At 42.7% G+C, this 57,378-nt stretch carries 66 protein-coding genes (1 of these 66 only partly in view); 18 read left to right on the top strand and 48 right to left on the bottom strand.

Annotated features, from left to right (window positions below):
* Positions 1-71, top strand: partial view of an NCS1 family nucleobase:cation symporter-1 gene (locus WA352_RS18390; protein ID WP_033134463.1) — the 3' portion only. The gene continues 1,396 nt to the left of window position 1, outside the view; only the last 71 of its 1,467 coding nucleotides appear in the window; the start codon falls outside the window, past its left edge; it ends in the stop codon at positions 69-71.
* A 22-nt stretch (positions 72-93) separates the two neighbouring features.
* On the opposite strand, the gene WA352_RS18385 is transcribed toward WA352_RS18390, so the two are convergent.
* The 36 genes from WA352_RS18385 to WA352_RS18210 form a co-directional block, all read right to left on the bottom strand.
* Entirely contained in the window at positions 94-747 is a 654-nt protein-coding gene (locus WA352_RS18385) for a 4'-phosphopantetheinyl transferase family protein (protein WP_033134462.1), read from the bottom strand.
* A gap of 22 nt (positions 748-769) precedes the next feature.
* Positions 770-1,204, bottom strand: coding sequence for a hypothetical protein (locus tag WA352_RS18380; protein WP_033134461.1), 435 nt, complete (start codon positions 1,202-1,204; stop codon positions 770-772).
* Positions 1,205-1,222: 18 nt separating this feature from the next.
* A complete protein-coding gene (locus tag WA352_RS18375) occupies positions 1,223-2,446 on the bottom strand; it encodes a beta-ketoacyl-ACP synthase (RefSeq protein WP_033134460.1) in 1,224 nt (407 codons plus the stop codon).
* The gene (locus WA352_RS18370) at positions 2,446-3,171 is read right to left on the bottom strand and encodes a 3-ketoacyl-ACP reductase FabG2 (protein WP_033134459.1); all 726 of its coding nucleotides are present in this window, start codon (positions 3,169-3,171) and stop codon (positions 2,446-2,448) included. The genes WA352_RS18375 and WA352_RS18370 overlap by 1 nt, the downstream gene beginning before the upstream one ends.
* Before the next feature lie 14 nt (positions 3,172-3,185).
* Positions 3,186-3,617 (bottom strand): ApeP family dehydratase, encoded by a 432-nt coding sequence (locus tag WA352_RS18365; RefSeq protein WP_033134458.1) that lies wholly within the window; start codon positions 3,615-3,617, stop codon positions 3,186-3,188.
* A complete protein-coding gene (locus WA352_RS18360) occupies positions 3,618-4,811 on the bottom strand; it encodes a beta-ketoacyl-[acyl-carrier-protein] synthase family protein (protein WP_033134457.1) in 1,194 nt (397 codons plus the stop codon).
* Positions 4,808-5,362 (bottom strand): DUF3261 domain-containing protein, encoded by a 555-nt coding sequence (locus WA352_RS18355; protein ID WP_033134456.1) that lies wholly within the window; start codon positions 5,360-5,362, stop codon positions 4,808-4,810. Before WA352_RS18355 ends, WA352_RS18360 begins: the two co-directional genes overlap by 4 nt.
* 1 nt (position 5,363) lies before the next feature.
* Positions 5,364-6,653, bottom strand: a complete 1,290-nt coding sequence (locus WA352_RS18350; RefSeq protein ID WP_033134455.1) for an NAD(P)/FAD-dependent oxidoreductase — start codon at positions 6,651-6,653, stop codon at positions 5,364-5,366.
* Positions 6,654-6,678: 25 nt separating this feature from the next.
* Positions 6,679-8,991 (bottom strand): MMPL family transporter, encoded by a 2,313-nt coding sequence (locus tag WA352_RS18345; RefSeq protein ID WP_004802678.1) that lies wholly within the window; start codon positions 8,989-8,991, stop codon positions 6,679-6,681.
* Entirely contained in the window at positions 8,966-9,643 is a 678-nt protein-coding gene (locus WA352_RS18340; RefSeq protein ID WP_033134454.1) for a LolA family protein, read from the bottom strand. The genes WA352_RS18345 and WA352_RS18340 overlap by 26 nt, the downstream gene beginning before the upstream one ends.
* A complete protein-coding gene (locus tag WA352_RS18335; protein WP_004802675.1) occupies positions 9,636-10,064 on the bottom strand; it encodes an acyl-CoA thioesterase in 429 nt (142 codons plus the stop codon). Before WA352_RS18335 ends, WA352_RS18340 begins: the two co-directional genes overlap by 8 nt.
* A 9-nt stretch (positions 10,065-10,073) precedes the next feature.
* Complete coding sequence (locus tag WA352_RS18330) at positions 10,074-11,615, bottom strand: HAL/PAL/TAL family ammonia-lyase (RefSeq protein WP_033134466.1); 1,542 nt, start codon at positions 11,613-11,615, stop codon at positions 10,074-10,076.
* A 25-nt stretch (positions 11,616-11,640) separates the two neighbouring features.
* Complete coding sequence (locus tag WA352_RS18325; RefSeq protein WP_033134453.1) at positions 11,641-12,573, bottom strand: LpxL/LpxP family acyltransferase; 933 nt, start codon at positions 12,571-12,573, stop codon at positions 11,641-11,643.
* Positions 12,573-13,313 carry a glycosyltransferase family 2 protein gene (locus tag WA352_RS18320; protein ID WP_005206337.1) on the bottom strand — a complete coding sequence of 247 codons (741 nt, stop codon included), beginning with the start codon at positions 13,311-13,313 and terminating at the stop codon, positions 12,573-12,575. Before WA352_RS18320 ends, WA352_RS18325 begins: the two co-directional genes overlap by 1 nt.
* A gap of 10 nt (positions 13,314-13,323) precedes the next feature.
* Positions 13,324-14,997: an AMP-binding protein gene (locus tag WA352_RS18315; RefSeq protein ID WP_033134452.1), complete on the bottom strand. Its 1,674-nt coding sequence runs from the start codon at positions 14,995-14,997 to the stop codon at positions 13,324-13,326.
* Between the two features lie 6 nt (positions 14,998-15,003).
* On the bottom strand, positions 15,004-15,555 hold the full coding sequence (locus WA352_RS18310) for a septation protein IspZ (RefSeq protein ID WP_033134451.1): 552 nt from the start codon (positions 15,553-15,555) through the stop codon (positions 15,004-15,006).
* Positions 15,552-15,800 carry an acyl carrier protein gene (locus WA352_RS18305; protein ID WP_004802664.1) on the bottom strand — a complete coding sequence of 83 codons (249 nt, stop codon included), beginning with the start codon at positions 15,798-15,800 and terminating at the stop codon, positions 15,552-15,554. Before WA352_RS18305 ends, WA352_RS18310 begins: the two co-directional genes overlap by 4 nt.
* Before the next feature lie 11 nt (positions 15,801-15,811).
* Positions 15,812-16,072: a phosphopantetheine-binding protein gene (locus WA352_RS18300; protein ID WP_005206340.1), complete on the bottom strand. Its 261-nt coding sequence runs from the start codon at positions 16,070-16,072 to the stop codon at positions 15,812-15,814.
* Positions 16,056-16,877, bottom strand: a complete 822-nt coding sequence (locus WA352_RS18295; RefSeq protein WP_085942831.1) for a lysophospholipid acyltransferase family protein — start codon at positions 16,875-16,877, stop codon at positions 16,056-16,058. Before WA352_RS18295 ends, WA352_RS18300 begins: the two co-directional genes overlap by 17 nt.
* Positions 16,862-17,476, bottom strand: a complete 615-nt coding sequence (locus WA352_RS18290; protein WP_005206342.1) for a beta-ketoacyl synthase chain length factor — start codon at positions 17,474-17,476, stop codon at positions 16,862-16,864. The genes WA352_RS18295 and WA352_RS18290 overlap by 16 nt, the downstream gene beginning before the upstream one ends.
* Positions 17,477-17,726: 250 nt before the next feature.
* Entirely contained in the window at positions 17,727-19,136 is a 1,410-nt protein-coding gene (gene der, locus WA352_RS18285) for a ribosome biogenesis GTPase Der (protein WP_336143554.1), read from the bottom strand.
* A gap of 176 nt (positions 19,137-19,312) precedes the next feature.
* Positions 19,313-20,455: an outer membrane protein assembly factor BamB gene (gene bamB, locus WA352_RS18280; RefSeq protein WP_004802651.1), complete on the bottom strand. Its 1,143-nt coding sequence runs from the start codon at positions 20,453-20,455 to the stop codon at positions 19,313-19,315.
* Complete coding sequence (locus tag WA352_RS18275) at positions 20,455-21,153, bottom strand: YfgM family protein (RefSeq protein WP_004802650.1); 699 nt, start codon at positions 21,151-21,153, stop codon at positions 20,455-20,457. The genes bamB and WA352_RS18275 overlap by 1 nt, the downstream gene beginning before the upstream one ends.
* A 29-nt stretch (positions 21,154-21,182) precedes the next feature.
* The gene (gene hisS / locus WA352_RS18270; protein WP_005206344.1) at positions 21,183-22,475 is read right to left on the bottom strand and encodes a histidine--tRNA ligase; all 1,293 of its coding nucleotides are present in this window, start codon (positions 22,473-22,475) and stop codon (positions 21,183-21,185) included.
* A complete protein-coding gene (ispG, locus tag WA352_RS18265; protein WP_004802647.1) occupies positions 22,472-23,587 on the bottom strand; it encodes a flavodoxin-dependent (E)-4-hydroxy-3-methylbut-2-enyl-diphosphate synthase in 1,116 nt (371 codons plus the stop codon). The genes hisS and ispG overlap by 4 nt, the downstream gene beginning before the upstream one ends.
* 22 nt (positions 23,588-23,609) lie before the next feature.
* On the bottom strand, positions 23,610-24,404 hold the full coding sequence (locus tag WA352_RS18260; protein ID WP_004802646.1) for a helix-turn-helix domain-containing protein: 795 nt from the start codon (positions 24,402-24,404) through the stop codon (positions 23,610-23,612).
* The gene (gene pilW / locus WA352_RS18255) at positions 24,395-25,201 is read right to left on the bottom strand and encodes a type IV pilus biogenesis/stability protein PilW (protein WP_004802644.1); all 807 of its coding nucleotides are present in this window, start codon (positions 25,199-25,201) and stop codon (positions 24,395-24,397) included. The genes WA352_RS18260 and pilW overlap by 10 nt, the downstream gene beginning before the upstream one ends.
* Before the next feature lie 17 nt (positions 25,202-25,218).
* A complete protein-coding gene (gene rlmN, locus WA352_RS18250; protein WP_005206346.1) occupies positions 25,219-26,454 on the bottom strand; it encodes a 23S rRNA (adenine(2503)-C(2))-methyltransferase RlmN in 1,236 nt (411 codons plus the stop codon).
* A 121-nt stretch (positions 26,455-26,575) separates the two neighbouring features.
* Positions 26,576-27,007, bottom strand: a complete 432-nt coding sequence (gene ndk / locus WA352_RS18245) for a nucleoside-diphosphate kinase (protein WP_004652531.1) — start codon at positions 27,005-27,007, stop codon at positions 26,576-26,578.
* A 107-nt stretch (positions 27,008-27,114) separates the two neighbouring features.
* The gene (iscX, locus tag WA352_RS18240) at positions 27,115-27,315 is read right to left on the bottom strand and encodes a Fe-S cluster assembly protein IscX (RefSeq protein WP_004652532.1); all 201 of its coding nucleotides are present in this window, start codon (positions 27,313-27,315) and stop codon (positions 27,115-27,117) included.
* A 96-nt stretch (positions 27,316-27,411) separates the two neighbouring features.
* A complete protein-coding gene (locus WA352_RS18235) occupies positions 27,412-27,963 on the bottom strand; it encodes a phosphatase PAP2 family protein (protein ID WP_033134450.1) in 552 nt (183 codons plus the stop codon).
* A gap of 38 nt (positions 27,964-28,001) precedes the next feature.
* Entirely contained in the window at positions 28,002-29,273 is a 1,272-nt protein-coding gene (locus WA352_RS18230) for a glycosyltransferase family 4 protein (protein ID WP_033134449.1), read from the bottom strand.
* A gap of 156 nt (positions 29,274-29,429) precedes the next feature.
* Positions 29,430-30,269, bottom strand: a complete 840-nt coding sequence (locus tag WA352_RS18225) for a symmetrical bis(5'-nucleosyl)-tetraphosphatase (protein WP_033134465.1) — start codon at positions 30,267-30,269, stop codon at positions 29,430-29,432.
* A 5-nt stretch (positions 30,270-30,274) separates the two neighbouring features.
* On the bottom strand, positions 30,275-31,087 hold the full coding sequence (gene rsmA / locus WA352_RS18220) for a 16S rRNA (adenine(1518)-N(6)/adenine(1519)-N(6))-dimethyltransferase RsmA (protein WP_004802636.1): 813 nt from the start codon (positions 31,085-31,087) through the stop codon (positions 30,275-30,277).
* A gap of 31 nt (positions 31,088-31,118) precedes the next feature.
* Positions 31,119-32,087 (bottom strand): 4-hydroxythreonine-4-phosphate dehydrogenase PdxA, encoded by a 969-nt coding sequence (gene pdxA / locus WA352_RS18215; protein WP_033134448.1) that lies wholly within the window; start codon positions 32,085-32,087, stop codon positions 31,119-31,121.
* A gap of 77 nt (positions 32,088-32,164) precedes the next feature.
* A complete protein-coding gene (locus WA352_RS18210) occupies positions 32,165-32,794 on the bottom strand; it encodes a hypothetical protein (protein ID WP_033134447.1) in 630 nt (209 codons plus the stop codon).
* Between the two features lie 267 nt (positions 32,795-33,061).
* Between WA352_RS18210 and rplM the strand changes: the two genes are divergently transcribed.
* Together rplM and rpsI are read left to right on the top strand one after the other, a co-directional pair.
* The gene (gene rplM / locus WA352_RS18205; RefSeq protein WP_004802631.1) at positions 33,062-33,490 is read left to right on the top strand and encodes a 50S ribosomal protein L13; all 429 of its coding nucleotides are present in this window, start codon (positions 33,062-33,064) and stop codon (positions 33,488-33,490) included.
* Positions 33,491-33,502: 12 nt separating this feature from the next.
* A complete protein-coding gene (gene rpsI, locus WA352_RS18200) occupies positions 33,503-33,889 on the top strand; it encodes a 30S ribosomal protein S9 (RefSeq protein WP_004775642.1) in 387 nt (128 codons plus the stop codon).
* A gap of 64 nt (positions 33,890-33,953) precedes the next feature.
* On the opposite strand, the gene WA352_RS18195 is transcribed toward rpsI, so the two are convergent.
* On the bottom strand, positions 33,954-34,352 hold the full coding sequence (locus tag WA352_RS18195; protein ID WP_033134446.1) for a hypothetical protein: 399 nt from the start codon (positions 34,350-34,352) through the stop codon (positions 33,954-33,956).
* Positions 34,353-34,478: 126 nt separating this feature from the next.
* On the opposite strand from WA352_RS18195, the gene WA352_RS18190 reads away from it, so the two are divergent.
* From WA352_RS18190 to WA352_RS18145, 10 genes are all read left to right on the top strand, one after another.
* Positions 34,479-35,138, top strand: coding sequence for a glutathione S-transferase N-terminal domain-containing protein (locus WA352_RS18190; protein ID WP_005206356.1), 660 nt, complete (start codon positions 34,479-34,481; stop codon positions 35,136-35,138).
* Between the two features lie 14 nt (positions 35,139-35,152).
* Positions 35,153-35,578 (top strand): ClpXP protease specificity-enhancing factor, encoded by a 426-nt coding sequence (locus tag WA352_RS18185; protein ID WP_004802623.1) that lies wholly within the window; start codon positions 35,153-35,155, stop codon positions 35,576-35,578.
* A 15-nt stretch (positions 35,579-35,593) separates the two neighbouring features.
* On the top strand, positions 35,594-36,256 hold the full coding sequence (locus tag WA352_RS18180; RefSeq protein ID WP_033134445.1) for a hypothetical protein: 663 nt from the start codon (positions 35,594-35,596) through the stop codon (positions 36,254-36,256).
* A 387-nt stretch (positions 36,257-36,643) separates the two neighbouring features.
* The gene (locus WA352_RS18175; protein WP_004802620.1) at positions 36,644-37,003 is read left to right on the top strand and encodes a hypothetical protein; all 360 of its coding nucleotides are present in this window, start codon (positions 36,644-36,646) and stop codon (positions 37,001-37,003) included.
* A gap of 154 nt (positions 37,004-37,157) precedes the next feature.
* Complete coding sequence (locus WA352_RS18170; protein ID WP_004802619.1) at positions 37,158-38,126, top strand: hypothetical protein; 969 nt, start codon at positions 37,158-37,160, stop codon at positions 38,124-38,126.
* An 8-nt stretch (positions 38,127-38,134) separates the two neighbouring features.
* Positions 38,135-38,677 carry a GTP-binding protein gene (locus tag WA352_RS18165; protein WP_004802616.1) on the top strand — a complete coding sequence of 181 codons (543 nt, stop codon included), beginning with the start codon at positions 38,135-38,137 and terminating at the stop codon, positions 38,675-38,677.
* A gap of 22 nt (positions 38,678-38,699) precedes the next feature.
* Positions 38,700-39,119, top strand: a complete 420-nt coding sequence (locus WA352_RS18160; protein WP_004652554.1) for a roadblock/LC7 domain-containing protein — start codon at positions 38,700-38,702, stop codon at positions 39,117-39,119.
* Positions 39,120-39,477: 358 nt separating this feature from the next.
* Positions 39,478-40,821: a sphingomyelin phosphodiesterase gene (locus WA352_RS18155; protein ID WP_033134708.1), complete on the top strand. Its 1,344-nt coding sequence runs from the start codon at positions 39,478-39,480 to the stop codon at positions 40,819-40,821.
* A 12-nt stretch (positions 40,822-40,833) separates the two neighbouring features.
* The gene (locus WA352_RS18150) at positions 40,834-41,763 is read left to right on the top strand and encodes a lipase secretion chaperone (protein ID WP_033134709.1); all 930 of its coding nucleotides are present in this window, start codon (positions 40,834-40,836) and stop codon (positions 41,761-41,763) included.
* Positions 41,764-41,879: 116 nt separating this feature from the next.
* Positions 41,880-42,353: a hypothetical protein gene (locus WA352_RS18145; protein ID WP_033134710.1), complete on the top strand. Its 474-nt coding sequence runs from the start codon at positions 41,880-41,882 to the stop codon at positions 42,351-42,353.
* Positions 42,354-42,384: 31 nt separating this feature from the next.
* On the opposite strand, the gene WA352_RS18140 is transcribed toward WA352_RS18145, so the two are convergent.
* From WA352_RS18140 to WA352_RS18115, 6 genes are all read right to left on the bottom strand, one after another.
* A complete protein-coding gene (locus WA352_RS18140; RefSeq protein ID WP_033134711.1) occupies positions 42,385-44,343 on the bottom strand; it encodes an acetyl/propionyl/methylcrotonyl-CoA carboxylase subunit alpha in 1,959 nt (652 codons plus the stop codon).
* Between the two features lie 81 nt (positions 44,344-44,424).
* A complete protein-coding gene (locus WA352_RS18135; RefSeq protein ID WP_033134712.1) occupies positions 44,425-45,255 on the bottom strand; it encodes an enoyl-CoA hydratase/isomerase family protein in 831 nt (276 codons plus the stop codon).
* A 10-nt stretch (positions 45,256-45,265) separates the two neighbouring features.
* Complete coding sequence (locus WA352_RS18130) at positions 45,266-46,426, bottom strand: acyl-CoA dehydrogenase family protein (protein WP_167250062.1); 1,161 nt, start codon at positions 46,424-46,426, stop codon at positions 45,266-45,268.
* A gap of 114 nt (positions 46,427-46,540) precedes the next feature.
* Positions 46,541-48,154: an acyl-CoA carboxylase subunit beta gene (locus WA352_RS18125; protein ID WP_004802603.1), complete on the bottom strand. Its 1,614-nt coding sequence runs from the start codon at positions 48,152-48,154 to the stop codon at positions 46,541-46,543.
* 2 nt (positions 48,155-48,156) lie between these two features.
* On the bottom strand, positions 48,157-49,032 hold the full coding sequence (locus tag WA352_RS18120; protein WP_016162545.1) for an SDR family oxidoreductase: 876 nt from the start codon (positions 49,030-49,032) through the stop codon (positions 48,157-48,159).
* Between the two features lie 10 nt (positions 49,033-49,042).
* Entirely contained in the window at positions 49,043-50,851 is a 1,809-nt protein-coding gene (locus WA352_RS18115) for an acyclic terpene utilization AtuA family protein (protein WP_033134714.1), read from the bottom strand.
* 195 nt (positions 50,852-51,046) lie between these two features.
* On the opposite strand from WA352_RS18115, the gene WA352_RS18110 reads away from it, so the two are divergent.
* The 5 genes from WA352_RS18110 (at position 51,047) to WA352_RS18090 (ending at position 54,064) form a co-directional block, all read left to right on the top strand.
* Positions 51,047-51,646, top strand: coding sequence for a TetR/AcrR family transcriptional regulator (locus tag WA352_RS18110; RefSeq protein ID WP_033134715.1), 600 nt, complete (start codon positions 51,047-51,049; stop codon positions 51,644-51,646).
* Positions 51,647-51,657: 11 nt separating this feature from the next.
* A complete protein-coding gene (locus WA352_RS18105) occupies positions 51,658-52,041 on the top strand; it encodes a DUF2750 domain-containing protein (RefSeq protein ID WP_033134721.1) in 384 nt (127 codons plus the stop codon).
* A gap of 21 nt (positions 52,042-52,062) precedes the next feature.
* Positions 52,063-52,572 carry a GNAT family N-acetyltransferase gene (locus tag WA352_RS18100; protein WP_033134716.1) on the top strand — a complete coding sequence of 170 codons (510 nt, stop codon included), beginning with the start codon at positions 52,063-52,065 and terminating at the stop codon, positions 52,570-52,572.
* A gap of 119 nt (positions 52,573-52,691) precedes the next feature.
* A complete protein-coding gene (locus WA352_RS18095) occupies positions 52,692-53,309 on the top strand; it encodes a DUF6915 family protein (protein ID WP_005149651.1) in 618 nt (205 codons plus the stop codon).
* A gap of 17 nt (positions 53,310-53,326) precedes the next feature.
* Positions 53,327-54,064: a hypothetical protein gene (locus WA352_RS18090; RefSeq protein WP_033134717.1), complete on the top strand. Its 738-nt coding sequence runs from the start codon at positions 53,327-53,329 to the stop codon at positions 54,062-54,064.
* A gap of 60 nt (positions 54,065-54,124) precedes the next feature.
* Here the strand turns inward: WA352_RS18090 and WA352_RS18085 are convergent, their stop codons facing one another.
* From WA352_RS18085 to WA352_RS18065, 5 genes are all read right to left on the bottom strand, one after another.
* A complete protein-coding gene (locus WA352_RS18085; RefSeq protein ID WP_004802595.1) occupies positions 54,125-55,288 on the bottom strand; it encodes an acyl-CoA dehydrogenase family protein in 1,164 nt (387 codons plus the stop codon).
* A gap of 134 nt (positions 55,289-55,422) precedes the next feature.
* Positions 55,423-55,986 carry a DUF4256 domain-containing protein gene (locus tag WA352_RS18080; RefSeq protein WP_033134718.1) on the bottom strand — a complete coding sequence of 188 codons (564 nt, stop codon included), beginning with the start codon at positions 55,984-55,986 and terminating at the stop codon, positions 55,423-55,425.
* 22 nt (positions 55,987-56,008) lie between these two features.
* Positions 56,009-56,356 carry a GFA family protein gene (locus tag WA352_RS18075; RefSeq protein ID WP_336143523.1) on the bottom strand — a complete coding sequence of 116 codons (348 nt, stop codon included), beginning with the start codon at positions 56,354-56,356 and terminating at the stop codon, positions 56,009-56,011.
* 65 nt (positions 56,357-56,421) lie between these two features.
* On the bottom strand, positions 56,422-56,817 hold the full coding sequence (locus WA352_RS18070; protein WP_005322278.1) for a hypothetical protein: 396 nt from the start codon (positions 56,815-56,817) through the stop codon (positions 56,422-56,424).
* 83 nt (positions 56,818-56,900) lie between these two features.
* The gene (locus tag WA352_RS18065; protein ID WP_005322277.1) at positions 56,901-57,293 is read right to left on the bottom strand and encodes a putative signal transducing protein; all 393 of its coding nucleotides are present in this window, start codon (positions 57,291-57,293) and stop codon (positions 56,901-56,903) included.
* Between the last annotated feature and the right edge of the window lie 85 nt (positions 57,294-57,378).

The raw sequence follows: 57,378 nt of genomic DNA, 5'->3' as shown, positions 1-57,378 counted from the left end.
AAAGTGTCGTTATAAAAGCAAAAAGTATCCGTCATCAACAAAACTTGAATCTTCCTCAAAACCATCAATGACTGTATTGATGGTGGTTGTTCTCTAATGCTGAATGATCTGAATGCGTGGAAACTGGAAACCACGACACGATGGCTCTGCCCGCCATGCCACGGTCAGTACCATCTTCTGATTGAGAATAAAATGTTGATAGGCAAAGTGACCGATTAAGGGGTGAGAACACATACCCCCATGATTGAATGGATGCACCTGCGTATTCAAACTATTCAGGTCTAAACGAATACCAAGGCCTGACGCTTTCAATACCGCCTCTTTTGTGGTCCAGACCCGCAGCCAATACTCTGGGTCCTGATCTTGCTGCAGCCAAGTTTGGTATTCTTCGGTATGAAAAGCATGTTTTGCCAAGGCATCAAAACGCACTTTACGATCCAATTCTTCGACATCAATCCCAAGATCTTTGACCCGTTCACTCATCGCCAAGGCATAATATTGCTGGCTATGGGTATGGTTAAAATGTAATGCATGCGAACTTAGAAAGGGCTTACCATGTTCATGTTTGGAAAAACTGAGCGCAGCAACATCACTTTGCAGTCGTTGCGCCAACAGATGATTACGATAGTCCCTGATCTGCTGTTTTTTATAATGGTTAAAGCTGCTTAAATCAGCAAAATCGGTTTTGGGCTTTTCAACCAGTTGTGCCAATGCCTGAACATGGATTTCAATTTCACGTAGCGTCATTGGCTTAACCTGATCAAATCACTTAAAACTTCACAATATCGCCTTTCAGTGCAACGCTCGCCACTGCCATACCTTTATAGCATTGATAAGTGGTCGAATTTTGTGATTCATTCTTTTTAAAATAACTCACGATATTGGTCACTGCATTGGCACCACGCGCTTTTGCTGCTTTGTCTAACTGGATTAATGCCGAACGAAGCACCCAATCACATGACTTTTCAGCTGACTTACCAAAACCATTGGTTTTCTGATTGGTGACGATATCTTGTTCTAATACTTTTCCACCTGATTTAGTACCTTTAAGATAAAACTTTACTGTTCCATCTAGCGTTCCATCAGCAACTGCACGGTCTACCGCCGCTTTAAAATCCAGATTATGCACGGTATCCGCAGCTTGAACAGATGAAGCAAAACCAGTCGTTAATACAGTTGCTAAGAATAATTGTTTGATTGACATTATGATGCCCCTTGCTTGTTATGTTGTTCGTTTAAAAATCAGTGAGGTGTTAATCCCACCAAAAGCGAAGTTATTGCTCATCATGATATTGATCTCACTCGCTCTCACTTGCTGGGTAATATAATCTAAATCACCACATTGTGGATCAATTTCATCCAGATTCAACGTTGGAATCAATTGTCCTCGCTGCATCATTTCTATACCCAACCAAGCTTCAATTGCCCCACACGCCCCCAAGGTATGCCCAAAATAGCTTTTTAATGAGCTAATCGGTTTACGCCCTAAAATTCTTGCCGTAGCTAGGCTTTCAGCAATATCACCTTGATCGGTTGAAGTGCCATGCGCATTGACATAATCAATCTGGCTGGCATCCAGTTGGGCATCTTTCAATGCCATTTGCATGCATTGCCCCATCCGCTCACTATCAGGCTTGGTCACATGCTGCCCATCGGTATTGCTCGCATAGCCAATGATCTCCGCGTAAATGGTGGCGCCGCGCTGCTTGGCATGTTCATATTCTTCGAGAATCAAACAACCAGCGCCCTCGCCAATCACCAAGCCGTCTCGTCGTGTATCAAACGGTCGTGGTGATTTTTCAGGATGATCATTCATCCCACTGGTCGCCAATAAAACATCAAAAACGGCGGCACCTGCGGCACTCAGCTCTTCCGCCCCACCGGCCAACATCAGGGTTTGTTTACCGTATTTAATCGCTTCATAGGCCTGACCAATCGCCATTGAACCTGAGGTGCATGCACTCGAGGTTGGCAAGGTGAGCCCTTTCAGACCGAAATAAACGGTCATGTTCACAGCACTGGTATGTGACATCATGCGGATATAGGTGGTGGCATTGATCTTACTCATGTCTTGATCAATCAGCATATTGCCAAACTCGCGCACCGCATCCACACTGCCAGCAGATGAGCCAAAGGCCACGCCGGCTTCACCGCTATTTAATATCTCATGACCGATTAAGCCTGCATCTTGCAAGGCATTCTCAGCACTGATAACTGACATTAATGCGACACGCCCCATGCCTCGTGTCACTTTGCGATTAAAATGCTTGGCGACTTGAAAACCTGTCACTGGGCCTGCAAGCTTGGTTCTTAAATCTGGATATTGCTCCCACTCGGACATATAGCAAATACCGCTTTTACCCGCATGAAATTGGGCAAAGATGTCATCCGCATTTTCACCCAGCGAGGTAATTCCTGCCATGCCTGTAACCACAACACGCTTCATCAAATCAGTCCTCCATTGACCGAAATCACCTGACGGGTAATATAAGAGGCTTCATCAGAACAGAGAAATTTCACCACAGCCGCCACTTCATCCACCTGCCCCATGCGCTGCATTGGAATCATTTTTAATGCATGCTCTTTGACTTCATCGGTGACCATTTCCGTTTCAATCAGGCCAGGTGCCACACAGTTCACCGTGATTTTGCGCTTGGCCAACTCCAAAGCCAATGCCTTGGTTGCCCCAATCAAGCCTGCTTTTGCTGCACTATAATTCACCTGTCCACGATTACCCATAATGCCTGAGACCGAAGAAAGCGTCACGACTCGCCCACCTTTGCGTAGGTGAATCATCGGCATGATCAAGGGTTTAAGCACATTATAAAAACCGTCTAAAGAGGTCGAAATGACCTCATCCCAATCCTGATCTGTCAATGCAGGGAAAGCACCGTCATGGGTGAGACCTGCATTCAGTACCACGCCATAGAAAGCGCCATGCTGTTCAACATCTTGCTCTAATAAACTTTTGACATACTCACGTTCATTCACATCAAATAATAAATAATGGCTGTTTTGCCCAAGCTTTTGAATCTGCTCAACCACCTGAGCTGCCTCAGCCTCACGTGAACGGGCGTGAATGGTCACGTCAAAACCCGCCTGAGCCAATTGTAATGCGATTGCTTTACCAATGCCACGGCTTGAACCCGTGACCAATATTCTTCTACTCATTGTTGTTCCTAAAACTATAATGCCAATGTCGATTGATCAGTCGGTTCATAAACACTGAGTAAGGCACTGATCACCTGCTCAGCACCATCAATCTCGCAAGAAAACTGCCCCAGGCCTTCATGCAGATATTGCTGCTCGACCCGAATTCTTAAGGTCTGTCCAAGCGCAAAATACGCAAAGGGTAACTGCAGCTTGCGTGTTCCCAACAAAAACCCCACTTTTGGTGCTTGCTGTAATTGTTGCCCCATCCAACCTGAATAGGCACTAATGGTTTGCGCCATAATTTCAATACTTGCCCATGTAGGTAAACCCACTGCCTCGCAGAACATTAATTCAGGACGAATGGTCAATTCGGCAATCGCATAACCGTCTTTGACTTCGAGCAAATGATCAATAAAGACCATAGGTTGTTGATGTGGAATATATTCAATCGCATCTAATTTCATTTAGTGCTGCACCCCAAATAACAAGCTGATATTGCTGCCACCAAAGGCAAAAGAATTACTCAACACATAACGAATATTCTCGGTCTGCCGAGCATCTGTGACATAGTTTTGATCCGCCAACTCAGGATCAATCTCAACCTGTTGATGCAAAGGCAAGCCGCTTTGATCTTTTAACAGTTGAGTACAGATAAAAGCTTCTATCGCACCCGCCGCTCCCAAACAATGTCCAGTTTTATGCTTGGTGCTACTTAAGGGCACATTCAAGCCTTGAAAGACTTGTCGAACAGCCTTGATTTCCATCGCATCATTTTGCGGTGTGGCAGTTCCATGCAAATTGATATACCCCACCTCTTGCGCTGTTATCGCTGCACTGTCCAAGGCGCGCTGCATCGCGGTCGCTGCACCTAGACCTTCAGGATGCGGCGCAGAAATATGCCATGCATCCATCGATTCACCCACACCATATAACATGATCGGTGCGGAGGCTTTGGTCAGTAAAAATAAAGCCGCGGCTTCGCCAATATTAATACCATCACGATTGATACCGCAGGGTTGGCAAATATCTGCCGATAAACTTTCCAAACTGTTAAAACCATTTAAGGTCAGTTGGCATAAGGTATCCACCCCACCGACCAATACGGCATCAGCTAAGTCCGCCTGAATTAAACGTTGCCCTGCGGCAAAGGCTTTGGCGCTGGAAGAACAGGCTGTCGAAATGGTATAAGCAGCGCCCTGCCAGTCTAGATAATGTTGCAGAGCTTTTGCCAGACAACCCATTTCTTGCGGTTGATGCATAATTTCAATGGCAGCATTCCCATCAAAATACTGTTTCAGTAACAGCTCACTGTCGGATATTCCCGAAGTCGAGGTACCCATTACAATACTTAAACGAGTTGGATCAATGCTGGCAATCTGCTGTTGAAGTTCTGTCTCAATTTTTTGCAGCGCAGTCAAAGCAAAGCGCAGATTCCGCGAGTCAAATCGACTTAGCGATTCAGGCACAGTCTCAATCAATGCCTCTGCATAGCGTCCAACCCAAACAGCGCGATCCGCTAAAAAACCTGCTTCCCGTGTCAGGGTATTGTCAGGAGTCGCTAAACCTTCACGGATGTGCTGAATATCCTGACCTAATGCGGATAACCCGACACTGAGGGGAATACCGACTGCTTGCAACTGAGATAAAGATTGACTCATGGCTGCACTCCTTGCTCAGATTGATCACCATTCAAGGTATTTTCAATCGGGCTCAAGGTCATGCGATACGGTACCTGTAGATTATCAAGCTCAATGCTATTGTCTTGAGTTTGAATTGCTAGTACAGCCTTTTCAGCAATAAAAACTTGCTGTTGCGTTGCAGATTGTTGTACCTGAACAGACTGTTGTCCTAACTGAGCAAAATGAGGATAGGTCGCAAATAACAGATCTCGAACCACAAACTCAAAAGGCAGTAAACGCATCTGATCAATGCGTTGCTGTACTTTGACCTGCTGCCCATCAAACTGTAATTGGAACAAAGGCTGTCCGGTTAAACCCAAAGCAAGCAGACTGAGTTGCTGACCTTGCTGCTGTTGATACAGTAAGAAGCTAAAGCTTTTATCCTTCCACTGCACTTCAACTTGATCTTGTCGTTGATATTGCTGTGCTGGCCAATGACTGCTTTTTAGTCCCTGTGCATGGGGCGTCAGTTGACAGCCACTCAACAGCAACATGCTACAGCATAATATGTTGATCCAGATCCGTTGCATATTAAACCTCTAAGGCTTTCTCTTGCGCGACGCCTTCACGGCAGTACTCGGCCAAGGTGCTTAAACGGCGTTTGGCATTTTTATGAATCGGATTTTGATCATCCCATGCATAACCAGCCAGTAATGATGAAACCATCCGACGAATGTTGTCATTTTGATTACTTGCGAATACCACATCCTGAAACTCGCCTTCGTACCAAGACTCGACATAAGCACGAAACACTTTAATCCCTTTACGCAGCGGTAATTCGTACTCCTGCATCCAATCCACCTGTTCACCTTGCAACACTCGATCAACTAAAGGAATTGCCAGACTGGAAGATTTTAATGCAATGGTCACTCCCGATGAAAATACAGGGTCGAGAAACTCTCCTGCATTGCCGAGCAAGGCATAATTCCGACCAGCCAAATGTTTGACGTTTGCCGAATAACCAACCAAGGTACGTACAGGCGTATCAAATTTCGCCTGTGCTAAGACCTCAGATAACGCAGCATCATCAGCTAGAATCCGTTTCAATAACAAATCTGGTTCATTCTGAGCGGCATCTTCAACCTGATAATGATCAAAGAAATCCTGCTCTGCCACCACACCAAAGGAAGCACGACCATCGGCAAAAGGAATCAGCCAATACCAAGCACGACGGTCTTTTTCATGTACGGTAATTAAAATTTTGTCACGGTCAAAATCAGCACGATCGCCAACCCCATCTTCAATATGGGTAAACAAGGCACGACGCACTGGGAAATTGGATGGGCTTTCTAAATCTAGAAACTTCGGTAAGATACGGCCAAAACCACTGGCATCCAATAAAAACTTGGCTTGAATCTGATAGCGCTGCTGTGCCTCATCTAGCACGGTTAAAACTGGGTGTTCCACCTCAACATCGATCGCAACAACTTCATGTCCAAAACGAATATCTGCGCCGTATTGCTGCGCTTGTTGAGCCAGTAAGTGATCGAAATCAGCTCGGCGAACTTGCCAAGTGGTGCCAGGCCCCGCACTGAATTTTTCAGTAAAATCATAATGGCTACGTTTTTCACCACACAAAAATGCCGCGCCATTTTTAAACTGGAATGCGCGGGATTGAACATGTTCCCGTACGGTTTCTAATAAGCCCGCTTCTTCCAAAAACACCATGCACTGCGGTAATAAAGATTCACCAATTGAAAAGCGTGGAAAATATTGTTTTTCAATCACCGTGACCGCATAACCTTTTTGACGAAGCAAGGCTGCGGCTGAACTGCCAGAAGGTCCAGCACCAATAATTACCACATCGGCTGTTTGTATCATCATTGCCCCCAAAAAATTAAAATTTTTAATGCTCTTCTAAATTCACAATATGGTGCTGATCAGCTGGTGTAAGCAAAGTTGCATAAACAAATGAAAAGATCACACCCAATAAAACGGTTAGACCGAAGCAATGAATCGCATAAGTATGACTCAATGATAAGAGTCCAAAGCCCAATAAGGTCGACATCATACACAAAAACAGCGCCATGCCAACCACCTGTGGATGGTCATGTCCATGCCGATAGAAAATCGCATAATCCACACCAATCCCAATGATCAAGAAGGTTCCCATAATACTGAACAAGTTAATTTCCACACCCAACCATGCCTGTACCGCAAAGGTACTGATCAGCGCCAAAGTCACAGGCAAAACCAGCGGCATAATCGAACGCCTGCCATAGACCAAGCCCAAACCCAGCGCCAATCCCAATAAGGCATAGATCAATAAATGCTGCGCTTGCTGACGATGCTGTGCAAACGCACTAGACAGTGTGCTGACGGGTTGTTGGAAATCAATCTGTGCGGATTCCAATTGCTTTAATCGCTGCGCCTGCTTCACCCCACGAACCATAACCAGACGCTCGGTAGGACTGAGCTGTAAAAATGCCAAGGGATGTTGTTGAAACACCTGTGCTGTGAGTAAAGGTTGCTGCTGCAATTGTTGTTGCCATTGCAGTAGATCCGCAAAATTTAAACCCATGCTTTCCGCATACTTTTTCAATGCGGTTGCAGGAATCTGCTGAAGTAGTTGCACATTTTGTTGCTGCTGGGCCAAAGGCGGAATCCATTGTCCCAAAGCTTGAAAACCGTCAATCTGCCCCTGAGTTTGCAATTGCTGCAATTGATCAATCAATTGTGCTTCATGCTGCTCAAGCTCAGCACTGGAGTGTGCACGCACAACAAAATAATCACTGCTTTGCTGCTGGGCAAACAAGGAACGAATATATTGATCTTCCTGTTTCAGCTTGGCATCCATACTTTGCAAGTTTCGAATATCATCATTGGATTGCAGAGCAAATAGGCTGCCTCCTCCAATCAGCAAGATACTCAAAATAAAGCCATAGCGTAGTTTTTGATGTTGCTGAAACCATTGTCTGGCCATTCCAATCCAAGCTAAGCGTCGAATTGCAGCTTGTGCATTCAGCGGAGCTAAGCGCGGTAGGAGCAATACACTGGTGATCCAAGCAGCGACCAAACCGACAATTGAAAATACCGCAATTTGCCTAAAGGCAGGAAACGGCGTAAAGCTCAGAAAAATATAGGCCACAACCGTGGTCATTAAGCCCATAAATAAGCTTGGCAGCAACGGTCTAAGAATCCTAAATCCATCCAGTTTACGATGCTGCGATTGCATTGCCATAAAATAGAAAGAGAAATCGACACACACCCCAATCAGGCTGGCGCCAAAAACCAAGGTCATCAGATGGATTTCACCAAACACCAGATGTGTCACCGCAAATGCCAATAAGCTCCCCGTCGACACTGCGATAAATTCAGTAATGAGCGGTCGGAATGAACGGAAGCCAAACCAGACCAACAGGATTAAGCCCAAGGTCGAACCGAGGCCAATGGTTGAGATTTCCTGCTTGGCCGACTGGGTTCCATAATTAGAAAATAAAATGGTCCCCGTCCAATGCGATTGAACCTGCAATTTATTCAGCTCAGGCTGCAACTGTTCAATCCAAGCGCTGACCTGTTCCTGATAATCAATGTTATAAGGACTCTGTTTTAATTGCAGAACCAATAAGCGTGAGGTCTTTTGCTCATCATGAATGGTTGCAAAACCATCTTCCAGCTCAACATTGCTTGAAAGCTGATTGGCCACACTCAACATATAGCGTGGAAACAGCAATAAAGGGTCTTGCTGTAGTGAGGTCGCGGTAATCGGCATCCCGACACTCATTAACTGCATCAGGCTTTGTTCGGTCAGTGCCTCATAATCCTGCTGTTGCAAAAACTGTCGGTCTTGTTGATTCAGCAAACCTGCCCGATGTTGATATAGCTGTTTGGAAAACTGTGCTAAATCCAACTGTGGTCGAAGCGGTTGCCACAGGTCACTGTGTAGTAACTTCTGTTGAAACAACTGAGTGGCTTGCGCTAAGGCCTGTTGATCCTGACTTTCTAAAACAACAAAGACTTTTTCATTGAGCTGATCACTCATATATTGCTGTGTTTTAGCAAGCTCAGGATTTTTTTGCGTTTCAGGCAGCAAAGCAAAAATATTGGTCTGGATATGGATCTCTTTTTTGACCCATGCCACTGCCAGCGCAAGTCCAACAATGGTTAAAAGAACTAACCAGATGGCAGTAAATTTATTTTGCCAATTGGAAAAGCGCATCTTCAGCAGCCGTCAGTTGATTCGGTTGAGTGGTTTGATTACGGAATAAAATCGTGGTGCTATTATTGGCCTGTTCTTGAATCACAATCTTATTCACATACTGTTGTCCTTGCGCATCAATTCTCAGGAACAACTTTTTAAATAGCGCTGATTTAGGTGTTAACGCGATATTCCATCCTGTCGGGCTGTAATTGGCGGATAACACATTAAAATTCTTCGCCAAGGCTTTATCATCACCCGACATCAGTTGCAAAAATAAGGTCGCAACCGAACTATAAGGCGATTGGTCAATCTGGATCTGGCTATAGGTTCGTTGTGTTTTCTGGATGAGTTTCTTTTGGGTTACGATCAAACCTGCTTGCACAGGTCGTTTAATTTGCCAAAGTATACCATTTGATTTCGCAAAGGTCAGTGTGCCATTGGAAACAAAAGTCTTGTTTAAACTTGCCAACTTTTTTTGCTGTTCAAAATCGGCGCGAATGAGTTCACTTTTAGCAAGCTGATTAAAAATTGTCGAGACCTGATCCGCATGTGCCGATACGGAAACACTCAAACTAAACAATACACTAACAACACTGAGTAATAACCAGCAAGCACGCTGTTGCATCAATGCAACAAGGCGATTGAGATTCAAAAAACCAGAATTAACCATGCGGGTGCTCCTTAAACGCATCCCATGCATTTAAACAATCCAATAAAATTTGCGGTGACTGGAAACACATTTCTCGGGTCTCCATATTCACAGCCACTTGCGTGGTATAGCCTTTGGTTAAACGTCGTCCAGTGTTCGCATCAAGAATCAGATATTCAATTTTTAAACGGTTTTCCCATTCTTTTAAAATCGCACGAACTTTAATTTTCTGTTCAAACTCAATCCCCTGCACATAACGCACATGGCTTTCAATCACAGGCCACGCATAGCCCGATGCTCTCATCTGGTTATAGTTATAATTAAACTGTTCCAATAACTTACAACGTGCAATTTCGAAATACTTTAAATAATGCCCATGCCAGACCACATTCATGGTATCCACATCATGAAACGGGATTTCAATGATTACATCTGCCTGCATCTGTCGCTCCTAGACCTGTTGTTGGAATTGATTGAACAATTCAAAGTTGTCGAAACGATCAATAATCTGTTGTAGTTCAGTTTGTAAAGGACGATCTTCTTGCAGTAGTGCAAAACTTTGTAAGGTCCACTCAACAAAAGCTTTTAAAGGCGGGCTTAGTTGAGATTCAACACCTTTCAAATGCACGGCCTGTACACTGGCACAGCATAAGGCCGCCAAAACCTGCTGCGTCAAGGTAATGACCCGAGTCGCATCTCGGGCGGCAATGGTCCCCATACTGACTTTGTCTTGGTTATGGCATTCGGTCGAGCGTGAGAAAATAGACGCGGCCAAGGTATGCTTCAAGGCTTCAGCGGTCCAAGCCGAAACCCCAATTTGTACCGCTTTAAAACCATGATTCAAAGGCAGGCGCTCGGCACTGGCACCCGTTAAATTGCGTGCTAAGCCATGATTCATTTTATGGTCGACCAGCTGTGCAATTTGTCGGTCCATCAAGTCGGCAATATTGGCGATCATAATCTTCAAACTGTCCATAGCTTGCGCAATATGCCCGCCATAGAAATGCCCGCCATGCAGCACCCGTAAATTCACAGGATCAATCAGCGGATTATCATTGCTGGAATTTAATTCATTTTCGATAAATTGACGCAACCATGTTTTTGAATCTTCAAACACACCAATAATATGCGGCGCACAGCGTAAAGAATAACGATCTTGTAAACGTGGACTTTGGTGTGCTGTCTGCACTTCACTGTTTAGCCATTCACGTAATTGCTGGGCAATATGTTGCTGACCTTGATGCGGTTTTTGGGCAAATAAGACTTCATCAAAATGACTTGGATTACCTTCTAAGGCCAACACATTCAAAGCGGTAATCAAGGTACTGGCCAATGCCACCTGCTCTGCTTTTTTATAGTTTAAGCAGGCAATCGCCGTCATCACCGCGGTACCATTCATCAGTGCCAAGCCTTCTTTAGGGCGTAACACCAAGGCGTCCAAGCCTTGCTCTGCATAGACTTGTGCAATCGGCACAATCTTGCCTTGTGCATAGACATCACGCTCACCAACCAAAGCACCTGCAATATAGGACAGAGGCGTCAGATCACCACTTGCCCCGACAGAGCCTTCCGATGGAATCACTGGAATAATGTTTTCATTCAGCATCCAGACCAGACGCTCCAGCAAGGCCAAAGACACCCCCGAATAACCTCGTGCAAGTGAACAAAGACGAGTCACCACTACCGCACGGGCAGTGATCAAATCCAGATTTTCACCGAGACCGCAGCCATGAAAACGAGACAGATGCAAAGGCAATTCATTGACTTGATGCATCGGAATTTCAACCAGACATGAATCCCCATAGCCTGTGGTAACGCCGTAGATCACGCCTTCATCCAGCAACAACTGATCCAGAAAATCTGCACCGCGCTGAATCAATTCACGCCAAGCTGTTGCTGTCGGTAAAGCCACTTGACGCTGTTGTCGAGCAACCGCCACCACATCTTCAATACTGAGTGGCTGCTCGCCGACAATCAGAACCGGCTTGAGCATTGCTTCACTTTGACTTGCATTCACGTTATTTTGTCCAAAACTGATAAAAATTAAACCATTGATACGGTGCCCGTAAGCAATGTTGTTCTAATACGGCGACATAGGATTGGGTGATCTGCTGCATGCTGCTTAATCGGGTTTTACGCGGTAAATCCACTTGCTTGGCAATCGCATGAATATGCACCTGAAACTTCTGCTGGACGCGATAACAAAATACGGCTAGCACCGGAACTTTGAGTAAATTGGCCAAAATCCATGCCCCTTGTGGTAATGCAGCCTCATGTCCCAAAAACTGGATGCTTTGCACTCGATCCGACTGCACAGGAATCCGATCCGCCGCCACGATCACCCACTCCCCCTGCTCCATCTTTTCCTGTAACAGCATCGCTGTTTCAATGCCAAGTTCATCTACTGCAATTAAATTGACATCAGCCTTATCATTAATTTTTTTTAAAAACTGATTAAATTGTGAGGCATGCTTTTGATACACCAGTACATTAATTTTTTGTGGGTGCTCTGACTTTAGCGCCCGCAGTAGCTCAATATTGCCAAAGTGCGACACCACAATAATCGCGCCTTTTTGGTAGTGTTGCTGGAAGTGCTGATGCCCAAACAATTGCAGTTTTTGCTCAGGAATATGCCCTAACCAGCCCTCAATTTTATCCAGAATACACTCACCAAACTGCATGAAATGCGTATAGCTATTCATCCAGTTCGGCATTGCTGTAAACGGTGACTGAGACCCTGCAAATTGATGCAAACGCTGTAAATATTGTAAAGAAGCCTGTCGAGCTGTTACCGCAAACAGCCAATACCACATAATAATAAAATACAGTACCACACGGCATAACCAACGTCCGCCACAGCGATAAAATCCAAGCATCAGCATCAGCGGCAACAGTCCGCCTCGTTCCTTAATTTGATGCCATGTATCCTGCGAAGTTTGCGGTATCGTCATCAGTCCGCCTTAAACTTATGCCAAATCAGTTTTGGAAAGCGCAGCAGCATCCCTGCAAATAATCGAGCATGTGCCTGACTTAAGCCTAGATTATCACGCCACACATTAAAATGTGACACACCATGTTCAGGATAAATTACCCGTGTAGGCACATTCACAAAAGGGGTATCTTCCCATTTTAAGCGGACCAAAATTTCACTATCAAAACCCATTCGAGGTTGGAATTGAGCAGCATTGAGTACAGCTATCGTTTTCGCCAAGGGATAGACCCGGAAACCGCACATACTGTCTTTAATTTCGAAAGACAAGCTGTTTAACCAGACCCAGAAATGCGTGACATAACGTCCATACAGACGCTTTTTCGGCACTGAATCATCAAAGATCGGCTGTCCAATCACCATCGCTTGGGGATGTTGCTGCGACTGTTCGATAAATTTCGGCACATCTTCCCAGCAATGCTGACCATCCGCATCTAGTTGCAGTGCATGTGTCATTCCTAACTGGAAAGCATGTTGCAGCCCAGTCATGACCGCTTGCCCCTTGCCTTGGTTGGTCTGATGTTCCACTAGATCAACCAATGGATGCTGTTGTGCCAGTTGATGCAGAATCGCCGTACATTCGGCATCACTGCCATCATTGATGAGAATAATCGGACATTGAAATTGTTCCAGATACTCAACAAGATCAGCAAGATAGTGCGGATGATTATACACAGGAATAACAATGCCATAGTTCAACATCAGCGGACTCCTAAACCTGTTCAAGCGCAAACAATAAGCGCCCTGAAGCCAAGACCTGTTGCTCTGAGGTGATTTCAAAGCTGATTTTATGTAATTTACGACTTAATTTTAATTGCACCACCGCATAAGGACGAATCAGGTTTTGAAACTTCAATTGCTCAAACCCCTGACACCACTGTAAATCAGACCAACTATTCTTGGCAAACTGCTGAATAAAGCCAATTTGTCCCACACCTGGATAAATCGGTTGGGTTGGAAAATGCCCCTTAAAACATTCCAGTTCAGCAGGAAATTCAAGGCTGAAATATTGCTCATCCTGTTGTTGCCATTGAGATAACACGACAGGCTGTAACATCGGGCTAAATAATGCTTTTAAATAATTTTTATCGCGTTTTGACTGGGTATTTTGCGGAATCTGGCTCAAAAAACGCCACTGTCGCGGAATGGCAATGCTTTCCAGCTGAAACTGTAACTGCTGCTTCAACTGTTTGACAAAAACGGCTTTACCTATCGTCATTAATTGCTGTTGAGCCTCGACACTGAGCACCACAATCGCTGCCAGAATTTGACGATGCTGATGTTCAAGTAAGAGTGTGTGGCTTTGCTCTACTTCCAGCAAAGTATTCAAACTGTGTTCAATCGCATCCAGACTCAAGCGCTTTTCTTCCAACTTGATAATACGGTCCAAGCGACCTAAAAGTTTGAATTGCTTATTGTCAATCTTAATCCACTCTGCAGCATCACCTGTGATGATCCAGCCAGACTCGCCCGCATGGTTACTTTGCACCATGAGTTGGGTGTTTGCAGCAATCTGAATCTCAACATTATTAAAAGCTGTCCATGCCGCATCATCATATTGACGATGTGCAATGCCTCCGGTTTCTGAGCTCCCGAGTACTTCAACAATCGGAACATTCAAATGTGGTCGGACACCTGCATCTAATTTGCCACCCGAACTGAACACTAGTTCACACTGCTGCAAGACCAGATCCTGCGCCCAGCGTTTCAATAAAGCAGGACTGGAAATCAGATAGTTGCTCCACCCTTGTTGGGCTAAACGCTGTTGAGCCTGAATGACATCTTCAGGAAAAGCCAATTGCGGATTAAAAAAATGGCGTCCTGTTGCGAGTGGTAAAAGCAGTTTGAACAGTAATCCATAAATATGCTGGTGACTGACTGTTGCAATAGCAACGCTTTTCTGCTTGAACTGAAAACTACTGGCTAAGCCAATCACTTCATTGAGCAGTTGCTTCAAAGTACGTTCAATCTTTTTCGGTTCACCAGTTGAACCTGAGGTAAAGAATATGATCTCAGCCTGATTTAAAAAATCATCATCTTGTATACGAATCAGTTGCGAAAAGCTTTCGTCTACATTCACAGTCGCAGCAACAGGTTGACGGCTCAGAAAGTAAATCTGTTGCTGGGCCAATTGTTGTTCTAAATCTCGAACACGATTGGGAGGTAAAATGATTTTTTTATTGGCCAATAAGCCTGCAAAAAATAATAGCAAAAACTGGTAACTATCTTGTTCCCACAATGCCCAAGTCTCTTGGCTCAATCCCCTGATTGCGGCGGCTTGTTCAGCGACGTCTTGCCAAAAATCGGCATAAGAAATTGTTTTTAATTCAGAGCTAATACACAACGCATTCGCTGAATCAGCATCATTATAAAAAGAAATAGGCATAATATTTTAAGGGGCCGTTTGATTTAAACGTTGATGTTTTTTTCGCAAGATGTACTCACCGAGAAATAAGATTCCCATCAATAGGTAAGACACAAAGCCGTTATAAATGATCCAATATTTCATGGGTGCAAATACCGTTGCCAGTGCAATCATGGCATTTATTGCAAAGAAGAAGCACCAAACCACAGTGACTTTCCGTGTCCATACTACACCAGAGGCTGGCAGATCAGGCTCAACCAGACGCGCAAAACGCTCAATCATGGACGGTGGTCGATACAGTGTCAGTGCAAAAATGATCAACGCACCAAGACTCATACCCACAGGATAAAGCTTGAGCCAAGCATGATCTTTTAAAATCAGGCTCAATCCACCACAAATAATGGCTAAACCAGTCAGTGGTAACATCAAATCTCTTTTGGCGCTCAGCAAGCGACTCACACCCAAAACGATCAGTAAAATACTGACCCAGATGAACTGTCCATGCGACAGGCTCCATCCAACAATAAAGGGGTACAACACAAAAAAAGTGATCAATCCCCCTCTAATGAGATGTCTCATTCAGCGGTCATGTTCTGAATGACAGCAACAACATCTTGTACGGTTCTGACTGCTTTAAAATCTTCAGGCTTGACTTGTTTACCAGTCAGTTCTTTAATTTTAACCACCAGATCGACAGCATCAATACTGTCTACATCGAGATCTTCATATAAATTGGAATCAAGTTGGATATCATCAGGTTCAATTTCGAATAAATCCTGCATCCACTCTCTTAACTTTGCCAGCACCTGTTCTTGAGTTAACATTGATCTACTCCTTAACCTGCTTGCTGAGCTTCAACCAAAGCCACTAAACTTTGAACTGATTTAAAATGTTGTTTGGTTTCATCTGATTCTGCATTCAAATGAATGTTATAGCGTTTTTTCAATGCCAAGCCCAACTCGAGCGCATCAATTGAGTCTAAGCCCAAACCCTCACCAAACAATGGTGCTTCAGTTTCAATATCACTGATGCCAATATCCTCAAGCGCGAGAACATCAATAATCATTTGCTTTAATTCATCAGCAAGATTGCTCATTTTTCGATAACTCATTATTAAAAATTTGATAAAAACCTTGATTCAACTGACGCACCTGTTTCGGTGATACGTCTGAATCTGCCAAGATATCTTGGACTTCAATTGCATCCAGTACCTTAATCTCGATATGAAAAGGCTGTGCGGGCACATGATACCATTTTTCATTTTTGGTTAAGGTCGAGGGTGTACATCTAATCAAAACTGGACGTACCGGCACATTGGCACGAATCGCAATATTTGCAGCGCCGCGTTGGAACTCATTCAGACATTCGCCTTTTTCGGTTCGCGTTCCTTCAGGAAAAATCAGTAATGAAGCTGCACCTTGCTGTTTTAATCGAAGCACACAGTCTTCAATAAACTGCTGCGAACCCGCATTTAAAATATAACCCGCACTACGTACTGGACCACGAGTAAACGGATTTGACCAAAGCGATTGCTTCACCACACAATTGGCCTGCTGCATCAATCCAATCATCACCACCACATCAATCAAGGTCGGATGATTGGCAATTACCAACTCTTGGCGGCTATGTTGCAGTTTTTCCAGCCCCTCGACTGAATAGGTCATGACGCCAAGTTTGACCATCATTTCAGTAAAGCCCTTAAAGCTGTAATGAATGACTTGCTGTGCACGTTGCTGACGTACAACTGGATTGCGGCTGCTTAAATGAACCAAGGGTGCCACAATGGTTGCAATCCCAACCCCACCGGCACCAAAACTGGCAAAGCTGAAACCTGTTGCTGCAACACGCCAAGCATAATTGGCTTTCTGTTTAATCTGATTCAGCTTTAACATTTTTTCCATCTCAACACAGATTGACCTACTTCTGCAGCCTGCCAAAACTGGTAAAAAGCTAAACTTTCTAATGATTCCGAGCCACTGAGCTGTAAAACTTCCAGATTGGGATTTTCTAAACTCACAACGGTCGCCAAAGCAAATGCGGGGAACTCAACCGTATCAGCATAAACACTCGGTAAAGCTTGATCATATGCCACCACTAACACACGTTGTGCGGTAGTTGTTGACTTTAAAATTGCATAAGCCTCAATCAATGCTTCCGTCCATTCACAGCTTAAACTTGTCGAGGGCGTCGCATCCTGACATAGAATCGAATACAAGCCTGCAATTGCATTATGAACTGAGGTTGAAAATTGTGTTGGTGATGGTGTTTGTTGTTGTAATACGTCTTGGAGAATATCCAAGGTTTTTTGTTCATCCCCAAATCGGGAAACCCATACAATATAATCAACATGTTGACCATTTAAGCTTGTCAAAGCACTGCTTAATGCCATTTTTGCCAATGCAGATAGACGGCGACGCTGCATGGCTGGAATAGCGTCCAACGCAGCATAGTTTTGCTGTGCATCAATCAACTGAGGCTGCGTTATATGGAGTTTCAACATGCAATGCACAATCCAATATGGTTTAAAAAATAATCAATTTGTAGAAATTTTGCGGTGGCATTATAGCACTGGTGCGAAATTTAACAAAAAATAATTCTTATTACATTTCAACAACTTATATTATTTATTTTAAATAAAACCCAAAGCCAAGCCAAACTAAACAAAAATATGCATTGTTTATATTAACTAATAAAAGAATAGCAGCAAAAAAGCCCAAAGCAAACTTTGGGCTTTTATCATCAAGACCAGCTTAACGTTTGAATTTCTTTTCCGCTTTCTTGAACTTCTGAACGTAACGACGTTTACGTGCCGCTACACGCTCATCGACTTGAGATTTACGCCCCTCAAATGGGTTATCCGATGTTTTGAAATCTACACGAACCGGCGTTCCTTCCAGTTTATAAACTTTACGGAACACATTCTCAAGATAACGACGATAATCCGCAGGTGTTTTGTCTACCTTGTTACCATGAATCACGATGGTTGGTGGGTTCTGTCCACCCATATGGGCATAACGCATTTTAATACGTTTACCACCAATCATCGGCGGTTGGTGCGCTTCAGTCGCATCATTCAAAATCTGAGTCAGTTTCGCAGGAGAAACTTTTAAATGTGATGAGTCATAAGCACGATGGATGGTTGGGTACATTTCACCTACGCCAGTGCCATGCAATGCCGAAATTAAATGAACTTTGGCCCAAGGAATAAAGTCAAAACGACGGTCTACATCCAACTTACATTGCTTGCGATCATACTCGGTCATGTTGTCCCATTTGTTGATCGCAATCACCATGGCACGGCCAGCTTCAAGCGCATAACCAATCAAATGTAAATCTTGTTCGACCACCCCTTCACGGGCATCTAGTACCACCACAATCACATGCGCATCTTTAATCGCTTGTAAGGTTTTCACGATTGAGAATTTCTCAATCATTTCCTCTACTTTACCTTTACGGCGTACACCTGCTGTATCGATCAAAGTATATTGACGACCATCGCGCTCATAAGGAATATAAATCGAGTCACGTGTTGTACCCGGTTGGTCAAATGCAACGACACGATCTTCACCCAATAGGCGGTTAACCAAGGTTGATTTACCGACGTTAGGACGACCAATAATGGCTAAGCGTAAACCTGTAGCTTTGTCATGTTCTTCTGGATTCTCATCTTCTGGAACCTCAGCCAAGACATCTTCGAGCATCTGTTGTACGCCACGTCCATGGCTCGCCGCAACTTGTAATGGCTCCCCCATACCAAGCTTATAAAACTCAACCAGAGCAGTTTCAGCATGTACACCATCTACTTTGTTGGCAACCAGATATACTTTCTTGCCTAAAGTACGAAGTTCACGAGCGATTTGCTCATCTGACGCCAAGAGACCAGCACGCGCATCGACGACAAAAACAATGATGTCTGCTTCATGAATCGCAGTTTTCGACTGCTCGGCCATGTAAGAGTCGATACCACCTTCGTTCTCACCAATACCACCCGTATCGACAACAATGAACGATTTATTTTGATAAACCGCATCGCCGTATTTGCGGTCACGAGTTAAACCAGCGAAGTCAGCAACCAAAGCATCACGACTTTTGGTGATTTGGTTAAATAGCGTTGATTTTCCGACGTTTGGACGACCAATGAGCGCAATAACGGGTTTCATAGATTAACCTTAATTCAGACGAGCCATCGTTGATGACATCGTATCAGAAACAGTATGGAAGATTTTGGTGATCAAGTAATCACAATAAAAATTCGGGGTTTTGTTTAAACAAATACCCCGATCATTCTTTTATTAGCAATAGCTAATTGAGCATTTTACCACAAGCTAAAACAAAATTAACGATTCTGCCAAATGGTTAATGCACCTTTTCGTGTTGCGACATAAAGCTGATTGTCAATCACACGTAATGAGCGAACTTCACCACTGGTTTTTGCACGACCAATTAGCTTACCTGAGGCTGGATTAATCAGATGAATCACACCATCCAAATCACCCACAACAAGGTTTTGTCCTAGCATCACAGGATTGCTAAGCTTACGATTCAACAATTCTTCATTTTGCCAAACCAGCTCACCTGTTGCCAAGTTATATGCATTCAACTTGCCATCTGTGGTCGCAACGAAAACTTTATCATCCGCAACTTCAGCGCTATTGGTACTGCTCGCATCTTCGCTCCACACCACACGTTGTGTTGCAAGATCGGTCACGGTCACTTGACCTTGGAAGCTCGTCGTCACCAAATATTGACCTGAAACCACTGGATCACCCACAACATCCACTAGTCGCTGAATGTCAGAACGACCTTCACTGATCGCCACACGACGTTGGAAACGCGGTACACCACTGATGATATCCAAAGCATAAACATAGGCATTGGCAGAACCAATTAGCACAGTACGCTCATCTAAGCGAACAGGTGCTGGTTGACCACGCAAACTAAACTGAACATTCGGTAGCTTATACGCCCAAACCTGTTGTCCTGTCGCTGCATCATGCGCAAATACCGTACCATCATTGGCAATCGTAATCACACGACCTGACTGGATCAGAGACGGAGATAAAATGGCACCTGACAATTTTGCGGTCCACTTCTGTTCACCTGTGGCTTGGTCTAAAGCAAATAACTGACCTTTGCGATTACCGCTCACCACAATTCCCTCACCTGCTTCTACACCAGCAGTGAGTTCTTGTTTGGTAATTTTACTTTTCCAAAGACGCTGTTTACCTTTGTATGCAGAAACCTGACCATCTGGGTCAATCGCAAAAATCACGCCATTGTCTGTATCCAACTGCAAACGTAAAGCTTCCGCAGCATCAGTAGACGAGACACTTTGTGAAAACACAAGGTTTAAATTTTGTTCTTGCGTGATTTTTGGCAATGGATTCGGTTTTGCTTCTTTTACTTTATTGCTTGAACAACCAACGAGTAAAGCTGAAGCAATTGCAATTGCCAAAGGTAATTTTAGTTTATTCTGCATTAAGACTCATCCACTTTGGTATCTAAGATCGGGCGCTCAAACTCAGGATCATCTACTAAAACGCCAACACTTTCGAGTTTAATTTGTAAAAGCTGACGTTCTTGTTTACGCTCGAGTAGGTTATCCCATGCACTTTGATATGCTTTACGCGCAGATTCATTGTCTTTTTTCGCAACAAAAATATCACCGCGAAGTTCATCAGCAGTCGCCTTAAACGCAGGATCAGTCACGCTCGTTAAGGTTTTTAACGCTTCATCGTATTTGCTTTGCGCCAATTGCGCATCCGCTAAACGTAATTTAACAATTTGAACTAAACCAGCATCTTTAACTTTTGAAGTTTCAACTTTCTTCAAGGCTTTTTCAGCAGCAGCATAATCTTGCTTGTCATAAGCAAGTTTCGCCATGATAAATTGTGTTTGAATCGCTTGTGCTGAATCCGCATCATCTTTCACAATTTTATCCGCCGCTTCAGATAAGCTGGCAAAGGCATTTGGTTGACCTGATGCCGCTTTCGCTTCATCCATCAATTTCTGTACCTTTGCTGTTTGGTTCTGGGCTTCAGCAAGGTTTTTCTTTTGCCAATATTCCCATCCGAAAAAGGCAATCAAGGCAATGAGAATTCCGCTAATCATTGCAGAACCATATTTTTTGGCAAACGACTTTAACTGGTCGAGTTGTTCATCATCACTTAAACTCATGTGATTGTCCTTTTCCTAAATTGTGCAATTTATTGTTTAAATTTTTCGATAAAAAATGGCGTCAGTTCAGTTAAAGCCACTTGTGTCTGTTCAGCCGTTGCAAGCTCTTTCACCAATAACTGCTGAGATTCCCACTCACGCTCGCCCAAGATCACTGCATAGGTTGCACCTGATTGATCGGCCTTTTTCATTTGGCTTTTCATGCTACCTTGAGATCCAGTTTTTAAGCGGATTGAACTGTTCGCTGCTTCTAACTGGTCACGGATTTGTTCAGCCAAGACCAAGGCTTTGGCTTGATACGCCGGCTCAGCCAATAAAAACACTTCACAATCACGGACATCTTTGGTTTGCGCAACTTGCTCGACCAATAACAACAAACGCTCCATCCCCATGGCAAAACCAACCGCTGGTACAGACTGATCTGCTTTACCTTTGAGCTGTCCAACCAAGCCATCGTAGCGACCACCAGCACAAACCGTCCCTTGTGAACCCAACATGGTGGTGGTCCATTCAAATACCGTTTTGTTGTAGTAATCCAAACCACGAACGAGCTTTTGGTTAATCACAAACTCAACACCAGCATCCGTTAAGTATTGCTGTAATTGCTGAAAGTGATTAATTGAATCTTCTTTTAAGAAATCATGCAACTTCGGTGCATTTTCCAAAATCTTTTGCGTTGATTCAATTTTAGAATCCAAAATACGCAATGGATTCGTCGTTAAACGACGTTGCGAATCTTCATCCAACGCATCTTTGTGCTGGTTTAAGAACTCAACCAAAGCCGCACGATATTCTGCACGTTCATCACTTTCACCTAAAGTATTTAACTCTAAGCGAACATTCGCAGCCACACCCATACGTTTCCATAAACGTGCGGTCATTAAAATGATTTCAGCATCAATATCCGGCGTTGCGACACCAAAAGTTTCCACACCAAATTGATGGAATTGGCGATAACGACCTTTTTGTGGTTTTTCATAGCGGAACATAGGCCCGAGATACCATACACGCGGTGTCGCACCACGCAGTAAGTTATGCTCTAACATCGCACGCACACAACCTGCCGTTCCTTCAGGACGCAAGGTCAGTGATTCTGGCGGTGTACCTTTGTCGAAAAAGGTATACATTTCTTTTTCAACAATATCAGTCGCATCACCAATGGCACGCTTGAATAGACCTGTTTGCTCAACGATTGGCAAACGGATTTGTTGATAACCATATGCATCCATTAACGATGCAAGTTGTTGTTCCAGACTTCTCCAAGCCGCAGTTTGCGTTGGAAGGGTGTCATTAAAACCTTTGATAGCGACGATTGAACTCATGATGAACTACGAATAATGACTTTAGATTTTGCTTCTTCAAGCTCTTGAACACGTTGACGAACCATTGTTTCAATTTCATCAACCAGCTGATTTGTATCAATTAAATGGCTCTTTTCACCATTTCGATAGACCAGTGAACGAGGTGATGCACCTACAATCCCGATATCCGCTTCTTTGGCTTCACCTGGACCATTCACTTTACATCCGATCACAGACAAGTCCATCGGGGTACGGATATCTTCTAAACGCTCTTCCAAGGCCTGCATCACTTGAATCACATTGAATTCCTGACGTGAACAGCTTGGACAAGCAATAAAATTAATCCCGTTTGAGCGCAAGCCCAACGACTTTAAAATATCAAAACCGATTTTAATTTCATCTTCTGGTTCAGCTGCAAGCGAGATGCGCATGGTATCGCCAATGCCTTCCATCAACAGTCCGCCCAAAGCAATTGCCGATTTGACTGTACCAGTACGGTAAATCCCTGCCTCAGTTACACCAAGGTGTAACGGATTATCGATCTGTTGAGACAGCAGACGATAGGCATCCATAGTCAGGAACACATTCGATGCTTTGACACTGACCTTAAACTCATGAAAATCTAAACGGTCTAGAATGTCGATATGACGCATTGCCGATTCAAGTAAGGCCTGCCCTGTTGGCTCGCCATATTTCACTTGTAAATCTTTTTCCAGAGAACCTGCATTGACACCAATACGAATCGAAATACCATGATGTTTTGCCGCAGCAACCACTTCACGTACTTTCTGATCCGAACCGATATTACCCGGATTGATCCGTAAACAGTCTGCGCCATAATCCGCAACCGCTAAAGCAATACGATGATCAAAATGAATATCTGCCACCAAAGGTACAGAAACGCGCTTACGAATCGCGCCAAACGCCTCTGCTGCTTCCATCGACGGCACCGAAACACGCATGATATCTGCACCTGCATCTGCACAGCGCTGGATTTGCGCCACAGTTGCATCCACATCACAGGTTTCAGTATTGGTCATACTTTGAACACTGATCGGGGCATCACCACCGACATACACGGAACCAACACGGATTTTTCGTGTTGGACGGCGTTTAATTGGATTCACAATCATCGTATAGCTCTACTCTTTGGCATTAACGAGACAAACGGAATTCTGCTTTTCCATTGACTGTATATGGAGACAAGGAGATTTGCTCCTGATTTAAAGTCAATGCGACTGCGGTCGCGTCATCTAAACGAATTTGAAATGGCGATTCGCCACTTAAAGTCAAAGTCGATGCTTGACGACCTGTTGCCAATACTTTACCTGTTGCATCGACAATATGCACAGAAGTTGGTCGATTAAAATTCAACACCAATTGGTCACCAGATGTTGCAGTGGTGGTATTCCCCATCGGCAAAATCTGAACATCCGAATTTTTGATCTTCGGTACATCATCTTCATCTTTATGGCTTGATGTCCAATTCTGCACCGCCATAACTGCCAACCATGCTAAAACTGCAACAGCCGCAACGATTGCAATACGTTTTAACCAGATACGGTTACGCACGCTTTTCGAACCTGATAATTTCCCCATAATTTTAATCGGAGAATTATTCAAGGCATGGCTAGCTTTCAGTCCAGTATCATTAACATAGATTTCATCAAAACGCTGAATGATCGCACTAGCATCTGCATTTAAATGCTTTGCATAAGCTCGATAATAACCTTTGATAAAAGTTGCTTCAGGTAATGATTTATAATCATCTTGCTCTAATGCTGTCAATGTTTTGACAGGCATATTCAATACGTTTGCAATCTCTTCAATTTCTTTCTTTTGTGCAATACGAATTTGACGCAAATACTCACCAGGTCGTTGAATATTTCCTAAGGTTGACGATGGCGAGGTTGAGCCAGTTGGCTGATGTGAATTTGGATTTATTTCCATACGGCCTCAGTACTGTACTGTAATTGCAAATAACGTTGATATTCTGGACTATCAGGAAATAGCGCACGTAGCTGATTGACTAACACTTGCATTCCTAATTGATCCGCATTCGCTCGAGCAATGCGTAGACCAATCCAAAGTGCCCGAGCACCTTGGTTTTTCTGTCCCACGTTACGAACATATTGTTCGTATAGTTGCGACGCATCTCTATTATTTTGTTGCAAATAGAAAATTTCCGCCAACTCTAACATTGAAATGGTTGCATTTCGATTCGCTTGTAGCGCTTGTTTGAATGATTTTTCAGCATTCGCAACATCGCCCAATTTCAAATAGATTCGTCCTAGGTTTTCCAACGACTGAAAACGCTGTTCATACCCTAAGGTTGCACCCGCACGAGTAAATTGCTCAATGGCATCATTATAGCGTTGCTCTTGATACAAATATGTACCGTAATTATTACGCGCTTGAGCATTATCAGGTTCTGAGGAAATTGCACGCTTAAAATAAGCTTCTGCTTTTTCCATATTGGTCTTGCTACCTTCTTGTTGCAGCAAAATCCCCATCATCATATTGGCATTGGCATCACGTGAATCAACCTTTAGAGCTTGGTCAAGCGAACGCTTAGCTGCATCTAAATCACGATTGCGAATATATTCAGCTGCAAGTTGGGTCCGGACTTGCACTGCTTTTTCTGGATCTTTTTTTAATGTTGAAGATGTTGATTGACATGCTGTTAAGCCAAGTAAAGTAAACACAACAGCTGTCGCAATAATCGTTTTTGGTCGAGTGGTATTCAACGCCTTTTCCCCAAGTATTATCCTTGTGTGCGCAAAATTTCTTGTTGTTGCGCCACTTTCTTTTTCCATTGTTCAGCACGACGAGTACGGTCAGCAACCTGTCCTACCAATTGTCCACACGCAGCATCAATATCATCACCACGTGTCTGACGAATCGTACACACAAATCCAGCATCCGACAAAGTTTTTTGGAAGGCAATAATTCGGTTACGACTCGAGCGACCATAAGGCGCATGCGGGAACGGATTAAATGGAATAAGATTGATCTTACTCGGTAAATTTTTTAACAGTTTTAATAATTGTTGTGCGTGCTCAGGCTTATCATTGACGCCATCGAGCATCACATATTCGATGGTGACATGACGACGTGAGCTTTCATTACCATCTTTAGCGAGATAACGTTGGCAAGCCGCAATTAACTGTTGTAATGGATATTTTTTATTAATCGGCACCAGTTCGTTACGCAATTCATCATTTGGTGCATGTAAGGAAATCGCCAAAGCAACATCGATATCTTGCGCCAGTTGATCAATTTTCGGTACGACACCTGACGTCGATAAGGTCACACGGCGTTTTGACATACCATATGCAAAATCATCTAGCATGAGCTGCATAGAACTGAGTACAGCATCATAGTTGAGTAAAGGTTCGCCCATACCCATCATCACCACATTGGTCACGGTACGTTCACGTTCAGCCACTGGCACCTCTTCCATATAGGAATAGTTCGCCATCCATAACTGACCAATGATTTCAGCTGGGGTTAAATCACGTTGAAAACCTTGCTTACCCGTCGAACAGAATGAACAATCCAATGCACAGCCCACTTGTGATGAAATACACAAGGTCTTACGTGCACCTGTTTTATCTTCCGCAGGAATCAATACGGTTTCAACCAAAGAACCTTCACCATCTCCTACACGGAACACCCACTTCCGGGTTCCATCTTTCGAATAGTTACGATGTACCACATCAGGTGCTTTAATTTCACAAATCTTTTCGAGTTTCTCTCGTAATTTGCCTGAGATATTGCTCATCTCAGCAAAATCAGTCACAAAATATTGATGAATCCATTTCATGACCTGACCCGCACGAAATTTCTTTTCGCCTAAGTCTTCGAAGAATTTTTCTAATTCAGCTCGAGACATGCCAAGTAAATTTACTTTTTTCTCGGCAGCATGAACGACAGGCGTAGAAACAGACTGTTGTTTTTCATCTAAATTTTCTGATGAAACGACCACTGCAGAACTCATGTATATTTACCTAAACAATATCGACGCTAAAAAATGCTGTGCATTATTCGCACAACACAAGCTATAAGAAATAAAAAACCAGATAAGTAGTATACCACTTATCTGGTCTGAATACTTTGGATTAACGAGTGCGTGGGCAAATCTCATTATCAGCAAAGAAGTAAGCGATTTCACGCTCAGCAGAAGCAACTGAGTCAGAACCGTGAGCAGCGTTTTCGTCGATGCTTACAGCGAAGTCAGCGCGGATTGTGCCAGGAGCAGCTTCTTTAGGGTTTGTAGCGCCTAAAATTTCGCGGTGAGCAAGAACTGCATTTTCGCCTTCAAGAACTGAAACAACCACTGGACCAGAAGTCATGAATGCAACTAAGTCAGCAAAGAAACCACGTTCTTTGTGCTCAGCATAGAAACCTTCAGCATCAGCTTGAGAAAGGTGTTTCATTTTAGTTGCAACAATTTTCAAACCTGATTTTTCGAAACGAGCAAAGATGTCGCCGATGTGGTTTTTAGATACTGCATCTGGTTTTACGATAGATAAAGTACGTTCAATCGCCATGATTGACTCCTATTATGGTTTAAACTAAAAAATTTGCCGCATTATACCGATGTCATCGCTAATAATCAGCTTGAATATGCAAAACTTAAGCGTTTTCTGACGAATTTTTAACGAACTTCATCCAGCCATGCCATTTGAATGGCTTCAAGCAAACCTTCAGTTGACTTATTTGGGTCATCACTAAAGTCAGGCAAAGCACAAACCCATGCATGCAAATCGGTAAAACGAATCCATTGTGGATCTACATCTGGGTGCGCTTCGGTGAGTTCAATCGCAATATCAATCGTATCTGTCCAACGTAAGCCCATATGACAACCTAAATAAATGAGTGTAATTGAGCGTACTTTAACAAATCATACAAATTAAGAGATAGTGTTCTGTCGCTAAATTCGAGATAAAACACCTTACAAAGCGATATTGGCAGTTGGCGCGAATAAGATAATCCCACTGGCAACCGATGCACCAATCATCGCACCCACAATCACATCACTTGGATAATGCAGACCGAGTACCATTCGAGATAAGGCAACCAAAATCGTGAATGGCAGCATTAACAGCAATAGTAGAGGTTGAATATAACCCAAAATGATGGTCACCATCACTGCATGCAAAGTGTGACCTGATGGAAAACTAAAATGATCGAGTGGTCGCTCACCCAACACAATCACCTGATGCACCTGATAGGGTCTTGGGCGGGTGGTTTTATTTTTTAAAAACTTATAGATCAAGGTTCCAACAGAACCTGCTGCAATCACATACAATAGTTGCAGACCGTATGCCAAACCTTGCATTGCCCATACAGACAACAACATGACATACCAAAATGGTCCATCCCCCAAACGACTGATCGTTTTAAAAAATAAAGCGATCCGTTGTGACTGAGAGAGATGATTGAGGTAGACACACCCTTTTAAATCTAAATCAAGTATTTTTATTTTAGCATTTTGAAGATTCATACGATTTCTCCTCTTTTTGAGAGTAGCTTAAGTCGCGATCATGGGAGACTCCTCACGACTTGATACAATGCTTGTTCTAATTGTTGTACTGGGAACTGCCAGCTACTTTGCTGCACACTTTCACTGGCCAATAAGCCCATTTGTCGTAATTGCGGCAAGGCAGGTAGTTGGCAAATCGACTGAATTAAATGATCTGTTTGCCCTAATGGAGTCAACCAGCCAGTAACATTCGGTTGTACATGCTGATGGGCGCAGACATAATCATAAGCTACCACCGCTAAGCCGCTGGCAATCGCTTCTAAGACCACATTACCAAAAGTATCGGCTTGGCTGGCAAAGGCAAACACATCGGCACTGGCATACGCGGCTGAGAGTTCACGACCACTCAAACTGCCCATAAAGATAATGTCATCCGATTGTGCCATCTTGCCTAGACGGGCACGATCAGGGCCATCACCGACAATTACAAATTTGCTATTTTTGCCTTGTTGCGCCTGTAATGCATGAAAGCTTTTAATCAGCACATCGACTTCTTTTTCGGGTGATAAACGTCCGACATACAACATCACTCGGGTATCGGCATCGACACCCCATTGTTGGCGCAGTTGTTGTGAACGATGTTTGGCCGAGAATTTTTCAGTATCCACACCACGCCCGACCACCACCAATGGGCAAGTCACACCAAAGCCACGTAAAGCTTGTTCGGTATATTGACTTGGTACACAGGTCACATCGGTACTGTTATGGAACCACGTTAAATAACGTTGAATTGGCTTAACCAAGAAAGCCAGATCAAAGAAACGGCTAAAATCATGAAAGGCTGAATGGAAACCACTGGAGACTGCAATTTTTCTTGATTTTGCTGCTTGTAAGGCGGTCAAACCCAAAGGCCCTTCTGTGACGATATGCACCACATCTGGAGCAAATTTTTCAAAGGCTTTGGACACTTTAATATATTGCGGCCAACCAAACTGAATACTTGGATATTTCGGAATCGGCTGTGACATCACCAAACATTCTTGTTCAGGGTGAAATTCGGTACAGACTGCTTTTTGGGTTGGTCGTACTAATAAAATTTTATGCCCTAGTCGCTGTAAACCTTGACACAATTGCATCATCGACAGCGCCACGCCATTGATTTCTGGTGGCCATGTTTCGGTTACAATGGCAATTCGGAGACGAGGACGAACTAAATCACGAAGTTCAGACAATTCATCTTGTTTATTTTTGAGTTGTTTCCTTTTAAAGTAAAATTTAAAATTTTCAGGAAACTCTTGCTTGAATAGAGATGTCGCGTATGTACTCTGCATATCGCCATCCATTTGTGTCGTTATTTTCATGCTTTCAGCTTAAAAGCATTTTTTGACACTTTAATGATCAGTCTATGACAGTTTTTTGACAGTCTTAAAATAAAAAATGCCCAATTTTAGTATAAAAATGGGCATCTAAAAGAGATCACAGACTGATCAAGCTAAAGGATTATCCACCGCAAACATGTGTTGATCTTCCAAACGGAACGCCATCAATTGCTGCCCCCAAACACAGCCACCATCGACATTTTGAATTTGAGCGCTAATGGTCTTGCCCTGCAAAGCCGCCCAATGTCCAAAAATCAACTGATGGGTCTGTGCTGCCTGACTTTCAAACTCAAACCATGGTTGGAAACCCTCAGGCATCGGTGCATCGAGTGCATCTTTAAAATCAAATTCTAAACGACCTGTTGCATCAGTTAACCGCATTCGAGTGAGATAATTGGTAATACAGCGTAAGCGTGCCATACCTGTGAGTTCATCTGACCATAGATCAGGTTGTGAACCATACATCTCGGCAAGAAAGCCATCCAAAACCGAGAGATCATCATGACCCACTACCTGCTGGACTTCTTGTGCCAATACCACCGTTTTTTCGGCATTCCAAATACACGGCACACCTGCATGGGTAATCAAGGTCTGTGCATTCGGAGATAGGCTTAATGGCTGTTTACGCAGCCAATCAATCAGCTCATCACCATCAATAGCATCAATCACTTCTTGAGTATGATCTTTGTCTTTGGCCTTTTTAAAACCACGGGCGCAGGCGATCAAGGTTAAGTCATGATTACCTAATACCGTTGCAGCAGCACCACGATCCGCCAGTTTTTTAATAAAGCGTAATGCACCCACCGAGTTTTCACCACGTGCAACCAGATCCCCTGCAAACCATAAAAAGTCTTGGTCTGGATCAAAGCGGATTTCTTTTAACAACGCTTTCAGTGCTTCGAAACAACCTTGTACATCACCAATGACATAGTTATAGCGCTTAGACATCGACATCAAGCCACCATCTGATCAGAAAGTGCAACAAAGTCAGCTAGGCTCAAGGTTTCTGGACGTGCCATCGGATCAACGCCTGCTTTCTCAAAGCCATCTTCCACCAACATGCCTTTTAAGCTATTGCGTAAGGTCTTACGACGCTGGGTAAATACATGACCCACTAATCGCGCTAAAGCTTTCTCATTTTTTGCCACAATCGGTTTAGTTGCATACGGCTCTAAACGGAAAACGGCTGAAGTTACCTTCGGTGGCGGATTGAATGAGCCCGGTGGTACTTCAAATAAGAAGGTTGGCTTGCAGTAATACTGAATCATCACCGATAAACGACCATATTCTTTGGTATTTGGCGTTGCGGTAATACGATCCACCACTTCTTTCTGCAACATGAAATGCATGTCTTTGACTTTGTCACCGAACTCCAAGAGATGGAACAACAGTGGCGTTGAAATATTATATGGTAAGTTCCCTACTACGCGCAGTGGACGGCCGTCTTGAAACAGTTGTGTGAAGTCGTATTTCAACGCATCGGCTTCAATAATGGTCAAACGCTCAGGATGTGGCACACGACCCGGCAAACCCGCGGCCAAATCACGATCCAGCTCAACCACGGTCAACGCATCACATTCGCCAATTAAAGGTGAAGTCAATGCCGCCAAACCCGGTCCGATTTCGACAATATTTTCGCCCGCACGCGGATTCACTGAGCGTACAATTTTGGCAATCACACGTTGATCATGTAAGAAGTTTTGACCAAAACGTTTTCGGGCCTGATGCCCTTCATCTTTAGGGTTCAGGGCATTAATTTGATACATAATAATTCCAACGTGAATAATTTCTTGCCCATCACTGACGGGCTAAATCAAGTGCTAAATCCACTGCGACATGTAAGCTTGATGCTTTCGCCTGTCCAGTGCCTGCAAGAGAAAGTGCTGTGCCATGATCGACCGAAGTCCGAATAAATGGCAAGCCTAATGTAATGTTAACTGCTTCACCAAAGCCTTGTGATTTTAACACAGGTAGACCTTGATCGTGATACATCGCCAGAACAGCATCGGCATCTTTTAGGTTTTCTGGGGTAAATAAGGTATCCGCAGGTAAACTGAGACTCATGCTAATCCCCTGTGCGCGATAGGTTTCTAACACAGGATTAATCACTTCGATTTCTTCTCGACCCAAATAGCCATCTTCACCGGCATGCGGATTCAGACCACAAACCAAAATACGTGGTGCAGCGATTTTAAATTTTGTTTTTAAATCATGAATCAAAATATCAATCACTTGCTGCAAACGCTCTGTGGTAATGGCATCAGGCACATCACGCAAGGCTAAGTGTGTCGTCGCTAAGGCAACTCTTAATGTTTTCGTTGCCAGCATCATCACCACACGATCAATACCTGCAAACTCTTGGTAATATTCGGTATGCCCACTAAACGTGATGCCTGCCTCATTAATAATCGACTTCTGAACTGGGGCTGTTGCCACACCAACACTCTGTCCTGACATCGCACAATCGGCTGAACGACGTAATTGTTCCAATACATAAGCCGCATTGGCTGAATCCAATTGTCCCAACACAACAGGCTTAGCTAAAGGCACATGTTCAACAAAAAGTTGTCCCTGCAAACTAGATTCAGTCTGTCCTTGATAAGCAATCAGTTCAACATCAAGACCTAAAAGATTGGCGCGTTGCTGCAACATTTGCATATCAGCCAAAATAACAATGGGCCGTTCATCTACACGCTCTGCCAAACTCAGACAGATGTCTGGGCCAATTCCTGCAGGTTCGCCTGAAGTGACATATAAAGGGAGCATAGGTATCGCCAATCTTTTTGATTACCTCTAGTGTAACCAAAATCTAAAACGAGCTATAGCCCTTCATTTTTTATAATTTACTTTACTTCGGGATTTGTTGTCGCTTTGGGTAAGTTTTGTGGCACTAGATTCGAAGGTACAAACTCGACCTTGCGTGTCCAAGGATTAATCTTGGGCTGTACTTTCTTCTCAGCCTGTACGATCACTGCTTCTTCTTTTTTCTCAGGGACTGCTACAGCACTCGCGGATTTATCTGCCAATGGGTTGCTAACAGTTTCTTTCTTTTCAGCCACTTGTACAACTTGAGTCTCTTTCTTCTCCACAGGCGTTGGCGCAACCACTACACTGACTGGGCGTATATATGGTGCTGCGATTGATCCTTGTTTGACAACCGTTTGTGTGGTTGGTTGCTGAACAGGCTGTGCCGTTGTATTGGTCGCTTGCCCTTGTAAATTCATCTGATCGACAGGAATCTCAATCGCTTTCATTTCTGCAGTCACAGCCATCGAAGGGTCAACATGATCGTTGCCACGACTTTCCAGCACCTCAAGCTTACGGCTGGTGCCCTCTTTGGGCTGAAATTCTGAATAATTGGTGACGCTGGTCTGATCTACCCATTTATAAAGTCGTCGTGCATTGGTTTGTGTTGAACAAACGCCAATTAATAATGTGACTACAACAATTTTTGTAGAAAACGACAACTTCATCAAATTCCCCGAGAGAAGAGGTAAATACTTCTATTTATTTCAAATAATTGGAATAAAAATGATAGGGTAAATCCAGCCCCCTCACAAGACAAATAATGTGCTATTTCATTCAGTGTGCGTTAATTCCCAAACCAGTCACATTGCAGCAAATTCTGGCATTTCCGGCTAATTTTTCTTGTGTGCTTTTATAAACTCATGTAGAATTCGGTCTCCTTTTGTTTGGACAGATTTCATCGTCCAAACCAACTATAATAGGTAGTGGTTTAAATGAAAACTCTCAGCGCTAAGCCAGCTGAAGTTCAACACGACTGGTATGTTGTTGATGCTTCTGGCAAAACTTTAGGTCGCCTTGCGACTGAAATCGCTCGTCGTTTACGCGGTAAGCACAAAACTTCTTATACTCCTCACGTTGACACAGGCGACTACATCGTTGTAATCAATGCTGAACACGTTCAAGTGACTGGTAAAAAAGCGCTTGATAAGAAATATTATCGCCATACTGGTTTCCCTGGTGGTATCCGTGAGACTAACTTCGAGAAGTTAATTGCTCACAAACCTGAAGCAGTTTTAGAAAAAGCTGTTAAAGGTATGTTACCAAAAGGTCCTCTTGGTTATGCAATGATCAAAAAAATGAAAGTGTACGCTGGTACTGAGCATCCTCATACTGCTCAACAGCCACAAGTTTTGGACATCTAAGGGATACAGCACATGGCTACTAATTATGGTACAGGTCGCCGTAAGACCGCAACTGCACGTGTTTTCTTATCAGCTGGTACAGGTAAACTCGTAATTAACAACCGTACGCTTGAGCAATATTTCGGTCGTGAAACTGCTCGTATGGTTGTGCGTCAGCCTTTAGAGCTTTTAGAAGTTACTGAAAAATTTGACCTTTACATCACTGTTAAAGGTGGTGGTATCGGTGGTCAAGCAGGCGCTATCCGTCACGGTATTACTCGTGCATTGATCGCTGCTGACGAAAACTTAAAACCTGCTCTTCGTCAAGCTGGTTTCGTTACTCGTGATGCTCGTGAAGTTGAACGTAAGAAACTTGGTTTACGTAAAGCTCGTAAACGTCCTCAATTCTCTAAACGTTAATCGTTTTACGAATCGGACAAAAAACCTCGGATTTATCCGAGGTTTTTTTATTGCCTGCGTTTCATCATTTCTTTTTAGAACAATCCATCATCGCATCACCAGCACCATCGGCAGAAGCGAACTCAGTGATCTTACAGCCATTCTGTGTATAGGTCTTGCTCACTTTAGAAAATTGATGATCTTTCGGGATCGGTGCATTACACGGTTGACCTGTTTTTTCATGAACCATCTGGACTGGACCATCATTATAAAGAGTAACCTGACACCCCTTGACCACATACTGTTTTTTGATCCCACCATATTGTTGCCCACTATCATCATCAGCCGCATCAGCAATAACCGCATCGGCAGCGGCCTCACTCTCTACTGATGAGACATTGTCTTGCTCAGATCCTGTAGGTGAGCTAGCACAACCAGCCAGTAACAACGCTCCACACAAAACAATCAGGTAATCTCGCTTCATTCTATTTTCCCTCTTTGAACTTATTGAATCATAAATCTATTCTGTAACATGCATATTGTTCAGCTTTAAGTGATTTCCAACGTTAATTTTAGTATTCTAAACAGTCAACCATAATTTTTTGGACTTATGTCTTTAGAAAATCCCCCAACCCCTGTCCAAGGCATTACGCTTTATAGTCATGCAGATGATTTCCGCTCACACTGGATTCGTTTTTTACTTGCTGAAAAACAAATCAAATACCAACTGATTATTACAGATCATGAGGATGAGGATTTAGCTGATCTCAATCCCTACAATCAACTTCCAATGTTGATTGAGCAAAACCTAAAGCTATTTTCAGCCAATGTCATTGCTGAATATTTAGATGATCGCTATCGTCAAAATAAACTCTATGCCGATGCCCCGATGGCGCGTGCCGAGCAACGCCAATACATTTGGCGCTTTGAACAAGATTGGTTCAAGCTTGCCGATCATATGCTAAGACATACGGATACGATAGACCCACAGCAAAAGCAAAAAGCACAGAAGGAACTTCGGGACACCCTAATTTCTCTCACCCCTCTGTTTCAGCATTTTCCATTTTTTATGTCGGAAACTTTTTCAATTTTAGATTGTATGCTCGCTCCAATCTTCCTAAGGCTAAAAAGTATGGGGGTTGAACTCCCTGCACAGCACTGTCGACCTATATTCTTGTATTGCCATCGTATCTTTAGCCGACCATCGTTCATTAAATCAATGACAGCTCAAGAAAAAAACAGCTACAATGAATTGATTTCTACGATTTAATAAGTTTTTCAATTATGTCTGAGCAAATAACTTTTACACCTACACGCCCATATCTTGCTCGTGCCATTTATGAATGGATTTGCGATAACCAACTGACACCATATTTATTGGTGGATGCGACGCAACCCCATACTGATGTTCCCTTACAATTTGTGAAGGATGGTCAAATTGTCTTAAATCTTGCTCCACATGCCATTCATCAGCTACATATGAGTAATGAAGCGATTACCTTCTCTGCTCGCTTCGGTGGCGTTGCAAAAGAAATTTATGTGCCGATTCGTGCTGTATTAGGTATTTACGCAAGAGAAAATGGTCAAGGCTTGTTTTTTGATGCTTCTGAATATGCAGAAATCGAAGACTCTACAGCGGCATCAATCGATGAAACAAAGCAAGAAACTGAACCAACGAAAAAGAAACCTTCACTAAGAATTTTAGATTAAGCGAGGATCGTCACGATGGCATTTGATTTAGTTCAATATTTTTCTGAACAAATAAAAATTCAAAAACCACAACTTTTTGGTCAATATTCTCTTAAAGAAAAACAAAAATATATTGATGAAGTAAACGTGTTGGCACTTGGACAATTGATTAGTCTATGGAAACAAAATCCACAGAAACTCTATCAAGAAGTCCATACTGCCGATCCTCTTTACATTCAAGAGGTTGCTCGCCATCTCACCACCTCAGCTCATAATCAATCGGCACTTAAAGCAACCGAATTGGAAAAAAGCCTGTCAGATGTACTGGCCTTACAATTAACTGAATTGAAACAGCTTGATCAGACTGGCAGCTTTGGGCAAACAGGGCTAACAGAACTTTTATTGGGTCAGATTGAGCATCTATCTGGACAAGCAGAAGACTGGGTTTGGTCAACCAATCAACTCACCGAATTACTCGGCTCGAAGCCAGTTATTCAGCAAGAAGTATCACTTGAAGCGACGATGCAAGAATTCAATCAAATGGTACATCAAGCACAACCCGTTGCGCATGATGATGAGCCTACGATCGAAGTCGAAATTCCAGAAACTCCAACTTGGGCCTATATTGTTTCGCCTTTCGTGGCATTGGTCATTCTGATCTTTTTGTATTGTTCATATTGCCAATTGGTTTCCGTTTAAGCTCACCATTTAAATGATAAAGAAAGCACGATTGCTTTCTTTATCATAGACTTATTATTAATTTAATTTTATTTAAAAAATCAATGTACCTATATTAATTAAAAATAATTTACATTTATTTACAATCAAAGCAGGTATTTAAAACCCGATATTAATGTGAATAAAATCACACTAAAAATAAAATTCAATCCTCAATTAGTATTTTTATTTGTTTGTTTGACAAAAATTGTCAATTATTAGCAAATCGGTCAATTCAATTATTTTAAAGTATGATTGATTTAATAAAAGAGTTTCCTATAATGAGATTAACTACTTTTGAAAACTAATCAAAAACAGAAGTGGCAAATATAACTTCATAAACAAAGATGTATTAGTAGAGATAAAATCATGGCTAAAATTTCATTAGAAAGCTTAACAAATATTGATGGGTTCGTTGCAGCAGCATTAGTAGATACAGAGAGTGGTTTGGCGCTAGCAACTCAAGGTGGGGGTTCAATCGACTTAGAATTGGCAGCTGCGGGTAATACCGAAGTTATTCGAGCAAAACGCCGTGTAGCTAACTCACTAAAACTGAACGATGACATCGAAGATATTCTGATCACACTGGGCAAGGCATACCACTTAATCCGTCCATTAGAAAGCAATGGCAACTTATTCCTTTATCTCGTATTAGACCGCAGTAAATCGAACCTTGCGATGGCTCGCCACGAATTAAAAACATTTGAAAAAGAATTAGACTTTGCTTAATTCTAAATTTCAAAATACTTAATATATTAGACTTCTTGTATATTTAATATTTTCATTATAAGAAAATATAAATATGCAAGCGGTCTATTATCAGTCTTTAGTATTAGACTAATTTTGTGCAGTCCAATATTTTATAAAATATTAAAGTGATACTATGAATGGACATTGCATTAATATCGCAATTTCAGGTATAAGTTTAAAAGTTTCAGATGAGTTAAAAATAGAACTTAGAAAAACAATACCTCATGAATTTGGCATTAATTGGATCAATATTGCCGATCCTAATATCGACTTATTATTAATAAATGAAAATTTTTTTGAAACCGAAGGTATTCAACGTATTTTAGAACAAAAACAACTTCCCTGCTTAAAAATTTCAAAAGGAGAAGGCTCACAACATATAGAAGAACACAATACGCTTTACTTGCCTTTTCAGCATACTGATGCATTAAAAAACTGGATTCATCTCCGCCTTTTAAGCTATATCACCCATCAACAGGCGCAACAACCGAAGATCGAATCGACCTCTACACATAATGCTATCAATGAAAAGTATTTAACCGACATGTTAAATCCTGAAAATGCCCGTCTACATTTGTTTGATGATCACGGTACTTTGGCCATTATTGATACGCGGAGTCAAATTGCATGGCTAGAACCAACCCGCACCCACACGCAAACCAACCATAGTTTTAAATATGAATTTGCGACCACCTCAAACTTCACCAAAGTTTCTCGCAAAGTTGAATATAACCTGCAAGATTGGTTATGGAACCTGTTCTGGCATTCACTCGAGTTTCAGCGTTTAGCGCCAAATGAAAATGAATACTACAAAATTGAATATTGGCCACAGCCAGCTCAAGGCACTGACCGTAAAACCACTTTATTGCTTTCTGCTTGCTTTATACAAGGAGCCCAACTCTATCAAGTTGCAACACAATTAAAACTTCCTATTCAAACGGTTCAACAATTTATCGCTGCCTGCATTATTTCTGACAATGGCGGCATTATCCCTGCTTCAGAAAGTCATTACCTACGAATTGAAAAGACTGAACAAACAATTGAACAACAAGGCTTTTTAAATAAATTTTTCGGCAAGATCAGACGCCGCTTTGGGCTTTAAGGATTGATATGATTCTCCAACAATATAAAATTGTATTTGCAGGAAGCATGGGCGCAGGTAAAACCGAAGCAATCAAATCGCTTTCAGAAATTCCTGTCCTCGCGACCGAAGCATTCAATACAGATAGTCAGGCCCATAATAAAATGCAAACTACGGTGGGTATTGATTATGGTGAGATTACTTTAGATGACGGTGTAAAAGTAGGCTTATATGGCACCCCAGGCCAATCACGCTTTGATTTTATTTGGCCGGTGATTTGCCAAGGCGCTTTGGGCGTTATTTTATTGGTTGACCACAACAGTAAAGTACCAATCGAAGAACTTGAGGGGTATTTGGATACCTTTAAGGACTATACCCAAAATATTTCAATCGGCATCACCCACGTGGATGAAAACAAGGGGCAACCAACCACGATCTATCGCGAGTGGTTAATTCAAAATGACTACCAATATCCCTTATTTTTTATTGATGCCCGTAAACAAGAACATATTTTGCTGATGATTGAATCTCTCATAGCAGCATTAGAAGTCAATTTAAAAGCAACAAACTAATTACTTTATAAAGAGAAGAATTATGTTCAGTATTCCTAGTCAGCAACGTACAGCACCCAAAGAGCTGATTCAGTTTGCTAAAGCGCAGGCCAACGATATTTTAACCAATATCCGAGGCGTCGATTATATTATGCTCTGCTCTACCGATGGCTTTGAGCTTGCCTCCATTTACAAGAAGAACCCTTATAACAGCACCAAACTGGCAGCTGTCAGTAGTTCAATCTTGGCAATGGTCACTGCTTTTCTCAATGAAATCCAGTTGACAGGCTGCCAAAGTATTACCTTGGATGCTGAAAATGGTAAGGCCATTCTGACCTCAATCCCTGCCCCTCATCATCCCATGGTCATGGTGACTTTAAGTAATAAAGATGTCTTGTTAGGACAACTGCTCTATAGTTTGAAACAAACCAGCAGTGCAATCGTCGACGCTGACCAAGCTTAATTTTTCTCATCACAAAATCTGACAGGCACCGCCAGCTTGTCAGATTTTGTTCATTTATAACCCCTATAATAAATAGATTACTTTTCAATTTTCTTTTTTGAATCATTAATTTTCATATATTTCACTAAATAACTATCCCAATCTGTTAAAAAATCCCTATTTCAGCCAAAAATATGGAATAAAATATTGTTTTTTAAAACATCAGATGAGCGGTTAGAAATTTAAATGATTTAGCAATATTTTTTCATTATTATAATTTTCGAACAAATAACAATCATAAAATTTTCACAAATGAATAATTTTAACAACATCCGATTGTATTTGTTCAGACATTATTAAGCACTATGGAGAGATAAAGATGAAGCTGAAGAGCTTAAAACTAGGCGCAGGGGTCGCGCTCTTAATCAGTGGTTTTTCTACCCAACAGACCTTGGCTGATTCCTACGTGTTTGTGACCAATACCACGCCACAAACCGTATCAATACAAGTCAATCAAACTGGGGCAAGCTTACAGCAAGGCAATGAATGGGCGCAGGAAGCGACTCAACTTGCACCCTACGAGACCAAACGGGTATTACGCATCAACCGTTATACTGGGATCAAATCCGGTAAAACCTATAACTTTGATACCGTTCTCAGCAGTGGCAATTCACAAGTCACTTTAAAACAAACCATGACGGGAACTTGGTCAGGTAGTAATATTAAACATGGGATTCAAACGGCGACCACAACATCACCATGGTATTCAGATCGTGATGTGCATCGTATTAGTACAACTTATGGCGGTTTATCTGCACAAGCAGCAGTAAAAGCTGAGTACACGGGGGGCTATGATGATTTCCACTACACCATTCATCAAAACACGCTTCAAGAGCCTGTTTCAGCCAGTGCCGATGAGCTCAAGGTACTGACTTACAATATTTATGCCCTCCCGATGGTGGCGAGTAAAATCAGCGAACGCTTGGCTGAATTACCAAATCATTTAAACGGTTACGATGTGATTATGATGCAAGAAGCCTTTGCTTCATCGCGTACAGGCATGCTGAATCAACTGGCACAACAGTACCCATATCAAACCCATATTCCAGTCGGTTCTGGCTATAACTTGTTTGATAGTGGCTTGGTGATTGTGAGCCGTTATCCAATCGTCAAAACAGCACAATTGATTTATCCAGACTGTACAGGAACTGATTGTTTTGCGGATAAAGGTGTGCTGTATGCAGAAATCATTAAGAATGGTAAGGCGTATCATGTCACCTCTACGCATACTGCTTCTTTTGATACCGATGCAGCACGCGCATTGCGTCAGGTTCAGTTCAAACAAATTCGCCAATTGGTAAATCAACAAAATATCCCAAGTTTTGATGCCGTGCTCATGGGCGGTGATTTCAATGTGAATAAACTGTTATGGCCGCAAGATTATCAAGACATGTTAACCAATCTGAATGCGACCGCAGCACCAAGCACAGGTTATACTGAATCGACCTTTGACCCACGCGTGAATAAGTTGGCTGGAGCAGCAGGTTCAGGTGGTGCAACAGTCGAATATCTAGACTATGTGGTGGCATCAAATAACCACCGTCAACCGACTCAGTCTCGTAACGATGTGCGTATCTTACGTACCACAGCGGACCCACTGTATATGACATGGGATCTTTCAGATCACTTCCCTGTGATGGGGCAATTTAATTACGGCCCATAAACGGAATTCGGTATGAATAAAAGACTATTGCTGACAATGCTTATTGTTGTCGTGGTCTTGGTTGGGATTGTAGTTTGGAAGAGCACTGCCTCTTCCGCTGCAATTCAACAAACCAAATCCACCGCATCATCTCAAGATTCATCAACACAGGTGAGTAATGAAGGCATGCCAAACAAAACCAAGGACGAAGTTTTTCAAGAGTCACTTTTAAAACAATTAAAAATACTTCAACAGCAACCCGGCAATATCACCGAGTTTCTCAATAATTTTAAAGCCAACTGCCCTATATCCGACTGTAACGCAGCTTTAGCAAAAGCTTTAGCCAATTACCCAGATCAAAACTTTGCACATTTGGCTGAGAGCTTATTAAAACGCATGCCGCAATATGAACAGCAGATGCAAAATACCGTGTTATCAACGTCGTTATCGCCAAAAGAACGCTTTGATGCATTGTGGAAACTGAGAGAACAGACCTTGGGGCAAGCCGAAGCGATGCTGGGCTTTGGGCAAGAGCGTCAGTATGCAGATTATCGTTTTGCCTACAATGATTTGGCACAGAATCAGAAACTCAGTGCTGAACAACGTTTAAAAGCCTTTGAGGAGCTGCAAAAACAGTATCCTGATGCAACTCAACAAGAAAATAAAATGGGGCTTTATGAACAAGCACTCGGTTTAATTCATCAAGGGCAGCATAGTCCTGCTGAAACACAACGCTTAAAACAGATGTTACAACAGCGCTATCTAACTGAGCAGCAACGCCAAGACGTACAGCAGCGTGAACAACGTGAAACCCAACAACAGCAACAAGTTGATCAATATCAGCAGGCTGTGCAGCAGTTACAACAAGAGATGGAACCGTTAAAAGCACAACTCTCAAATGAAGAATGGCAAAAGCAATATCAAAGCCGTTTAGAAAGTTTACGTTTGAAAATGTTTACTTAATTGAGCTTAAACCATCTATATGACAGCTATAGATGGTTTAAGTGCTTATATTGAATATTTTTTATGCTATTTATAATAGATTAACCCATCGACTGTTATTCATGGAAATCAAAGGAATGCATTATCCACAATATCAACAAGACCTTAACACTGCACTTGAATCAGAAATATTGGGTGAACTGATCTTTTTAAATGCAGCCAAACATGCACGCTCGATTGAGCAGCAACAGAAATGGCAAACGCTTGCCAAACTGGAGACCCAAACTCTACGCAAGTTACAGCAGTTCTTAATCCAACAAGGTCAAACAGCCACAATTCGTTTGCATGTTAAGTTACAGGCCAAAGCATCAGGCATTGCGATGGCTAAATTACCTTGGAAACTGGCCATGCATTTACTGAAACAAGGTACACAACCGTTTATGGTCACTTTTGAGCGGATGCAGCAACATGCAGATGCCAACACGCAAGACTTTCTCCACTATTTGTTAGCACATGAACAGGCCTTGGCTGAATTTGCAACACAAGAATTACAAGGGAATTCAGAGCATTCTTTAGATGCTGTATTACACTTATTAAAAAGCGAGGCATAACACCTCGCTTTTTTGTTCTATTTGATTACGCTCAAGTCGTGCTGAGGTTTAACAACAATTGACGTTTTTTCACTTGTTGACCGACTTGACCAATCAACTCATCTACCACACCATCAACATCGGATTTGATTTGCTGCTGAATCTTCATCGCTTCGAGCACCAATAAGGTTTGCCCTTTTGTTACCGAATCTCCGACATTGACCAGCAAATTCACAATCGCCCCATCCATTGGTGCACGAATTTTACCATCACCCACTACCTCTGCCGCTTCTGGTGCTGCATAGGTGATATTTTCAATCAGCACATTACCATTAGCTGCATCCAAATATAGTTGATCCTGATCAAATACATAGGCAAGCTTACGTCGAACACCTTCACAGCTATAAACAATCTGCACATCACTGATGCTTACAATCTTGATTGTCGCTTGTTGATCACAGAACTCAACCTTAACCTGCTGCTGATCATTTTGTACGTGCAGCAAGATCTGCTGATCGGCATATTTCAGTTTCAGTGGAAACGGCATACCGACACCCGTTTGCCAAGCCACTTGCTGCTTATTCTTCTGGGTAAACAGTGCTGCTGCAACGGCTAAAGTTTCAAGCGGCAAAGCTTGTTGATGCAGGCTAATATCATCTTGGAAGTGTTGTTGAATAAATGCTGTATTGGTATCTCCCGCCACAATGATCGGATGGCGCAACAAATTGACAAGAAACTGCTTATTGCTATTCACACCTAGTAATACGCAATCATCAACCGCTTTGGTAAGTAGGCGAATCGCATCCTGACGGGTCTTGCCATAAGCAATCACTTTTGCCACCATCGGATCGTAGAAAGGACTGATTTCACCGTGTTCTAGCATGCCATGATCAATACGGACATTGGGTAAGCTACCATCAGCACCCGCCGCTTGCCAACGCAATACTTTACCTGTTTGTGGCAGGAAGTCCTGACGTGGATCTTCTGCATATAAACGAACTTCGATCGCATGCCCGTTTAGGGTCAATTCATGTTGTTGTAAAGGCAAGGTTTCGCCATTGGCAACACGCAATTGCCATTCCACCAAATCCAATCCTGTGACCATTTCAGTGACTGGATGTTCGACTTGCAAACGCGTATTCATTTCCAAGAAATAGAATTCACCTGATTGATCAAGCAGAAACTCGACCGTGCCTGCCCCGACATAATCACAAGCCTTTGCTGCTGCAACAGCTGCTTCACCCATTTTTTGGCGTAGTTCAGGTGTCATTACTGGACAAGGTGCTTCTTCGACGACTTTTTGATGACGGCGTTGAATCGAACAATCCCTTTCAAATAAATACACATAATTGCCATGTGTATCTCCAAAGACCTGTATCTCGACATGCCTTGGAGCAATCACCGCTTTCTCTAAGATCAATTCACCCGAACCAAAGGCATTTTCTGCTTCCGAACGTGCTGTTTTTAATGCTTCGAATACATCAGCAGCGTGTTGGACCAGACGCATACCGCGCCCACCACCACCTGCTGATGCTTTGACCATTAAAGGATAACCAATCTTCTCAGCTTGTTCAGCCAAACAATCAAGGTCTTGCTGATCGCCTTCATAACCAGGTACACACGGTACGCCAGCTTGAATCATGGCAATTTTAGAAAGGCGTTTACTGCCCATCAGCTCGATGGCGGCAGCGGTTGGCCCAATAAAAGTGATGTCATGATCAAGACAAGCCTGAGCAAAATCAGTATTTTCAGACAAAAATCCATAACCAGGATGTACCGCATCCGCACCTGTCTTTTTGCAGGCTGCAATAATATTGGCAATGGACAAATAAGATTCGGAAACTTTAGATGCACCGATATAAACAGCTTCATCCGCCAGCTGGACATGACGGGCATTGGCATCTGCATCTGAATACACCGCAACCGTTTGATAGCCCATTGCTTTGGCTGTTTGCATCACACGAACAGCAATTTCACCACGGTTTGCCACTAAGACTTTTGAAAAACTCATTGTTTTATCTCTATTATTAAATTCCCCGTCCCCCTTCTAAAGGATAAACGCCCTTCTTTTTAAACAGGGATTAGGGAAATTTCAGTCAAACCAATTTGGATTACGTTTTTGAATAAAAGCCATGGTACCTTCTTGTCCTTCTGCGCCACCGACTGCTTGAGCAAACTGTTGTGCCGCATCATCCAAAAGCTGCTCTAAAGGCTCATTCAGTGTCCGATGCAATAAAGCTTTGGTGTTACGGGAAGCCAATGGTGCAGCACGTTTAATCTGCTGAATTATCTCTGTAAGCTGTTGTTCAAGCTCAACATCATCTTGTGCAACTTGATGAACAACACCTAAATCTAAAGCCGTCTTGCCATCAAAACGTAAACCCAATAATGCCAAACGGCGGGCTTGAGTCAAACCAATCCGTTTCACTACAAAAGGCGCAATTTGTGCAGGTAAAATACCTAAACCTGTTTCAGGTAGGCCAAACTGAGCGGTATCACGGCTGATGGCAATATCTGAAACACAGGCAAGACCAAATCCGCCACCGAGTACTGCTCCTTCCAAAACCACCACGACGGTTTGCGGTGCTTGATCCACTTGTTCAATCATGGCACCAAAACGACGGTTAAAATCCACATAAGGCTGTAAGCTATCCGTATTGGCCGCTTCAACTCTTAACCCTGCCATATCCTTAATATCGCCACCTGCACAGAAATGCCCACCTTGACCGCGTAAAATCACAGCACGAATGGATACATCATCAGCAATCTGGCTAAACACCTGTTGAATGGCAGTGACCATCTTTAAACTCATGGCATTACGGCTTTCAGGACGATTTAGCCATAGTGTTAAAATGCCACCTTGCTGTTCGAACTGAATGCTGTCATCTAACACTAAACCTGCAAGAGAAGTTGCAACTGTCATGCTTCTGCTCCTATTTTTTCTGTTTCTTCGGCAGAATATCGGTGAGCTTACAAATGATCCCCAACATGATTTCATCTGCGCCACCGCCAATCGAACCTAAGCGGCCATCACGGAACAGTTGCGATGCTGGGTTATCCCACATAAAGCCATTACCACCCCAATATTGCAGGCAACTGTCTGCCACTTCACGGCTTAATCGCCCTGCTTTCAGCTTCGCCATTGAAGCCATTAACGTGACATCTTCACCCGCAATATGCTGTTCACAGGCTTGAAGGGTTAAGGCTTTTAATGCCGCGACTTCTGTCATCAGTTCAGCAAAACGGAAATGTACATACTGGTTATGAATTAAAGGCTGACCAAAAGTGGTTCGTTCTCTGGTGTAGTCAATAGTTTGCTGAATGACTTTTTCCATGCCACCTACTGCATTGATACAGGCCCACATACGTTCCTCTTGGAACTGCATCATTTGCATCATAAAGCCCATGCCTTCCACCCCAACCAAGTTGCGTTGCGGTACACGCACATTGTCGAAGTAGACCTGTGCCGTGGTGGTGGAGCGCATCCCCAATTTATTTAATGGTTCTGAAAAGCTAATCCCAGCTGTCTTGGCAGGAACAATAATCATGGATTTATTGACATGTGGTTTGTCATCAGAAGTATTGGCAAGCAAACAGAAAAAATCAGCTTGTAATGAGTTGGTGATCCACATCTTGCTGCCATTAATCACATAATCATCACCATCTTTTTTTGCTGTGGTTTTGATGGCTGCCACGTCAGAACCAGCATGCACTTCCGAGACTGCAATCGACGCAACATATTCACCACGAATGGCAGGATTTAAAAACTCATCTCGTAGTTCCTTACTGCCAAAACGTGCCAGTGCAGGCGTTGCCATATCAGTTTGCACACCAATCGCTAGGGGTACGCCACCACAAGCAGCGCGGCCTAACTCTTCGGCCACCACAAGGTTGTATGAATAATCGAGTCCTAAACCGCCATTTTCTTCAGGTTTACAAATCCCCAATAAGCCCAAGTCCCCCATTTTCTTAAATACATCATGAATCGGAAAACGGCCTGCTTCTTCCCATTCTGGAATAAAAGGGTTCAGCTCATTTTCAACAAACTGGCGTGTGGTACGGCGTAAAGCATCATGTTCTGCAGTAAATTTCATTGTTTTTGTTCCTTAAAATTTGTTTTGCCCCTCTCCCTAACCCTCTCCCCAAAAGGGAGAGGGAATCCCTTCTCCCTCTGGGAGAAGGCTAGGCTAGGATGAGGGTGTTAAAAATTAAAATCTCGACACACCAAATCGTGTTGGATTTAATTCACGTTGTTGTGCTTCATAAATGGTTTGTAATAAAAATATCAATACTTTACGGGTATCTCTTGGGTCGATGATGCCATCGTCATGCAGCATTGCGGTATTAAATAAAGCCGTCGACTGTTGTTCCAATTTCATCGCAGTACTTTGTTCCAAGAAATCCAGCATCTGCGGATTCGGTTCCATTCCCGAGGCTTTTTGTTTGCCCTCAGCTACGATACGCAAGACTTTACCTGCTTGTGCTGCGCCCATTACTGCGACATGAGAGTTTGGCCATGCAAAGATAAATTGCGGGGACAAACTACGACCACACATGGCATAGTTACCCGCGCCATAAGAGCCTGCCACCACAATCGAAATCTTGGGTACTGTCGCATTGGCAACCGCTTGGATCAGCTTGGAACCATGTTTAATAATCCCGTTCTGCTCTGCATCGGTTCCGACCATAAAACCGGTGGTGTTATGCAGGAATAAAAGCGGTCGTTGGGTCTGCTCACACAGATGAATAAACTGCGCTGCTTTAGCCGCCCCTTGTGGGGTAATCGGACCATTATTAGTAATAATACCAATATGTTGTCCACCCACTTTGGCCCAACCACATACGGTTAAGGCATCATATTCTTGTTTAAATTCGAGAAAATCTGAATCATCAATAATCCGTGCAATGATCTCTTTCATATCAAAAGGTTGCTTTGGATCTTGCGGAACAATACCTAATAGCTCGTCAGCAGCATAACGCGGCTCTTTATAATTCTGATTGGATTGTGCGGTTTGTTCTTTCCAATTCAGATGCTCAAAAATCTCACGCGCCAAGCGAATCCCATCAGCATCATTTTCAGCTAAATATTCCGCCACACCTGACACTTGGGTATGCATTTCTGCACCGCCCAGTTCTTCCGCAGTTGCCACTTCCCCTGTTGCTGCCAATAACAGCGGTGGGCCAGCCAATAACATTTCTGTTTGCTTGCGCACCGCAATCACATAATCAGACAAACCCGGTTGATAAGCGCCTCCAGCGGTTGCATTACCATGTACTACTGCAACTTGCGGAATCCCTGCTGCAGATAAGCGTGCCTGATTGGCAAAAGTCATACCGCCATAGGTAAATACTTCAGCCGCATAGTTCAGGTTTGCACCACCACTTTCGGTCAAAGTCACCATCGGTAATTTTTGTTCTAAAGCGATCTTTTGCAGGCGCAAGGTTTTATGCACCCCCATCGGTGACATGGTGCCACCTTTGATCGCGCTGTTACTGGCAGAAACCAGCGCACGTACACCGCTGACAAAACCAATGCCTGCAATCACACCACCGCCAGCTTCGGAACCATCTTTATCGTCATGCATGTTGTAGCCAACTAAGCCACATAACTCGACAAAAGGTGAATCGGCATCTAACAGCAACCGAATACGCTCATGCGGCAAGATTTTGCCTTTCTTATCAAACTTGGGTTTTGCCGCATAAGATTTATCGATGCTTTTTTGCTGCACCGCACGCACTTCAGCCAACTGCGCTAATAATGCCTCTCGATTTTGCTGGTATTGTTCACTACCCACCGTAATTTCAGATCGAAGAATACTCATGTTTATTCTCCATCTGTTTTGAATATGTCAGGAATAAAAGCACGATGGAAACCATTAAAGGCTTCATTATTGGTCGCATCTGCCAGTGGGTACATGCGTGTACCTTGTGAAGCTGCCCCATCAATACGCAGGGTGACACCAGATACAAAAGCAGCAGCATCTGAAAGTAAATAGCAAATCGCTGAAGAGATTTCTGACTCGGTGCCCATCCGTTTTAATGGAACATTACTCGCTAAACTTGGAATAATGACTTTGGCAAAATCACCACTATAGTTATCCATGCCCGAAGAAATAATCCAGCCCGGTGCAACTGCATTAACACGTACCCCAGATTTACCCCATTCTACTGAAGCAGTTTTGGTCAGGTTATCAACACCCGAACGTGCTGCGCCTGAATGCCCCATTCCCGGCATACCTCCCCACATATCGGCAGTCATATTAACAATGCTACCACCATGCTTTGCCATCCACTGGTTATAAGCTTCACGCATCAAGTAAAAGGTAGAATGTAGGTTATTACGGACCACGGCATCAAAACCATTGGCAGAAATATTCTCTAATGCAGAAGGAAATTGTCCCCCAGCGTTATTGACTAAACCATCGAGCTTTCCAAATTTTTCCAACACTTCAGCAATCATGTTTTTAACTTGTTCTTCATCACGGTTATCACAGACGATGAAATGGACTTTGCCTCCATCTTCCAGAATTTCTTGGCTGACTTTTTCCAGTTTTTCAACTTTTCGCCCTGTAATCACCACTTGTGCGCCTAAAGAAGCCAATTCATGTGCAGTACAACGGCCAATACCAGAACCACCACCTGTGACGATCACCACTTTGTCAGCAAATGCATCTGCCCTGAAAATTGATTGATAACTCATCTTTATATCCTTAATATTTTTCTAACAATTGTGCGGGCACTTTCACCGGCATATCTAATAGTTGCTGAGCAAAAGCCTTCCCTTGTGGATCGATCCGCAAGCTGGCAATCCCACCACCACCCAATGCATTTTCCAACATGAAATTCAGTGCATGCATGGCTGGCATTTCATAACGAATCACTTTTGATTTTTCAGGATCTAGAACATGCTGCATATACGCTGCGACATTAGCTTCGGTTAATGCAGCGCGAATCCATGGCAAATATTCAGCCTTACGCGCGATCACCCCAATATTGCTGTGATTGCCCTTATCTCCACTGCGTGCATGTGCAACTTCAACGAGAGGAACTTCAACCTCATCACCTTGGTATACGGCTACGTCACCAACGAGATGCTGCACATAATCCTGTGAAGATTGTCCAACGGGGATCTGAACGGGATAACGCTGTCCTGCAAAATCGACTCCTACTTTTAATTGATCTTTATCAATCAGGAACGAGAACAGCTTCACCACAGCGGATGCCTTAGGTCGACCTCCAACAATACCTGCCAATGCAGGTGCCATGCCTGTTGAAGCTTGAGCAATTTCCGAAGCAAAGAACATACAGGCTTCTTTAAACAGGTGTTTAACAGCGATTTTAACCACCACCTCACGGCTGTCCTTGATTCGAGCATGTGAGCCATAAGTGCTTTCAATGCCAAGAATCTCAACTGACTTTTCAATAAAAGGAGGAACTGAACGCAGTGCCAAAACGCGTTCACATTTGTTGATAATGGCATCGGCAATCACTTGAGCTTTTTCTGGCGCTTCACGACCTGCAATCAAAAAACTGACCAAGACACGATAACCATCAGCATAGGTGGCACTGACTTTATATTGCTGGGTCGGTGCACGACCTGTGGCACCCGTCACTCTGACTCGATGTTCGCCCACCTGCTCTAAATGCACTTGGCTAAAATCAGCACTCACATCAGGTAAAAGATAGGCTTGCGGATTGCCAATTTCATAGACAATCTGCTCTGCTACGGTTGCAGTTGAAACGAGGCCACCTGTCCCTTTCGGCTTGGTTACGATAAATGAAGCATCAGCGCTGACTTCTACGATCGGAAAGCCCATATTGTCAAAACCTTGAACTAGGCGCCAATCGGTAAAGTTTCCACCTGTACATTGTGCACCGCATTCAATCACATGTCCTGCCAATGAGCCTTGTGCCAGCTTGTCATAATCATCGAGTGACCATTTGTATTCATGCAGCAAAGGTGCCAGTACAACCGCCGAATCGACCACACGGCCTGTAATTACGATATCTGCCCCTAAGTCGAGCGCATCACGAATCGCAACAGCACCGAGATAGGCATTACTACTGGCAACATGTGCGGGTAAGGCTTCAGCATTAAACATTTCCTTAACATTCTGGGTGAGTAATTCAGCCTGCTTGGGTAATACATCATCACCCAAAACCACTGCAACTTTTAAATCCAAGCCTTTTTCATCAATAATTTTTTGTAGGGCATCACGGCAAGCCAAAGGATTTACCCCACCCGCATTGCTGATCACTTTTATTTTTTTCTCAGCAATTTTATTGATCAGGGGTGCCATGACTCGACTGACAAAATCCAAAGCATAACCATGACTTGGATCAATCATCATCGCTTTCGCCATAATCGACATGGTGATTTCTGACAGATAATCAAAGACCAAATAATCAATATCACTCAGATGCACCAACTGAAATGCAGCAGTGTTGGTATCGCCCCAGAAGCCTGATGCACACCCGATTTTGACTACCCTCTGGTCATCCTGTTTGACAGTTGTCATGCGCTTTCTCATTGTTATTGCTAAAAACGCCTTAACATTACCAAGCAAGTGCTTGGTTTGTAAAGTACATAATGCTATGCTGTATTGGCAAAAATAGACAAACTCAAGCAAATGCTTGTTATAAAAAGATAAGACAATGCATCAAATGATTTTTGTTACAATAGACTTTGGATTAAACGGGATAGACGGATAGGCATGATCGCAACCTCAATTGAGCAAATACCCAAGATTGTTTGTTTTGATGACAGTCCACGTGGACGTTTACTGCAAGGTGCTGCCTATCTGTTTTATAAGCAAGGTTATGACAAAACCACGGTTCGTCAACTTGGTGAATTTATTGGCATTCAATCAGGAAGCCTGTTTCATCACTTTAAAAGCAAGGATGAAATTCTGGCGACTGTGATGGAACAAACTATCATTTATAACTTTGCCCGTTTAAAAGAAGCAGCTGAACGCTCAACCGTTCCTGAACAACAATTACGCCATCTCATCAAAGCTGAATTACTTTCCATTGCTGGCGATACTGGTGCAGCTATGGCGGTATTGGTACACGAATGGTTTGCCCTTTCTAAAGAAAAACAAGATTACCTGCTGAAAATGCGTAATGAATATGAGCAAGTCTGGCTGGATGTGATTGAAAAATTACGTGCTCAAGGCAAAGTGAAACACGATGCGTTTATTTGGCGTCGTTTGCTTGGTGGCTCGATTTCTTGGACGGTGACGTGGTACAGACCTGAGGGTAAAGTCAAAATTGATGAGTTGACTGAAATGGTTTGGGAAATGGCGGTGAAATAATGAGTTATCGAATGCATCCTAAACAAATTGAAAATATATTTTCTTTAACGACTAAACAACGTTACGAGCATTTTGTTTCAAAAGTATGTGACTGGGAAGAACTCTGGATATTAGAAGATGAACATACAAATTATCTTATCCTTACACCCCAAGAAAATTTAGAATACTTACCTGTATGGCCACATGCTGACTACGCGACCTCCTTCCGTGAAATTTATCCTTCTTTCACACCAACTAAAGTCGATCTGAATAATTTTATCGAAAAATGGTTACAGAATCTAAATGATGATGGTATAAAAATTGGGGTACTACCAAATTTAGATATTTCTGTTTGGATTATAGATCCACTCGACTTAAAAGAAGAATTAGAAAATGAATTAAAGCAATACGAATAAGCCAACTGCAGAAAGAAGAGAATGCCGTATATCTATTTGCGTAAGCCTCAACCCAGCGATTTAACTGAAATCAAACTTGCCTACCAAAAGAGTATTCAACTGCATCAACCTTGGACTTATCCACCAACAGACTTTCAACAATATCTCGCACAAGAACATCGTTACTTTGTCTGCTTGAAAGAAAATCATGCCATTGTTGGCACCTTTAATATCTCCAATATCGTTCGAGGTTACTTCCATTCTGCTTACTTGGGTTATGAAGCCTTTTCTCCTTATGCCGGACAAGGCTATATGCGACAAGGGCTGCAACTGGTTTTACACGAAGCATTTCAAACACTGAATCTGCATCGACTAGAAGCCAATATCCAACCAGACAATATGTCCTCTATTCGCCTTGTCGCAAATGCAGGTTTTATAAAAGAAGGGTTTTCTCGCCAATACCTGCGTGTTGGTGGAAAAGAATGGAAAGATCATGAGCGTTGGGCAATTTTAAATGCCGATTGGACTGATAAAAAATATCAGGCATTTTAAAAAATTGATTCTAATTTAAGCACGACACAGCTTATCGCTCACGTCTATTTATCTATATTCGTTGTATCAGAAAGCTGCTATTGTTCTTAAACATCAAATGATTATAAGAATTCGTGAAAATGAATCCAGTACAACATGCCAATATTTCGGTGAAACGTCGTGGGGGCGAGCTTGAAGATTATATTGATATTCATGCTCTAATCGACAGCACCAAAATGTTGTGTACCGACAATCGCCATCGTATCTTGCATACCTTTTGGGGTGTTCAGGAAGTCATTATCCCGATCTTTGGACATCACTTTGAAAATAGTGCAGGAAATAGCATTGAAGTGAAAGACCTGTGTGAAAAAGATCACCTATTGGTTGATTTCCATCACCGCTTTATTCCAACTTTAGGCGATTTTGTTGCAGCGATGCAGGATATCCCTACAGATGGGTTAGCAAAACGCCTAGAGAAATTCCATGCTGATGTGATTGACGACCCAAAGCTATCAGCAACACTACTCTCTCCTTTATCGGTGACGGGACAATTAAAGTCGTTACTGATCACCCACAATAGTTGGTTTATCAATACCATTCTTCCGATGATGGGAAAAGGTGAAGCCAAATTTATTGATTTTGATATTCGTCCCGATTTCTTTTTTAATCCGATGCGTTTTGAACTCTGGATGGACAATGGCATGACTGTGCCGCCTAGTGCAGCTAAGCTGCAAGAATTAAAAACTAAAATTGCTTAACTTAAGGGGAAATAAAAATGAGCAATATCCAATACGTGATTCGTCAAAATGACTTTGCCTATAATGACGAATGGCATCTGACCAACTGCGTTTCTACTGGGGCAATCAAACAGATTTATACAGATAAAGTTGAAGCAGAAAAGGCCTATAAAACCTTAGTTGTTGAGGGCTTATATTATGATGAACTCTGTAACTATGACATCGGCAATGGCGAAGTAAATGATGAAATCTACGAAAAACTTGAAGCTTTGGTATTAGAAAAAACAGGCAAAAAGTTTGATATCGAAGATGGTGAAATTCCAAAGTTGAATGAAGATGATGCTTTCGAATTTGCCCAAATTTCAGGTATCGTCTGGTATCAACTCTTAGAAATCGATGCGACACAACCTTGCTATGTACTTTGGATCAATTCAGAAGAAGACTATTTCTCTGGCTATGAGACTGGCAGCATTGTCTCTAGTCAAGATGAGAATTTTAGTGATGTATCTTGGGAATCCAATATTTATGCGATGGACTATGAGTTCGAAGCCTTGATGAACAAACCACTTTCAGAGTTAAGTGATAGTCCATTATTATTGAAACAGTTTATCGAACAGACTTCAGATATTCGCTATGATGCTGAAAAAGATAGTATCGAAGGTATTGCACTCGACAACATAAAATTTATTGATATCAAAGCACTGAACTCATTTCTGAAACAACCTATCTTTGAAATCCGTCAGATTTCTTTAGAAGAGTTGGCTGAACTAGAATAAATTTTAAACCGGAAAAAGTGCGGTGTTTTGACCGCACTTTGAATGATGTTTGAAACAGTTTTAATAGCCCAACTGTTTACTAATTAAATCCTTCATAATTTCTTCTGCACCACCGCCAATCATATTCACCTTCACTTCACGATAGATCCGCTCGGACTTAGTACCACGCATAAAGCCCATGCCCCCGAGTGTTTGTACCGCAGCATCGGCACAGAATTGCATAGTTTGAGTGGCAACATTCTTCAGCATACAAATCTGGGCAATCAGTTCACTACCCTGCAATTCAGGTTTGCCTAAACGATAAGCGGTATCCTCGAGTAAAGCACGCGTTGCAGTCAGTCGCGTGGCCATATCCACTAACTTATGACGCATCACCTGATGATCAACCAGACGCTTACCAAAGGTTTGGCGTTGTTGTGCCCAATCCAATGCCTCTTCATAGCAAGTCAAGGCAAAACCATAACTACTGGCAGCAAGGAAAAAACGCTCCATATTGAAGTTATTCATAATCACCAGAAAGCCCATATTTTCAGGACCCAATAAATGGCTGACAGGCACTTTAACATTGTCAAAATGCAGGTGTGCCGTATCAGATGCCCACCATCCCATCTTATCCAGTTTGGTTTTACTGATCCCTGCACTATGCGCATCTATGAGAAGCATTGAAATACCATTTGCCCCTTTGGCATTTGGATCAGTACGCACTGCCACTGAATAATAATCTGCTCGCATCCCTGAAGTGATAAAGGTCTTTTCACCACTCACCAGAAAATAATCACCCTCACGTACTGCCTTGGTTTTAAGCGAAGCTACATCTGACCCACCGCCTGGCTCAGTAATCGCCAATGCCGAGATTTTTTCACCTGACAAAATCTGAGGCAGTACTTGAGCTTTAACCTCTTCGTTGGCAAAGTGCTGGATTGGTGGCGCACCAATGGTATGTGACAGTAACGAAGCCGCTAAGCCACCCGAAGCACATTTTGCAATCTCAATCGAAGATAACAAGGTATAAAATGCATCTGTTCCCGCAATTCCCCCATACTGCTCTTCAAAACCTAATCCCAACAAACCAATATCTGCGGCTTTTTTATAGAGCTCTCGCGGAAAGGTTTCACTTTCATCCCATTCATTGATAAAAGGCGAAATTTCTTTTTCAACAAAACGTCGAATGCTCTTGGCAAATTCAAGATGCTGCTCGTTGTAGTACAAAGGATTAAGGTGCATATTCTGCTTCCTAGCAATTATTGATCATTGTTTATTGAATGAACACTAAAGTAGCAAAATCAGAAAAACCAAGCAAGCGCTTGGCAAAATCAAAGCTTAAAAAAACATGCCAAAAGCAAGTTCGAATTATAAAACTATAATTTTAATCGGCCACGAAATCCACGGGTCGCATAATAGGATTGAGCACCATTGTGATAGGTAAAGACGCGGCCATAACGACTATCACAAAAAATTGCACCGCCCAATTTGCGTACATCTTCTGGAGTTCTGACCCAGCTCGAGGTTTTTAAATCAAAATGCTCAATCGACTGTAACTGCCTATATTGCTCTTCTGTGAGCAATTCAATTCCCATGGCTTCGGCTACATCGACCGCATTGTTTTCAGGCTTATGTTCTTTACGTGCATCTAAAGCAGCGCGATCATAACAAAGACTCCTACGCCCTTTTGGTGTTTCTACGGCACAATCATAAAAGATGATCTCACTTGGTTCAGAATCAAGCGAAACGATATCTGGCTCCCCTCCAGTCTCTTCCATCTGATTCAATACCCATAGCTTTTCAGGTTGCTGTTTCAACTGTTCCTCGATATCCCCCCAATTCACCTCATGATGCCGATGCATATTGGCTTCAAAACGCTTTTTTAATATCTCGAACAACACAATCGTCTGTTCAGCATTTAGCTGTTTTTTCTTGGTCATTTTTATTCTCTGAATTTGAGTGTTAAACCGAACGGCCATCAAAGTGATTGATTTTGATGCTTTCCAAATCTAAATTTTCGATACATCTAATATTAATGGCATACATCTGATTCCCTTGCGGATCAATACCTGTTGCATAAGGATGAATACCACAGATCTTACAAAAATGATGGTCGATCACATGCTTATTAAATTGGTAACGAGTTAAAACATCTTCTTGAACTGAGATATCAACTTTATCTGTCGGTAAGAACCACAATAAAGAACCTTTTCTTTGGCAGATCGAGCAGTTACACGACATTGCTTCAGTCAAATCACCTTGTGCAACAAAAGTGATTTTTCCACAATGACAACTTCCTTGATATTCCATCTTATTTTCCTTTTTATTCTGTTCTCCCCTATTAGACAAAGCTGTTGAAATGATGTCCACTTAATTTAGTTATTTCTTTGGTGATAAGAAAATGCAAGTTGATGCCGCCATTGATATTCCAATCGAGCCAAAGCACCAACAAAGACCGCCTCCCCAGCAATGTGGATTACGGCAAAGATTGTCATTTCCTGCCAGAATCGCCAAAGCATAACCAAACAAACCAAGCCCCAGATGCTATTTGCAATCACCAAGATGTTGATGAGGAACAGTGCGCGTTTTTTATAATTGGCGAGTGTAAATGAATAACATGCGTATAAGAGATTCACGCAACCCACAAAAACAATAATCCCTTTGGGTAAATGATAAAGTTGACTTAACCATTGTGCAGCAAGCAATACGATCAGCCCAGCAAATGCAGCCGCAGTGCAATCTACCCATAAAATATTTTTCTGAATATTCATAACTTCAATGCTCTTTTTATTTTAATTTGAGCATATACAGATCATTGGTGATTTAAAACATCTTGCTGATTTGCTATACGGCATTAACTCCAAAAATGTTGGCACTGCCGACACTTCGTTCCATTTTTATACGAAAAGAGTGGAAAACCAAGCAATAGGAAAACCACATAAGCAGGGCGTTTACCTTCTGTATAAGGTTGTATATCAGTACTGCCACACTTAGGACAGCTTTCACTTGCTCCAAATTGTTGTTCTAATTCTTGGCTAAAATCTTGAGCAAGTAATGCTTTAGCTTCTTCTGCATAGCTTTCAGGAACTAACAGTCGCACACCACCTAAAGCATTGGAGTAAAGCCAATCCATATTAATAGTATGTTCATTTTCAATACATGCTGGAATTTCAGCTGCTTCTAACTGAGTTTTAGCAATTTGAGCTTCATAGGGAAATGAAAAGCTTTGTACTACGATCCAAGTCATATCAGAAAGCCCGTAAAACAACCAGTATATAAAATTCCACACAATAAAAAACACCCCCTCTGCGATAGCGGAGGGGGTGTTTCTA

The organism is Acinetobacter sp. 102 (genome assembly GCF_037028485.1).
Lineage (GTDB): Bacteria > Pseudomonadota > Gammaproteobacteria > Pseudomonadales > Moraxellaceae > Acinetobacter > Acinetobacter higginsii.
Note: the sequence above shows the minus strand (reverse complement) of the source record. Positions and strands in the feature narration are given on the sequence as shown.

Coding starts and splice junctions, on each gene's coding strand:
- WA352_RS18385 (WP_033134462.1), bottom strand. CDS start 747: ATGACGCTACGTGAAATTGAAATCCATGTTCAGGCATTGGCACAACTG.
- WA352_RS18380 (WP_033134461.1), bottom strand. CDS start 1,204: ATGTCAATCAAACAATTATTCTTAGCAACTGTATTAACGACTGGTTTT.
- WA352_RS18375 (WP_033134460.1), bottom strand. CDS start 2,446: ATGAAGCGTGTTGTGGTTACAGGCATGGCAGGAATTACCTCGCTGGGT.
- WA352_RS18370 (WP_033134459.1), bottom strand. CDS start 3,171: ATGAGTAGAAGAATATTGGTCACGGGTTCAAGCCGTGGCATTGGTAAA.
- WA352_RS18365 (WP_033134458.1), bottom strand. CDS start 3,617: ATGAAATTAGATGCGATTGAATATATTCCACATCAACAACCTATGGTC.
- WA352_RS18360 (WP_033134457.1), bottom strand. CDS start 4,811: ATGAGTCAATCTTTATCTCAGTTGCAAGCAGTCGGTATTCCCCTCAGT.
- WA352_RS18355 (WP_033134456.1), bottom strand. CDS start 5,362: ATGCAACGGATCTGGATCAACATATTATGCTGTAGCATGTTGCTGTTG.
- WA352_RS18350 (WP_033134455.1), bottom strand. CDS start 6,653: ATGATACAAACAGCCGATGTGGTAATTATTGGTGCTGGACCTTCTGGC.
- WA352_RS18345 (WP_004802678.1), bottom strand. CDS start 8,991: ATGCGCTTTTCCAATTGGCAAAATAAATTTACTGCCATCTGGTTAGTT.
- WA352_RS18340 (WP_033134454.1), bottom strand. CDS start 9,643: ATGGTTAATTCTGGTTTTTTGAATCTCAATCGCCTTGTTGCATTGATG.
- WA352_RS18335 (WP_004802675.1), bottom strand. CDS start 10,064: ATGCAGGCAGATGTAATCATTGAAATCCCGTTTCATGATGTGGATACC.
- WA352_RS18330 (WP_033134466.1), bottom strand. CDS start 11,615: ATGCTCAAGCCGGTTCTGATTGTCGGCGAGCAGCCACTCAGTATTGAA.
- WA352_RS18325 (WP_033134453.1), bottom strand. CDS start 12,573: ATGACGATACCGCAAACTTCGCAGGATACATGGCATCAAATTAAGGAA.
- WA352_RS18320 (WP_005206337.1), bottom strand. CDS start 13,313: ATGTTGAACTATGGCATTGTTATTCCTGTGTATAATCATCCGCACTAT.
- WA352_RS18315 (WP_033134452.1), bottom strand. CDS start 14,997: ATGCCTATTTCTTTTTATAATGATGCTGATTCAGCGAATGCGTTGTGT.
- WA352_RS18310 (WP_033134451.1), bottom strand. CDS start 15,555: ATGAGACATCTCATTAGAGGGGGATTGATCACTTTTTTTGTGTTGTAC.
- WA352_RS18305 (WP_004802664.1), bottom strand. CDS start 15,800: ATGTTAACTCAAGAACAGGTGCTGGCAAAGTTAAGAGAGTGGATGCAG.
- WA352_RS18300 (WP_005206340.1), bottom strand. CDS start 16,072: ATGAGCAATCTTGCTGATGAATTAAAGCAAATGATTATTGATGTTCTC.
- WA352_RS18295 (WP_085942831.1), bottom strand. CDS start 16,877: ATGGAAAAAATGTTAAAGCTGAATCAGATTAAACAGAAAGCCAATTAT.
- WA352_RS18290 (WP_005206342.1), bottom strand. CDS start 17,476: ATGTTGAAACTCCATATAACGCAGCCTCAGTTGATTGATGCACAGCAA.
- der (WP_336143554.1), bottom strand. CDS start 19,136: ATGAAACCCGTTATTGCGCTCATTGGTCGTCCAAACGTCGGAAAATCA.
- bamB (WP_004802651.1), bottom strand. CDS start 20,455: ATGCAGAATAAACTAAAATTACCTTTGGCAATTGCAATTGCTTCAGCT.
- WA352_RS18275 (WP_004802650.1), bottom strand. CDS start 21,153: ATGAGTTTAAGTGATGATGAACAACTCGACCAGTTAAAGTCGTTTGCC.
- hisS (WP_005206344.1), bottom strand. CDS start 22,475: ATGAGTTCAATCGTCGCTATCAAAGGTTTTAATGACACCCTTCCAACG.
- ispG (WP_004802647.1), bottom strand. CDS start 23,587: ATGATTGTGAATCCAATTAAACGCCGTCCAACACGAAAAATCCGTGTT.
- WA352_RS18260 (WP_004802646.1), bottom strand. CDS start 24,404: ATGGAAATAAATCCAAATTCACATCAGCCAACTGGCTCAACCTCGCCA.
- rlmN (WP_005206346.1), bottom strand. CDS start 26,454: ATGAGTTCTGCAGTGGTCGTTTCATCAGAAAATTTAGATGAAAAACAA.
- ndk (WP_004652531.1), bottom strand. CDS start 27,007: ATGGCGATTGAACGTACTTTATCTATCGTAAAACCAGATGCAGTATCT.
- iscX (WP_004652532.1), bottom strand. CDS start 27,315: ATGGGCTTACGTTGGACAGATACGATTGATATTGCGATTGAACTCACC.
- WA352_RS18235 (WP_033134450.1), bottom strand. CDS start 27,963: ATGAATCTTCAAAATGCTAAAATAAAAATACTTGATTTAGATTTAAAA.
- WA352_RS18230 (WP_033134449.1), bottom strand. CDS start 29,273: ATGCAGAGTACATACGCGACATCTCTATTCAAGCAAGAGTTTCCTGAA.
- WA352_RS18225 (WP_033134465.1), bottom strand. CDS start 30,269: ATGTCTAAGCGCTATAACTATGTCATTGGTGATGTACAAGGTTGTTTC.
- rsmA (WP_004802636.1), bottom strand. CDS start 31,087: ATGTATCAAATTAATGCCCTGAACCCTAAAGATGAAGGGCATCAGGCC.
- pdxA (WP_033134448.1), bottom strand. CDS start 32,087: ATGCTCCCTTTATATGTCACTTCAGGCGAACCTGCAGGAATTGGCCCA.
- WA352_RS18210 (WP_033134447.1), bottom strand. CDS start 32,794: ATGAAGTTGTCGTTTTCTACAAAAATTGTTGTAGTCACATTATTAATT.
- rplM (WP_004802631.1), top strand. CDS start 33,062: ATGAAAACTCTCAGCGCTAAGCCAGCTGAAGTTCAACACGACTGGTAT.
- rpsI (WP_004775642.1), top strand. CDS start 33,503: ATGGCTACTAATTATGGTACAGGTCGCCGTAAGACCGCAACTGCACGT.
- WA352_RS18195 (WP_033134446.1), bottom strand. CDS start 34,352: ATGAAGCGAGATTACCTGATTGTTTTGTGTGGAGCGTTGTTACTGGCT.
- WA352_RS18190 (WP_005206356.1), top strand. CDS start 34,479: ATGTCTTTAGAAAATCCCCCAACCCCTGTCCAAGGCATTACGCTTTAT.
- WA352_RS18185 (WP_004802623.1), top strand. CDS start 35,153: ATGTCTGAGCAAATAACTTTTACACCTACACGCCCATATCTTGCTCGT.
- WA352_RS18180 (WP_033134445.1), top strand. CDS start 35,594: ATGGCATTTGATTTAGTTCAATATTTTTCTGAACAAATAAAAATTCAA.
- WA352_RS18175 (WP_004802620.1), top strand. CDS start 36,644: ATGGCTAAAATTTCATTAGAAAGCTTAACAAATATTGATGGGTTCGTT.
- WA352_RS18170 (WP_004802619.1), top strand. CDS start 37,158: ATGAATGGACATTGCATTAATATCGCAATTTCAGGTATAAGTTTAAAA.
- WA352_RS18165 (WP_004802616.1), top strand. CDS start 38,135: ATGATTCTCCAACAATATAAAATTGTATTTGCAGGAAGCATGGGCGCA.
- WA352_RS18160 (WP_004652554.1), top strand. CDS start 38,700: ATGTTCAGTATTCCTAGTCAGCAACGTACAGCACCCAAAGAGCTGATT.
- WA352_RS18155 (WP_033134708.1), top strand. CDS start 39,478: ATGAAGCTGAAGAGCTTAAAACTAGGCGCAGGGGTCGCGCTCTTAATC.
- WA352_RS18150 (WP_033134709.1), top strand. CDS start 40,834: ATGAATAAAAGACTATTGCTGACAATGCTTATTGTTGTCGTGGTCTTG.
- WA352_RS18145 (WP_033134710.1), top strand. CDS start 41,880: ATGCATTATCCACAATATCAACAAGACCTTAACACTGCACTTGAATCA.
- WA352_RS18140 (WP_033134711.1), bottom strand. CDS start 44,343: ATGAGTTTTTCAAAAGTCTTAGTGGCAAACCGTGGTGAAATTGCTGTT.
- WA352_RS18135 (WP_033134712.1), bottom strand. CDS start 45,255: ATGACAGTTGCAACTTCTCTTGCAGGTTTAGTGTTAGATGACAGCATT.
- WA352_RS18130 (WP_167250062.1), bottom strand. CDS start 46,426: ATGAAATTTACTGCAGAACATGATGCTTTACGCCGTACCACACGCCAG.
- WA352_RS18125 (WP_004802603.1), bottom strand. CDS start 48,154: ATGAGTATTCTTCGATCTGAAATTACGGTGGGTAGTGAACAATACCAG.
- WA352_RS18120 (WP_016162545.1), bottom strand. CDS start 49,032: ATGAGTTATCAATCAATTTTCAGGGCAGATGCATTTGCTGACAAAGTG.
- WA352_RS18115 (WP_033134714.1), bottom strand. CDS start 50,851: ATGACAACTGTCAAACAGGATGACCAGAGGGTAGTCAAAATCGGGTGT.
- WA352_RS18110 (WP_033134715.1), top strand. CDS start 51,047: ATGATCGCAACCTCAATTGAGCAAATACCCAAGATTGTTTGTTTTGAT.
- WA352_RS18105 (WP_033134721.1), top strand. CDS start 51,658: ATGCATCCTAAACAAATTGAAAATATATTTTCTTTAACGACTAAACAA.
- WA352_RS18100 (WP_033134716.1), top strand. CDS start 52,063: ATGCCGTATATCTATTTGCGTAAGCCTCAACCCAGCGATTTAACTGAA.
- WA352_RS18095 (WP_005149651.1), top strand. CDS start 52,692: ATGAATCCAGTACAACATGCCAATATTTCGGTGAAACGTCGTGGGGGC.
- WA352_RS18090 (WP_033134717.1), top strand. CDS start 53,327: ATGAGCAATATCCAATACGTGATTCGTCAAAATGACTTTGCCTATAAT.
- WA352_RS18085 (WP_004802595.1), bottom strand. CDS start 55,288: ATGCACCTTAATCCTTTGTACTACAACGAGCAGCATCTTGAATTTGCC.
- WA352_RS18080 (WP_033134718.1), bottom strand. CDS start 55,986: ATGACCAAGAAAAAACAGCTAAATGCTGAACAGACGATTGTGTTGTTC.
- WA352_RS18075 (WP_336143523.1), bottom strand. CDS start 56,356: ATGGAATATCAAGGAAGTTGTCATTGTGGAAAAATCACTTTTGTTGCA.
- WA352_RS18070 (WP_005322278.1), bottom strand. CDS start 56,817: ATGAATATTCAGAAAAATATTTTATGGGTAGATTGCACTGCGGCTGCA.
- WA352_RS18065 (WP_005322277.1), bottom strand. CDS start 57,293: ATGACTTGGATCGTAGTACAAAGCTTTTCATTTCCCTATGAAGCTCAA.